This is a genomic window from Streptomyces sp. SAS_272 (assembly GCF_052543235.1).
Map to the genome: position 1 here is coordinate 1 of NZ_JBMNDR010000073.1, position 48,639 is coordinate 48,639.

54 protein-coding genes are annotated in these 48,639 nt (G+C 71.4%); 32 read left to right on the forward strand and 22 right to left on the reverse strand.

Going from position 1 to position 48,639, the window contains the following annotated elements:
* Positions 1-49: 49 nt before the first annotated feature.
* The 7 genes from ACN6LD_RS31685 to ACN6LD_RS31715 all read right to left on the reverse strand — a co-directional run bounded on the left by ACN6LD_RS31685 (position 50) and on the right by ACN6LD_RS31715 (position 8,164).
* Positions 50-2,140, reverse strand: coding sequence for a pectinesterase family protein (locus ACN6LD_RS31685; protein WP_445044994.1), 2,091 nt, complete (start codon positions 2,138-2,140; stop codon positions 50-52).
* 92 nt (positions 2,141-2,232) lie between these two features.
* Positions 2,233-3,708, reverse strand: a complete 1,476-nt coding sequence (locus ACN6LD_RS31690; RefSeq protein ID WP_445044995.1) for a HAMP domain-containing sensor histidine kinase — start codon at positions 3,706-3,708, stop codon at positions 2,233-2,235.
* Positions 3,705-4,442 carry a response regulator transcription factor gene (locus tag ACN6LD_RS31695; protein ID WP_319196807.1) on the reverse strand — a complete coding sequence of 246 codons (738 nt, stop codon included), beginning with the start codon at positions 4,440-4,442 and terminating at the stop codon, positions 3,705-3,707. The genes ACN6LD_RS31690 and ACN6LD_RS31695 overlap by 4 nt, the downstream gene beginning before the upstream one ends.
* Positions 4,443-4,567: 125 nt before the next feature.
* Positions 4,568-4,774 carry a hypothetical protein gene (locus ACN6LD_RS31700; RefSeq protein WP_445044996.1) on the reverse strand — a complete coding sequence of 69 codons (207 nt, stop codon included), beginning with the start codon at positions 4,772-4,774 and terminating at the stop codon, positions 4,568-4,570.
* Positions 4,775-4,806: 32 nt separating this feature from the next.
* A complete protein-coding gene (locus tag ACN6LD_RS31705; protein WP_445044997.1) occupies positions 4,807-6,081 on the reverse strand; it encodes a S1C family serine protease in 1,275 nt (424 codons plus the stop codon).
* A gap of 157 nt (positions 6,082-6,238) precedes the next feature.
* Complete coding sequence (locus ACN6LD_RS31710; RefSeq protein ID WP_079041288.1) at positions 6,239-7,270, reverse strand: LacI family DNA-binding transcriptional regulator; 1,032 nt, start codon at positions 7,268-7,270, stop codon at positions 6,239-6,241.
* 105 nt (positions 7,271-7,375) lie between these two features.
* Complete coding sequence (locus ACN6LD_RS31715; RefSeq protein ID WP_319196538.1) at positions 7,376-8,164, reverse strand: response regulator transcription factor; 789 nt, start codon at positions 8,162-8,164, stop codon at positions 7,376-7,378.
* A gap of 232 nt (positions 8,165-8,396) precedes the next feature.
* On the opposite strand from ACN6LD_RS31715, the gene ACN6LD_RS31720 reads away from it, so the two are divergent.
* The 8 genes from ACN6LD_RS31720 (at position 8,397) to ACN6LD_RS31755 (ending at position 13,856) form a co-directional block, all read left to right on the forward strand.
* Positions 8,397-9,236 (forward strand): alpha/beta hydrolase, encoded by an 840-nt coding sequence (locus ACN6LD_RS31720; RefSeq protein ID WP_319196536.1) that lies wholly within the window; start codon positions 8,397-8,399, stop codon positions 9,234-9,236.
* A 36-nt stretch (positions 9,237-9,272) separates the two neighbouring features.
* On the forward strand, positions 9,273-9,527 hold the full coding sequence (locus ACN6LD_RS31725) for a MoaD/ThiS family protein (RefSeq protein ID WP_057579267.1): 255 nt from the start codon (positions 9,273-9,275) through the stop codon (positions 9,525-9,527).
* A gap of 1 nt (position 9,528) precedes the next feature.
* Entirely contained in the window at positions 9,529-10,875 is a 1,347-nt protein-coding gene (locus ACN6LD_RS31730; protein WP_445044998.1) for a hypothetical protein, read from the forward strand.
* 137 nt (positions 10,876-11,012) lie between these two features.
* Positions 11,013-11,750: an LmeA family phospholipid-binding protein gene (locus ACN6LD_RS31735; RefSeq protein WP_319196531.1), complete on the forward strand. Its 738-nt coding sequence runs from the start codon at positions 11,013-11,015 to the stop codon at positions 11,748-11,750.
* 376 nt (positions 11,751-12,126) lie between these two features.
* Positions 12,127-12,207, forward strand: coding sequence for an Ms5788A family Cys-rich leader peptide (locus ACN6LD_RS31740; RefSeq protein ID WP_351335063.1), 81 nt, complete (start codon positions 12,127-12,129; stop codon positions 12,205-12,207).
* Between the two features lie 137 nt (positions 12,208-12,344).
* Positions 12,345-13,184 (forward strand): sulfurtransferase, encoded by an 840-nt coding sequence (locus ACN6LD_RS31745; RefSeq protein WP_107443282.1) that lies wholly within the window; start codon positions 12,345-12,347, stop codon positions 13,182-13,184.
* 44 nt (positions 13,185-13,228) lie between these two features.
* A complete protein-coding gene (locus tag ACN6LD_RS31750; protein WP_004986406.1) occupies positions 13,229-13,516 on the forward strand; it encodes a DUF1416 domain-containing protein in 288 nt (95 codons plus the stop codon).
* 79 nt (positions 13,517-13,595) lie between these two features.
* Positions 13,596-13,856, forward strand: a complete 261-nt coding sequence (locus ACN6LD_RS31755) for a DUF3099 domain-containing protein (RefSeq protein ID WP_266720710.1) — start codon at positions 13,596-13,598, stop codon at positions 13,854-13,856.
* 70 nt (positions 13,857-13,926) lie between these two features.
* On the opposite strand, the gene ACN6LD_RS31760 is transcribed toward ACN6LD_RS31755, so the two are convergent.
* Entirely contained in the window at positions 13,927-14,289 is a 363-nt protein-coding gene (locus ACN6LD_RS31760; protein ID WP_445044999.1) for a DsrE family protein, read from the reverse strand.
* A gap of 98 nt (positions 14,290-14,387) precedes the next feature.
* Between ACN6LD_RS31760 and ACN6LD_RS31765 the strand changes: the two genes are divergently transcribed.
* From ACN6LD_RS31765 to ygfZ, 6 genes are all read left to right on the forward strand, one after another.
* Positions 14,388-15,152, forward strand: coding sequence for a hypothetical protein (locus ACN6LD_RS31765; protein WP_319196527.1), 765 nt, complete (start codon positions 14,388-14,390; stop codon positions 15,150-15,152).
* Positions 15,149-16,021 (forward strand): hypothetical protein, encoded by an 873-nt coding sequence (locus tag ACN6LD_RS31770; RefSeq protein ID WP_445045000.1) that lies wholly within the window; start codon positions 15,149-15,151, stop codon positions 16,019-16,021. The genes ACN6LD_RS31765 and ACN6LD_RS31770 overlap by 4 nt, the downstream gene beginning before the upstream one ends.
* Positions 16,018-17,103 carry a hypothetical protein gene (locus tag ACN6LD_RS31775; protein WP_445045001.1) on the forward strand — a complete coding sequence of 362 codons (1,086 nt, stop codon included), beginning with the start codon at positions 16,018-16,020 and terminating at the stop codon, positions 17,101-17,103. Before ACN6LD_RS31770 ends, ACN6LD_RS31775 begins: the two co-directional genes overlap by 4 nt.
* A 248-nt stretch (positions 17,104-17,351) precedes the next feature.
* On the forward strand, positions 17,352-17,927 hold the full coding sequence (locus ACN6LD_RS31780; RefSeq protein ID WP_057579256.1) for a heme-binding beta-barrel domain-containing protein: 576 nt from the start codon (positions 17,352-17,354) through the stop codon (positions 17,925-17,927).
* A 26-nt stretch (positions 17,928-17,953) separates the two neighbouring features.
* Positions 17,954-18,415: a Fur family transcriptional regulator gene (locus ACN6LD_RS31785; protein WP_445045002.1), complete on the forward strand. Its 462-nt coding sequence runs from the start codon at positions 17,954-17,956 to the stop codon at positions 18,413-18,415.
* 10 nt (positions 18,416-18,425) lie between these two features.
* On the forward strand, positions 18,426-19,391 hold the full coding sequence (gene ygfZ, locus ACN6LD_RS31790) for a CAF17-like 4Fe-4S cluster assembly/insertion protein YgfZ (protein WP_319190579.1): 966 nt from the start codon (positions 18,426-18,428) through the stop codon (positions 19,389-19,391).
* 130 nt (positions 19,392-19,521) lie between these two features.
* On the opposite strand, the gene dtd is transcribed toward ygfZ, so the two are convergent.
* Entirely contained in the window at positions 19,522-19,947 is a 426-nt protein-coding gene (gene dtd / locus ACN6LD_RS31795) for a D-aminoacyl-tRNA deacylase (protein ID WP_057579432.1), read from the reverse strand.
* 159 nt (positions 19,948-20,106) lie between these two features.
* Here dtd and ACN6LD_RS31800 point away from each other — a divergent pair, with 159 nt between their 5' ends.
* From ACN6LD_RS31800 to ACN6LD_RS31810, 3 genes are all read left to right on the forward strand, one after another.
* A complete protein-coding gene (locus ACN6LD_RS31800) occupies positions 20,107-20,673 on the forward strand; it encodes an RsiG family protein (RefSeq protein ID WP_319190581.1) in 567 nt (188 codons plus the stop codon).
* Between the two features lie 139 nt (positions 20,674-20,812).
* Complete coding sequence (locus ACN6LD_RS31805) at positions 20,813-22,084, forward strand: GNAT family N-acetyltransferase (protein WP_445045003.1); 1,272 nt, start codon at positions 20,813-20,815, stop codon at positions 22,082-22,084.
* Between the two features lie 333 nt (positions 22,085-22,417).
* Entirely contained in the window at positions 22,418-23,326 is a 909-nt protein-coding gene (locus tag ACN6LD_RS31810; protein ID WP_319190585.1) for a winged helix-turn-helix domain-containing protein, read from the forward strand.
* On the opposite strand, the gene ACN6LD_RS31815 is transcribed toward ACN6LD_RS31810, so the two are convergent.
* Positions 23,316-23,510, reverse strand: a complete 195-nt coding sequence (locus ACN6LD_RS31815; protein ID WP_057579244.1) for a hypothetical protein — start codon at positions 23,508-23,510, stop codon at positions 23,316-23,318. The genes ACN6LD_RS31810 and ACN6LD_RS31815 overlap by 11 nt on opposite strands.
* A gap of 208 nt (positions 23,511-23,718) precedes the next feature.
* On the opposite strand from ACN6LD_RS31815, the gene ACN6LD_RS31820 reads away from it, so the two are divergent.
* The gene (locus tag ACN6LD_RS31820; protein WP_319190588.1) at positions 23,719-24,597 is read left to right on the forward strand and encodes a winged helix-turn-helix domain-containing protein; all 879 of its coding nucleotides are present in this window, start codon (positions 23,719-23,721) and stop codon (positions 24,595-24,597) included.
* Positions 24,597-25,334, forward strand: coding sequence for an HAD family hydrolase (locus ACN6LD_RS31825; RefSeq protein ID WP_445045004.1), 738 nt, complete (start codon positions 24,597-24,599; stop codon positions 25,332-25,334). The genes ACN6LD_RS31820 and ACN6LD_RS31825 overlap by 1 nt, the downstream gene beginning before the upstream one ends.
* Here ACN6LD_RS31825 and ACN6LD_RS31830 read toward each other — a convergent pair.
* Positions 25,324-25,506 (reverse strand): hypothetical protein, encoded by a 183-nt coding sequence (locus ACN6LD_RS31830; protein ID WP_319190592.1) that lies wholly within the window; start codon positions 25,504-25,506, stop codon positions 25,324-25,326. The genes ACN6LD_RS31825 and ACN6LD_RS31830 overlap by 11 nt on opposite strands.
* A gap of 192 nt (positions 25,507-25,698) precedes the next feature.
* Here ACN6LD_RS31830 and ACN6LD_RS31835 point away from each other — a divergent pair, with 192 nt between their 5' ends.
* From ACN6LD_RS31835 to ACN6LD_RS31855, 5 genes are all read left to right on the forward strand, one after another.
* Positions 25,699-26,571, forward strand: coding sequence for a winged helix-turn-helix domain-containing protein (locus ACN6LD_RS31835; protein WP_319190594.1), 873 nt, complete (start codon positions 25,699-25,701; stop codon positions 26,569-26,571).
* Positions 26,572-26,774: 203 nt separating this feature from the next.
* On the forward strand, positions 26,775-28,955 hold the full coding sequence (locus ACN6LD_RS31840) for an aminoglycoside phosphotransferase family protein (protein ID WP_319190596.1): 2,181 nt from the start codon (positions 26,775-26,777) through the stop codon (positions 28,953-28,955).
* A gap of 68 nt (positions 28,956-29,023) precedes the next feature.
* Positions 29,024-29,251: a hypothetical protein gene (locus ACN6LD_RS31845; RefSeq protein ID WP_445045005.1), complete on the forward strand. Its 228-nt coding sequence runs from the start codon at positions 29,024-29,026 to the stop codon at positions 29,249-29,251.
* Positions 29,252-29,364: 113 nt separating this feature from the next.
* On the forward strand, positions 29,365-30,012 hold the full coding sequence (locus ACN6LD_RS31850) for a TetR/AcrR family transcriptional regulator (RefSeq protein ID WP_319190599.1): 648 nt from the start codon (positions 29,365-29,367) through the stop codon (positions 30,010-30,012).
* Positions 30,013-30,051: 39 nt separating this feature from the next.
* Positions 30,052-32,175, forward strand: a complete 2,124-nt coding sequence (locus ACN6LD_RS31855; protein WP_445045006.1) for a HelD family protein — start codon at positions 30,052-30,054, stop codon at positions 32,173-32,175.
* Positions 32,176-32,379: 204 nt separating this feature from the next.
* On the opposite strand, the gene ACN6LD_RS31860 is transcribed toward ACN6LD_RS31855, so the two are convergent.
* Both ACN6LD_RS31860 and ACN6LD_RS31865 read right to left on the reverse strand, forming a co-directional pair.
* Positions 32,380-32,856, reverse strand: a complete 477-nt coding sequence (locus tag ACN6LD_RS31860; RefSeq protein WP_319190603.1) for an SRPBCC family protein — start codon at positions 32,854-32,856, stop codon at positions 32,380-32,382.
* Positions 32,857-33,124: 268 nt separating this feature from the next.
* Positions 33,125-33,817: a TetR/AcrR family transcriptional regulator gene (locus tag ACN6LD_RS31865; protein WP_319190605.1), complete on the reverse strand. Its 693-nt coding sequence runs from the start codon at positions 33,815-33,817 to the stop codon at positions 33,125-33,127.
* Positions 33,818-33,870: 53 nt separating this feature from the next.
* On the opposite strand from ACN6LD_RS31865, the gene ACN6LD_RS31870 reads away from it, so the two are divergent.
* Positions 33,871-34,989 carry an FAD-dependent oxidoreductase gene (locus tag ACN6LD_RS31870; RefSeq protein WP_445045007.1) on the forward strand — a complete coding sequence of 373 codons (1,119 nt, stop codon included), beginning with the start codon at positions 33,871-33,873 and terminating at the stop codon, positions 34,987-34,989.
* Positions 34,990-35,089: 100 nt separating this feature from the next.
* Here the strand turns inward: ACN6LD_RS31870 and ACN6LD_RS31875 are convergent, their stop codons facing one another.
* Entirely contained in the window at positions 35,090-35,488 is a 399-nt protein-coding gene (locus ACN6LD_RS31875) for a hypothetical protein (protein WP_319190607.1), read from the reverse strand.
* A 58-nt stretch (positions 35,489-35,546) separates the two neighbouring features.
* On the reverse strand, positions 35,547-35,732 hold the full coding sequence (locus tag ACN6LD_RS31880) for a hypothetical protein (protein ID WP_445045008.1): 186 nt from the start codon (positions 35,730-35,732) through the stop codon (positions 35,547-35,549).
* 44 nt (positions 35,733-35,776) lie between these two features.
* On the opposite strand from ACN6LD_RS31880, the gene ACN6LD_RS31885 reads away from it, so the two are divergent.
* From ACN6LD_RS31885 to ACN6LD_RS31895, 3 genes are all read left to right on the forward strand, one after another.
* Complete coding sequence (locus tag ACN6LD_RS31885; RefSeq protein WP_319190610.1) at positions 35,777-36,205, forward strand: helix-turn-helix domain-containing protein; 429 nt, start codon at positions 35,777-35,779, stop codon at positions 36,203-36,205.
* Between the two features lie 121 nt (positions 36,206-36,326).
* The gene (locus ACN6LD_RS31890) at positions 36,327-37,025 is read left to right on the forward strand and encodes a hypothetical protein (protein WP_319190612.1); all 699 of its coding nucleotides are present in this window, start codon (positions 36,327-36,329) and stop codon (positions 37,023-37,025) included.
* A gap of 181 nt (positions 37,026-37,206) precedes the next feature.
* Complete coding sequence (locus tag ACN6LD_RS31895; RefSeq protein WP_415924882.1) at positions 37,207-37,542, forward strand: DUF2516 family protein; 336 nt, start codon at positions 37,207-37,209, stop codon at positions 37,540-37,542.
* Positions 37,543-37,617: 75 nt separating this feature from the next.
* Here the strand turns inward: ACN6LD_RS31895 and ACN6LD_RS31900 are convergent, their stop codons facing one another.
* The 3 genes from ACN6LD_RS31900 to ACN6LD_RS31910 all read right to left on the reverse strand — a co-directional run bounded on the left by ACN6LD_RS31900 (position 37,618) and on the right by ACN6LD_RS31910 (position 41,752).
* Complete coding sequence (locus ACN6LD_RS31900) at positions 37,618-39,189, reverse strand: PP2C family protein-serine/threonine phosphatase (protein WP_445045009.1); 1,572 nt, start codon at positions 39,187-39,189, stop codon at positions 37,618-37,620.
* 317 nt (positions 39,190-39,506) lie between these two features.
* Positions 39,507-40,604, reverse strand: a complete 1,098-nt coding sequence (locus tag ACN6LD_RS31905) for an NlpC/P60 family protein (RefSeq protein WP_445045010.1) — start codon at positions 40,602-40,604, stop codon at positions 39,507-39,509.
* A gap of 329 nt (positions 40,605-40,933) precedes the next feature.
* Entirely contained in the window at positions 40,934-41,752 is an 819-nt protein-coding gene (locus ACN6LD_RS31910; protein ID WP_319190617.1) for a class I SAM-dependent methyltransferase, read from the reverse strand.
* Between the two features lie 205 nt (positions 41,753-41,957).
* On the opposite strand from ACN6LD_RS31910, the gene mshA reads away from it, so the two are divergent.
* Together mshA and ACN6LD_RS31920 are read left to right on the forward strand one after the other, a co-directional pair.
* Complete coding sequence (gene mshA, locus ACN6LD_RS31915; protein WP_319190618.1) at positions 41,958-43,292, forward strand: D-inositol-3-phosphate glycosyltransferase; 1,335 nt, start codon at positions 41,958-41,960, stop codon at positions 43,290-43,292.
* Positions 43,285-43,800: a YbjN domain-containing protein gene (locus ACN6LD_RS31920; protein WP_445045011.1), complete on the forward strand. Its 516-nt coding sequence runs from the start codon at positions 43,285-43,287 to the stop codon at positions 43,798-43,800. The genes mshA and ACN6LD_RS31920 overlap by 8 nt, the downstream gene beginning before the upstream one ends.
* An 81-nt stretch (positions 43,801-43,881) precedes the next feature.
* On the opposite strand, the gene ACN6LD_RS31925 is transcribed toward ACN6LD_RS31920, so the two are convergent.
* On the reverse strand, positions 43,882-44,691 hold the full coding sequence (locus ACN6LD_RS31925) for a helix-turn-helix domain-containing protein (RefSeq protein ID WP_445045012.1): 810 nt from the start codon (positions 44,689-44,691) through the stop codon (positions 43,882-43,884).
* A gap of 49 nt (positions 44,692-44,740) precedes the next feature.
* Here ACN6LD_RS31925 and ACN6LD_RS31930 point away from each other — a divergent pair, with 49 nt between their 5' ends.
* Positions 44,741-45,166 (forward strand): DUF2000 domain-containing protein, encoded by a 426-nt coding sequence (locus ACN6LD_RS31930; protein WP_319190623.1) that lies wholly within the window; start codon positions 44,741-44,743, stop codon positions 45,164-45,166.
* Between the two features lie 27 nt (positions 45,167-45,193).
* Here the strand turns inward: ACN6LD_RS31930 and ACN6LD_RS31935 are convergent, their stop codons facing one another.
* A complete protein-coding gene (locus ACN6LD_RS31935; RefSeq protein ID WP_319190624.1) occupies positions 45,194-46,579 on the reverse strand; it encodes an MDR family MFS transporter in 1,386 nt (461 codons plus the stop codon).
* A 172-nt stretch (positions 46,580-46,751) separates the two neighbouring features.
* On the opposite strand from ACN6LD_RS31935, the gene ACN6LD_RS31940 reads away from it, so the two are divergent.
* Entirely contained in the window at positions 46,752-47,513 is a 762-nt protein-coding gene (locus ACN6LD_RS31940; protein WP_057579203.1) for a phosphoglyceromutase, read from the forward strand.
* 80 nt (positions 47,514-47,593) lie between these two features.
* On the opposite strand, the gene ACN6LD_RS31945 is transcribed toward ACN6LD_RS31940, so the two are convergent.
* Together ACN6LD_RS31945 and ACN6LD_RS31950 are read right to left on the reverse strand one after the other, a co-directional pair.
* Positions 47,594-47,773, reverse strand: coding sequence for a hypothetical protein (locus ACN6LD_RS31945; RefSeq protein WP_445045013.1), 180 nt, complete (start codon positions 47,771-47,773; stop codon positions 47,594-47,596).
* A gap of 421 nt (positions 47,774-48,194) precedes the next feature.
* On the reverse strand, positions 48,195-48,639 hold a 445-nt coding region (locus tag ACN6LD_RS31950; RefSeq protein WP_445045014.1), incomplete at its 5' end, for an IS5 family transposase.

Here is a 48,639-nt window from a genome sequence, read left to right on the forward strand (position 1 = left end):
CCCCCCTCTTCGGCTTACGGGCCGGTTGGCCGGTCCCGCCGCCAACCCGTCAGGACGCGCTGGGGGTCCAGCCGCCGAGCCAGTCCACGACCTCCTGGCCGGCGGCCTGGGCGTCGGACAGCTGGGGGCGTTCGGTGCTCGCGGCGCCGGCTCCCGCGCCCTTGTTCCGGTACTCGGCGAACCGGTCGTCCTTCCACGAGAAGCCGCTCATGTCGGTCCAGGGCGCGGTCCTGATCGCGGCGCTCAGCGTGCTGTTGCGGACGGTGGCCTGCGGGTCGAGGCTCGCGTCGCCGCCGGCGTGCCAGGGGCGGCCGAGGTAGAAGCTGCGGTCGGAGACGTCCCCGCCGATCGTGGTGTCGGCGATCAGGATGCCCTTGCGCCCGGCGGCGGTGCTGGGGGCGGTGACGTAGCCGGCCGAGGTGCCGTTGAAGCGCTTCTTCAGCGTGATGACGGACTTGTCGATCACGGCGGTGGCGCGGCCGAAGATGAAGTCGACGTTGCCGATCACGTAGGAGTTCGTCATGTAGACACGGCCGAGCTTGTCCTTGGACGCGGTGTCCACCAGCAGGGTGTCCTGGTCGCCGCTGACGATGATGCCGTCCAGGAACACCTTGTCGGCGGAGGTGCGCAGGGCGACCGCCTGGCCGGCGATGTCCTGGTGGGCGCCTTCGTCGAAGTCGTTGGAGACGGTCAGGTTGCGGGCCTGGAAGTCGTCCGCGTCGACGGCGACGGTCGCGCTGCCGCCGGTGCCGTACGTGCCTCCGCCGGGCTTGGGGGTGCCCGACGCGTTGTTGTAGACGATCGTGGTGTCCTTGCGGCTGCCGCCGGTGCCCTGGATGGTGACGTGCGGCTTGTTGCTCGGCACCTTCACCAGCTCGCGGTACGTGCCCGGCTTGACGGCGATCACCACGCGCGAGGGGTTGTTCGCCGGTACGGCGTTCACCGCGGCCTGCACGGTCGTGTACTGCCCGCTGCCGTCCTTGGCGACGGTGAGCGTGGTGGCCGCGGCCGCCTTCGTGGTGGCGGTGGTCGTGGCCGCCGCCGTGGTCCCGATGGAAGCGCGCGGGCCGGTACCCGACTTGAGGAGCGCCGGGACGTCCGCGGCCTTGTCCAGCGTGTACGGGTAGTACGTCTTGGGGTTCCAGGCCGCGCCCGACCCGCCGCTCTCGTTCTTGCCGCTCGTGCCGGAGAACATGTTGCCGCGCTGGACGAGGGTGGCCGTCGTGTCCCGGACCACGGGATCGGTCATGCCCTGGAAGTAGGAGTTCTCCAGCACCATGTTCGTCTTGCCGCGGGAGTAGTTGCCGTACGACGACTTGATGTCCGTCCCCGCCACGTCCTCCAGGAAGTTGTTGTACAGGTGCGCGTGGGCGACGTTGTCCGTGGACGGGTTGCGCTGCTCGGTCTCGCGGACCCAGTTGTGGTGGATGGTGATGTCGGCGGTGACGTTGGCGGTCCAGCCGATGCCGAACGCCTTGTTCTCCTGGCTCAGTTTGTTCCAGGAGACCGTCAGGTAGGTCGTGTCCTTGCGGCTGTCGATGAGTCCGTCGGCCATGTGCCGGATGTCGTTGTGATCGATCCAGACGTGGTGGGCGCCGTCCATCTGGATGCCGTCGAAGTCGTGTTCCTTGTCGTTCCAGACGCCCTGGTAGGCGTCCCGGATCGTCAGGTTCCGGATGATCACGTTGTGGACGCCCTGGCCGAGGAAGAACCCGCCCCCGACGATCTGCCCGGAGGTCCCGGACCCGACGATCGTCTTGTCGGACTGGACCTTGATCTCTTTGCCGACCGGGTTCATGGTGATCGTGGCCGCCACGACGATGACGTACGGCTCACCGGCGGTGGCGTACTTCTCCAGGTCGGCGAGGGTCTTCACGGTGACGGTCTTGCCGTTGCGGCCGCCGTAGGTGCCGTTCTGCCCCAGGGCGTCGACCGACGCGAAGCCGTCGGCGGAGGCGGTCGCCCAGGCGGGTGCCGCGGTCGCGGCCGACGCCGTGTGCTGCACGGCGCTGCCGAACGCGCCCAGATCCGTGCCGTAGGCGAGAGCGCCGGCCGCGGTCAGGGTGAGGGGGACGCCCAGCGCGAGAGCCTTCCTGCGCTTGCGGTGCCGACGCCTGGGCGAACCGCTGATATCGCTCATGTGAGGGATTCCGTTCCATGGAGGGGACCACCCGTGGGGGGTTCGGGTCGTGGCATGGTCGCCGCACGGAAGGAAAAGGTTGCCGAGGATCCTCAGGACGTCGCCGGCACGTCTCCCGGCGTCTCCGGCGGTGGGGTCGGCGCCCCCGGCAGTCGGACCGTCGCCACCGTGCCACCGCCGTCCGCCCGCTCCAACGTGACCTGGCCGCCCGCCTCTTCCACGGTTCGGGCGACGATCGACAGACCGAGACCGGAGCCGGGGAGGGCCCGCGCTTCGGGAGAGCGCCAGAAGCGGTCGAAGACGTGCGGGAGTTCGTCGGCCGGGATGCCGGGGCCGTGATCGCGGACGGTCAGCGTCCCGCCGACGAGACGGACCTCGATCGTGCCGCCCTCGGGGCTGAACTTCACCGCGTTGTCCAGGATGTTGACCACCGCCCGCTCCAGCGCCGCCGGCTCCGCCCGGGCGTACCAGGACTCCAGCGACGCCGTGATGGTCAGCTCCGGACCGCGCAACCGGGCCCGGCGCAGCGCCGACTCCACGGTGTCCTCGAAGGACACCACCTGCACGCGCTCGCCGCGCTGCCCTTCCGGACGGGACAGTTCCTGGAGGTCGCCGATGAGCGACCCCAGCTCGGTCATCTGCGCCTTCACGGAGGCGAGCAGCGCCTTGCGGTCCGCTTCGGGGATCGGACGGCCCGTCTCCTCGCTGCGGGTCAGGAGCTCGATGTTGGTGCGCAGCGAGGTCAGCGGGGTGCGCAGCTCGTGCCCGGCGTCCGCGATCAACTGCTGCTGCAGCTCCCGGGAGTCGGCGAGGGAGGCGGTCATCGAGTTGAAGGAACGGGAGAGCCGGGCGATCTCGTCGTCGGACTCGTCCTCGACGGGGATCCGGATGCTCAGGTCCTCCGTCCTGGCCACGTGCTCGACGGCCTCGGTGAGCTTGTCGACCGGCCGCATCCCGGCCCGGGCGACGGCGAGACCGGCGGCTCCGGCGCCGACGACCCCGACACCGGAGACGAGGAGGAGCAGGAGGGCGAGGTCGTTGAGGGTGGACTGGGTGTTCTTCAGAGGGAGCGCGATGAGGAGGGCGGCGTTGGAGGCGCTCTGCGTGGACGGGTCGGCGACCGTGAGTCCCGGCAGGGTGAGGACGCGTACGTCGTTGCCCTCCGAGTCGGTGCCGTTGCGGAACTTTCCGTGGGTCTCGCTTCCCTGCTCGATGAGGTTCCGGTCGGCCTCGGTCACCTTGACCGAGCCGACGGAGTACGGCGCCACACAGGACTTTCCGTCCTCCGTGACCACCTGGTAGTAGGTGCTGCGCGGCGGCCCGTTGCCGGTGTCCAGCGATGTCTTCGTGGTGCAGTTGTTGACCGCGGCCTCGGCCTGGTCCTGAAGCCGTGGCATGCCCAGCGACTTCTCGAGATCCTGGTCGACCTGGTCGTACAGCTTCCCCTGCACGATGAACCAGCAGGTCACCGAGACCGCCGCCACCGCGAACGCCACAGCGGCGGCGACCAGCATCGACAGCCGTGCCCGGATGGGCAGGGTCCGGAACCGCCGGACGACCCTGTTCACTCGGCGCCGCCCTGCCGCAGCACGTACCCGACCCCTCGTACGGTGTGCACGAGGCGCGGCTCACCGCCGGCCTCCGTCTTGCGGCGCAGGTACATCACATACACGTCCAGCGAGTTGGACGACGGCTCGAAGTCGAATCCCCAGACGGCCTTCAGGATCTGCTCGCGGGTGAGGACCTGGCGCGGGTGCGCCATGAACATCTCGAGGAGGGTGAACTCCGTGCGGGTCAGTTCGACCGGCCGGCCGCCCCGCGTCACCTCCCGCGTCGCGAGGTCCATGCGCAGGTCGGCGAAGGTGAGGGCGTCGTCCTCCTGCGCCGCGCCCGCGCCGGCCGCCGGCGCGTAGGAGCTGCGCCGCAGCAGGGCCCGGACCCGGGCGAAGAGCTCGTCGAGTTCGAAGGGCTTGACCAGGTAGTCGTCGGCGCCCGCGTCGAGCCCGGTGACGCGGTCGCCGACCGTGTCACGGGCCGTCAGCATCAGGATGGGGGTGGTGTCGCCCGCGCCCCGGATGCGACGGGCCGCCGTCAGACCGTCCATGCGCGGCATCTGGATGTCCAGGACCAGCAGATCGGGGCGGTAGGCCGTCGCCTTCTCCAGCGCGTCCGCGCCGTCCACGGCGACCTGCGTGTCGTAGCCCTCGAACGCGAGGCTGCGCTGGAGTGCTTCGCGTACCGCCGGCTCGTCGTCGACGATCAGGATGCGCTGGGTGTCACGGTCGCCTTCGGCGGGGCTCATGGGCGTGGATTCCTCGGGTGCGGTGGGACGACGGGAGGCAGGTCGTGCTGAACGTGGTGAGCGTCCTCAGCCTCGCACGGTTCCCGGCGGGTGCGTATGGAGCGGGCGGAGCGTGCGGGGTGTGCTCAGGCGCGCAGCGCCGCGAGCCGGTTCAGCGGGACCTTGCGCACGTGCGGCCGGCCGGCCGGGGCGCGCAGGCCGGTCAGCTGCGGGGCCACCTCCGGCGCGCGGGTCGACGGGGCCGGGGCGTGCAGCTCGTACGCCACGTCGAGGGCCAGGCCGAGGTCGGCCGCACCGAATCCGGTCACCGTGTGCGAAACCTGCTTGATCATGACGTGCTCCCTGGCTCGGTCGGTGGGGGTGGTCAGCTGTCGGAGCCGCCGGCCCGCAGCGTGGCGAGGTCGGACTTGACGGTGTTGATCGGGATGGCGAATCCGAGGCCGACGCTGCCGGCGTCGGAGGAGGACGAGTCGGCCGCGGCGGAGTACATCGCGGAGTTGATGCCGATGATGTCGCCCGCGGCGTCGATGAGCGCGCCGCCGGAGTTGCCGGGGTTGAGGGAGGCGTCCGTCTGGAGCGCCTTGTACGTCGTGGTGGACTCGCCGGTGTCGCCGTTGAACTGCCGGCCGCCGAACTGGAAGGGCCAGTTGCCCTCCCCGCCGCCCTGCTGTTGCTGCTGGCCCTGGCTCTCGTCGGTGGAGACGGTCACGTCGCGGTCCAGGGCGGAGACGATGCCGCTGGTGACGGTGCCGGTCAGGCCCTCGGGGGAGCCGATCGCCACGACCGTGTCACCGACCTTGACCCCGGCGGAGTCGCCGAGGGTCGCCGCCTTCAGACCGGAGGCGTTCGCCAGCTTGAGGAGCGCGAGGTCCTTCTTGCTGTCCGTGCCGACGACCTTGGCGGTGTACGACTTGCCGTCGCTGGTCGTCACCTTGATCGAGTTCGCACCGGAGATGACGTGGTTGTTGGTGACGACCTCGCCGCCGCTGGTGATGATCACGCCGGACCCGGTGGACGTCCCGTTGCTGAGCGTGGCGCTGACCTCGACGACGCTCGGGCTGACCGCTGCCGCGATGGTGGCCACGTCGCCCGTCTTGCTGGAGGGCACCACGCTGGTGGTGGTGGACGTGGCGACCACCTCGTCCTTGCCGGTCAGCTCCTGGATGCCGTAGGCGGTGCCGCCTCCGATGGCGGCCGCGACGATCGCCACGGCGGCGAGCAGCGCGAGCGGACCGCGGGTGCGCTTCTTCCTGGCGTGGGGGGCGGGCTCGGCGGCCGGGGGAGCGAGCAGAGCGGTTCCGCCGCCGTGACCGCCGTGACCGCCGTGACCGCCGAATCCGTCGCCGCCCGGGGCCGCAGGGGCCGCCGGGGCCTGCCATCCGGTTGCGGGGTCGACCGCCGGCTGCTGCGCGGTCTGCTGCTGCGGGATCGGCTGCCGCGCGGTCTGCTGCGCCTCGTGGGCGGCAGCGGGCCGGTGGGCGGGCGGGGGCGGCCACTCCGGGTTCACGGGGGAGCCGGCCACCGGGGAGCCGGCCGCCGGCGACGGGGCCGCCGGGGAGGGTGCGTGCTGCCGGGCGCCCTCGTACGGGGCCTGGTACGGGTTCTCGTACTCGCCGCTGCGGCGGATGCTCTCGGTCATGGAAGGAAGCTTGTCGCTCGACCATGAGAGCTCCCTGAGTGCTCCCTGAGAAGCCCGGCAGAACCTCGTGTGCCCGATATAAAGCCGGACGCGGCGGCGGCGCGAGGTCTCTCAGACAGGTCTCATGAAGGCCGCCCGGGCACGGCCCGGGCGCTGTTCAAGCAGGCTGCTCGCAGCCGCAGGAACGCCGCGCCACCAGGCGCGAGGGGAACACCTTCAGGCGCTCGCGCCGGGATCCCGCGACGCGCAGACCGTCGTCCAGGACGAGGTCGACGGCGGCTCGGGCCATCGCCGAGCGGTCCGATGCGATCGTTGTCATGGGCGGGTCGGCGAGGGCCGCTTCCTTGATGTCGTCGAAGCCGATGACCGCCAGCTCGCCGGGGACGTCGATGCGCAGCTCGCGCGCCGCGCGCAGCAGGCCGATCGCCTGGTCGTCGGTGGAGCAGAAGACGGCCGGCGGCCGGTCCGGGCCCGCCAGCAGTTCGAGGGAGACGCGGTAGGCGTCGTAGCGGTTGTACGGGGCCTCGAAGAGCCGGCCCTCCGTGCTGATCCCGGCCTCGTCCATCGCGCGCCGCCAGCCCTCGACGTGGTCGGAGACCGGGTCGCCGACGGAGGGGGTCTCCGCGGTGCCGCCGACGCAGGCGACGTAGGGGTGACCGTGCTCCAGGAGGTGGCGAACGGCGAGCTGGGCGCCGCCGAGGTCGTCGGTGACGACGGCGACGTCGTCGATGGCCTCGGGACGTTCGTGCAGCAGCACCACGCGTGCGTCCCAGGCGTCGATCTCGGCGGCCGCCTGGTCGTTCAGCGCGTGGCTGACGAGGATGAGGCCGGAGACCCGCATCCCGAGGAACGCCCGCAGATAGTGGACCTCGCGCTCGGCGACGTAGTCGGTGTTGCCGACCAGCACCATTTTCCCGCGCTCGGAGGCGGCCTGCTCGACCGCGTGCGCCATCTCGCCGAAGAAGGGCTGACGGGCGTCCGGGATGATCAGGCCTATGAGGTCGGTGCGTCGGGACGCCATCGCCTGGGCGACCCGGTCGGGCCGGTACCCCAGCTCCTTGATGGCGGCGAGGACACGCTCGCGCGTGGCCGGGGCGACCGGCCGGGGTCCGTTGTTGATGACGTAACTGACGACGGCGGTCGAAGTCCCCGCCAGCCGCGCCACATCATCCCGAGTCACCTTTGCCACGCGCGGAGTCTACGCGGATGGACCGGCTCTGGGCAGGGCGTGAAGAACCTTCTGCTTGCGGAAGCAACGCCCTGTCCGAGCAGGTGCGGGGCCTACCGGCGGGTACTACGCCTCCGCCGAGACCTCGGTGGCGTCCAGGGCGGACACGTTGTCCGCCTCGTCCGTCTTTGCCCGCTCCGGCCGGTCCGTCTTCGCCTTGGTCTCGTCCGTGGAGCGTTCCCCCTTCTCGGGGGTAACGAATCGATAACCGACGTTCCGGACGGTCCCGATCAGCGACTCGTGCTCCGGGCCGAGCTTGGCCCGCAGCCGCCGTACGTGGACGTCGACCGTGCGGGTGCCGCCGAAGTAGTCGTAGCCCCAGACCTCCTGGAGCAGCTGTGCGCGCGTGAACACCCGGCCCGGGTGCTGGGCGAGGTACTTCAGGAGCTCGAACTCCTTGAAGGTGAGGTCCAGGACCCGCCCCTTCAGCTTCGCGCTGTAGGTCGCCTCGTCGACCGACAGGTCGCCGTTGCGGATCTCCATCGGGGAGTCGTCGTTGACGATCTGCTGGCGGCCCATGGCGAGCCGCAGCCGGGCCTCGACCTCGGCCGGTCCGGCGGTGTCCAGGAGCACGTCGTCGATGCCCCAGTCGGCGGTGACGGCGGCGAGGCCGCCCTCGGTCACGACGAGGACGAGCGGACAGCCCGGCCCGGTGGAGCGCAGCAGCTGACACAGGCTGCGCACCTGGGGCAGGTCGCGACGCCCGTCCACGAGGATGACGTCGGCGCCAGGGGTGTCGACGAGAGCGGGGCCTTCTGCCGGGGCCACGCGCACGTTGTGCAGCAGCAGGCCGAGGGCCGGCAGCACTTCCGTCGAGGGCTGGAGAGCGTTGGTCAGGAGCAGCAGAGAACTCATATGTCTGGTTCCTCCTCGGTCCCTGCGTGGGGCCCCTCCCACGCTTCGGGGCGGTGGGGGAGTTCTTGCGGCACTGCGGCTGTCACGGCACTGCTCTGCGTTCCCGGGGCCCGTACACCCGCGTTCACCTGGCGTTTCCCGCTCGGTGCCCGCTCGTATACAACGCGTCCGAAAGCACGAAAGGACCCGGGGGCTGCGCTGCCCGAGTCCTCTGTCCAGCAGAATAGCCCACATGAGCAGCGGTCCGGCAGGTCATGTGGTGCGTTCCACCGTTCGTCCGAATTGCGAGACGGGCACCTCCGCACCATTGCGGACGTTTCTGCCCACCGCCGACGGGGTTTCCATCGATTTCGTATACAACCCGGGTGCGGTCGTATACGACGCCGGCGGGTCATCCGCCCGACACCCGGTGTTCGTCGTCGCCCACGGGTTCACCGGCGACGTGGACCGGCCGCACGTACGGCGGGTGGCGTCCGTCCTCGCCCGGTACGGCGCCGTCGTCACCTTCTCCTTCCGTGGGCACGGCCGCTCGGGCGGGCACTCGACGGTGGGCGACCGCGAGGTCCTCGACCTGGCCGCCGCCGTCGACCGGGCCCGTTCGCTCGGGCACGCGCGCGTGGTGACCGTCGGCTTCTCCATGGGCGGCTCGGTGGTCCTGCGCCACGCGGCACTGCACCCCGGGACGGTCGACGCCGTGGTCTCGGTGAGCGCCCCCGCCCGCTGGTACTACCGCGGGACGGCCCCCATGCGCCGGCTGCACTGGATGGTCACCCGCCCCGAGGGCCGCCTCGTCGGCCGCTACGGCTTCCGCACCCGCATCCACCGACGCGACTGGGACCCGGTGCCCCTGTCCCCGGTGCAGGCGGTCCCGAGGATCGCCCCGACACCGCTGCTGATCGTGCACGGCGACCGGGACGGCTACTTCCCGCTCGACCACCCCCGAATGCTGGCGGAGGCCGCCGCCGGACACGGCGAACTCTGGGTGGAGCACGGCATGGGCCACGCCGAGCACGCGGCCGGCGACGGCCTGCTGGCCCGTATCGGGGACTGGGCGGTCGCCCGGGCGGGCTAGCCTGACCGTGTACACAGCCGATCGATTGAGGAACCCATGCCCCAGGTCACGGTGCGCTACTGGGCCGCCGCGAAGGCCGCGGCCGGCATCGCCGAGGAGTCGCAGGAAGCGGCGACGCTCGCCGAGGCGCTCGACGCCGTACGCGAGCGACACCCCGGCGAACTCGTGCGTGTCCTGCGGCGATGCTCGTTCCTCGTCGACGGTGACCCCGTGGGCACCCGCGAACATGAGACGGTACGGCTGGCCGACGGCGGCACGGTCGAGGTGCTCCCGCCGTTCGCAGGAGGGTGAGATGACCGACCAGCCGTACGACCATCAGGGTTACCCGGACCACCAGGCCTACCAGGGCCAAGAGGGCTACCGGGGCGAAGAGGGTTATCAGAGCCACGAAGCCCAGCAGGGGTACCAGGGCCGGCCGGACCACGACCCGTACGCGCAGCAGGCGCAGCAGTTCCAGCAGGCGCAGCAGCAGGCGTGGCCCGGGCAGCAGCAGGGGTACGACGACCCTCAGGCGCACCTCCAGTACACGCAGCAGTGGCAGGGGCAGACCTGGGAGACGAGCGTCCAGCCGCCGGTCGCCGCCGCGGACCCGGCCGCCGACCCGGCCCGAACCGCATACCTGCCGCCGCAGACGGGCGGGGTTCCCGCGTACGGGAACCCGCAGGCCGCCTACGGAGACCCGGCGGACGGGACGGACGGCCGACACGCTGCCGCCGCCCGGCCCACGCCTCACGCGTCCCCCGCATCCCCGGCGTCGCATACGTCCCCCGCGTCTCACGCCTCTCCCGTGTCCGCCGGGCCGGCGCCCGCCGTCGCGGCCTCCCAGCCCGCGGGCGGCACCGGCTCGGGGTACGGGCCCGCCACGATGGCCGGCAACGCCCGGGTCACCGACGCCCAGCGGGCCCGGCTGGAGGGCCGCTCGCCCATCATCGAGCCGGGCATGCAGCCCGCCGCGCTCACCGCGCTGCTCGGTCTGCTGCTCTCCGGCACGGCGGCGATCGGTTCGTACGCCCTGCTCGTCCCGCTCGTCGTCCTCCAGGCGGTGACGGCCGCGGGCTGGTTCCGGCTGAACGGCATGTGGCCCGCCCGGCAGGGCATCGCCCTCGCCTTCCTGGGCGCGCTGGTCTCGGACGCGGTGCTCCTCGCCGCCGGCCGGGAGAACGCGCCCGCCGCCATCCTCGGCACTCTCGGCGTGTGGGTCCTGCTCTGCCTCATCCTCCAGCTGCGCTCGCACGCCGACCCCGACGAGCGCATGTACGGCCTGATGGCGACCGTCACCTCCAGCGCGCTGGCCGTCCTCGCCACCGGCCACCTCGGCGCCGATCCGGACGCGGTGTCGGTCGGCGCGGCCGCGGTGGCGGTGGCCGTCCTCGCCCGGGCGCTGCCGCTGCCCACCCCGGCCTCCGTCGTGGTGTCCCTGCTCGCCGCGGCGGGCGCGGGCATCGCGGTCGGCGGGATGACCGGTCTGGGCGCCGGGGGCGCGCTGCTCGGCGCCGGCGCGGCGGTCTGCGCGCTCATCGGCCACCGGGTCGCGAGCTACGACTACCCCTCCCGTTTCGTGCACTTCACGGCGGGCGTGGCCCTGCCGCTGGCCGCGGCGGCACCCGCGGTGTACGTGCTCGGGCGGGCGCTGGCGTAAGACGCCGGCGTAAGGAGGTAAGAGCGGTAAGGGTCTGTCACAGGTGATCGACAATCCGGCGGCGGGCCTTTCCCCAAGGGTTACCTTGAACCGTTGTCAGTGAACTGTTCAGGTCGTCCGGTGGGGGAATATCCGTCATGCGTGCACTCCGCATACTTCTGGTCGTCGTCGTGGTCCTGGGCGGCCTGTTCGTGCTGGCGGACCGTCTCGCCGTGAACTTCGCGGAGGGCGAGGTGGCCGACAAGCTCAAGGCCAACGAGGGCCTCGCCGCCACCCCGGACGTGTCCATCAAGGGCTTCCCGTTCCTCACCCAGGTCGTCGGCGGCTCGCTGGACGACGTCGAGGTGGGCATCAAGGACTACCAGGCGGCGACCGGCACCAGCGGTCGGACGATCCGGATCGGCGACCTCCAGGCGAACATGAAGGGCGTCGAGTTCTCCGGCGACTACAGCTCCGCGACCGCCGCCAGTGCCACCGGCAGCGCCTCCATCACCTACGCCGAGCTGCTGAAGACGGCCAAGGCCGAGCCGACCGAGGTGGTGCGGGGCGTCACCGCGAACGTCGTGGGCCTCTCGGACGGCGGCAACGGGAAGATCAAGGTCGCCGTCGAGGCCACCGTGCTCGGCACCAAGCTGCCGCAGCCCGTGTACGTCCTGAGCACGGTCACCGTCCAGGGCGACACCGTCCGCGTGCACGCCGACTCGCTGCCGAGCTTCGGCGGGGTCCGGGCCGCCGAGAACGAGGTGCGCTCGATCACGGACTTCCAGCAGAAGATCGACGACCTGCCCGGCGGCATCAAGCTGGACAAGGTCCAGGCGGGCAAGGACGGCGTCGAGATCTCCGTGAAGGGTTCGAACGTCAGGCTGGCCGGGTAGGGCTGGACGCTGACGGACGAACCACGGATCGCCGGACCCGATAGCCGCACCGATCGCCAGACCACCGATCGCCAGACCGCCGGTCGACGAGCCGCCGGTGGACGAGAGGCTGGTGGACGGGGCGCCGGTGGACGGGGCGCCGGTCGACGGGGCGTCGACGGACGGACCGCCGGTGGACGAACCGCCGATGGACGCCGGCTGTCCGACAGGCGAGACGCGATCGCCGCGCGGCCGATGTGACGACGAATACAAGCGCCCGGAACCCGTGTCCCCACGGTCCGGGCGCTTCTGCGTTCCCAGCATGCGGACGATCGCGTCTCATTATTCGGAGCCTTGATGACATGGCCGCCTGTCCGTCCCTACGATCGACAGCATGATGCAGCGACAGGCGGATCTCACGAAGCGGCGGGCAGTAGACCTGTGCCGCGTCGCCGCCATGCTCTGTCGCCCCTTCTGAGCGGAAGCGCCGCCGGCCTTCCGCGTCTCCCCCGCCCTCTTCCGAGGGCATCCGTGCGCCGGCCGCCGGCGAGTCCCGGTCGCGCACCCCTCTTTTCTTGCACACCCCCGCCGTAACTGCCCCGGAGGAGAACGAGCATGAGCCGCAGCGACGTACTGGTCGACGCCGACTGGGTCGAGGCCAACCTCGACAACGCCGACATCGCCATCGTCGAGGTCGACGAGGACACGTCCGCGTACGAGAAGAACCACATCAGGAACGCGATCCGGATCGACTGGACCCAGGACCTGCAGGACCCGGTCCGCCGTGACTTCGTCGACCAGGAGGGCTTCGAGAAGCTCCTGTCCGCGAAGGGCATCGCCAACGACACGCTGGTGATCCTCTACGGCGGCAACAACAACTGGTTCGCCTCGTACGCCTACTGGTACTTCAAGCTGTACGGCCACGAGAACGTCAAGCTCCTCGACGGCGGCCGCAAGAAGTGGGAGCTGGACGCCCGCGAGCTGGTCGAAGAGGTGCCCGAGCGCGCGACGACCGACTACAAGGCCAAGCCGCAGAACACGGCCATCCGCGCCTACCGCGACGACGTCGTGGCGGCCATCGGCGTCCAGAACCTGGTCGACGTCCGCTCGCCCGACGAGTTCAGCGGCAAGCTGCTCGCCCCCGCCCACCTGCCGCAGGAGCAGTCGCAGCGTCCGGGCCACGTCCCGTCCGCCCGCAACATCCCGTGGTCGAAGAACGCCAACGACGACGGCACGTTCAAGTCGGACGACGAGCTCAAGGAGCTCTACGCCGACGAGCAGGTCGACCTGGCCAAGGACACCATCGCGTACTGCCGCATCGGCGAGCGCTCGGCCCTGACCTGGTTCGTGCTGCACGAGCTGCTGGGCGTGGAGAACGTCAAGAACTACGACGGCTCCTGGACCGAGTACGGCTCCCTGGTCGGCGTCCCGATCGAGCTCGGCGCCAACAAGTAATCCCACCCGACCGACCTTCTGGTCAGACCCCTCTGGAGAAACACATGTGTGGAGCGAAGGCCGGCGGCCCGGACGCCTCGACGATCAAGCCCGGTGAGACCACGATCCAGGGTCAGGTGACCCGGGACGGCGAGCCGGTGACGGGCTACGTCCGTCTGCTGGACTCGACCGGCGAGTTCACCGCGGAGGTCCCGACCTCCGCCACCGGACAGTTCCGCTTCTACGCGGCCGAAGGCACCTGGACCGTCCGCGCCCTCGTGCCCGGCGGCACCGCCGACCGCACCGTGGTCGCCCAGCAGGGCGGTCTCGCCGAGGTCGCGATCGCGGTCTGAGCACGACGCTGGGGCCGTGTCCCACGGGTTGGACTCCCGGGACACGGCCCTTCGCCGTGTCCCGGCCTACCCTGGACGTATGCTCGCCCGCCGACGGCACGTCTATTTCGCGATGATGGGCACCTGCATCACGCTGTTCGTCCTGGCGTGGGCGGTCGTGCGCATCTGGTCGACGCCCGCGGCCGTCGCGATGTGCCTGGTGGCGATGGTCATCCCGCCGGTCGCGGCGATGGTCGCCAACCGCCGCGGCCCCGAGGACCGCTGGTGGGACGACCCCTCGGGCGACCCCAAGTCCGACGAGTGGTGGGACGAACTCGACGGCAAGAGACGCCGCCCGTAGAACGCCCCGGACACCCTGCCCCCGGGGCGCTGGTACGACGACCCCGTACGGGTCTCTCCCAGAGCACGCCTCAGTACACGAGCGCCTGCGCGTCCTCGCCCAGCGCCTCCTGGACGAACACCTGCGCCCCCGCGATCCGGACGCCGTCGATGACGTCCTTCTCCGTGATGTCCCGGCGGGCTGCGCACTGGGTGCACAGGGTGAGACGGCCGCCGGCCAGGACGGATTCGAGGAGACCGGGCAGCGGCGCCGCGTGCGGGAGCTCGAACTCCGCGGCCCGGCCCGGCAGCGCGAACCAGGCGGACTCCCCGGTCAGCCACAGGGAGACCTCGACGCCGCTGGCCACGGCGACCGCGGCGACCGTGAACGCCTGAGAGCACCGCTCGGGCGCGTCGGCCCCTGCCGTCACCTTGATCACGAGCTTCTTCGCCATACCCGAATCGTAATCAGGTTCCTTACAACCGCCGATGTTGACCATGGGTCTCCTGTGAAGCGTGTCACCGAAAGCGCTTCACACATGAGGGGGATGTCGTGGAAGATCCGGAAAGGGCGGACGGGGCTGATCCGTCCGGCCCACGCCCCGGCACCCGGCCCCGGGGCCGTACGACGCTGATGCTCGCCGGAGCCGCCCTGCTGGGGGTGGTCGCCGGAGCATGCGTCGGGTACGTGATCCAGGCCGGCCGTGCGCCCACCGCGCTGCCGCCGCTCTCCCAGCCCGTCGTGGGACAGGCCGGGGGCGGGGCCGAACCGCTGTCGGCGGCGCAGGACCGTCGGGTCAAGACCGACGGCGACCTGCGCAAGCTGCTGATCACGCGGCCCAGGGGGGCGAAGGACAGAGGGACCGCGACGGGGAGGGACGGCTGGGCGGACCTGGTCACCTACGCGAGGGGCTACAAGAAGCCGTCCGTCGTGTTCGACGACCTCCTCGACGACGAGTTCCGCCGTGCGGCCGCGGTCTCGTGGCGGGTGGGCGAGACGTACAGCGTCGAGATCGACCTCGTGCAGTTCCGCCAGACGGACGCGCTGGAGGCGTCCGACTGGGCCGAGAACGGCCGCTACTGGGCCGAGAAGGCGCACGACACCCGTGACTGGCCCGTCCCCGGCACCGGGGACGGCAACGGCGTGGCCTATGTGCACGACACACCCGAACGCAAGCCCGGCTACCTCCCGCTGTACTCGGCCGAGGCGTACGCCTGGCGGGGAGACGTCTGCATGGAGATCCGCGTCTACGACAGCAAGCCGATATCCAAGGGAACGATCATGGACCTGGCCGAGCGGCAGGTGGGGAAGCTGTGAGCGGGACCACCGCGGCCGAGAGCGGCGGGACCACCGCGGCCGAGAGCGGCGGGACCGCCGCGGCCCAAGCGGAAGCCGAAGCCGTTTCCGTGACCGACGAGCCCGCCGCGGGGAAGCCCAGCGCCGGCCGCGCCCGCCGGGTCGCCGCCGTGACCGGGGCCGTGCTGCTGGCCTGCGCGGTCGTCGGCGGTGTCGGCTGCACCGTCGTGAAGGTCCAGGACGCCGACCGCGACGCCGGCAGCCCCGCCTGGAAGTTCCCCGCCCTGCCCGCCGAGGGAGACGGCGGGAAGAAGGGCGGCGCGACCGGGTCGGGACTGAGAGCCCTGATGCTGCCGTTCGACGACGGCTTCCAACCCGGCCCCGACCCGGACGAGTTCGGACAGGACATCGAGTTCAGCGGCGCGCAGGCCACGGCCCTGCGCAAGGAGTCGTTCAGGGAGCTGCCCAGCGCCTCACGGCGAAAGCTGGAGAAGATGGTCGACAAGGAGCGCATCAAGGGCATGGCGAGGCGCAGTTACGTCGCCCCCGGGCCGGACTACAACTCCCAGGCGGTCACCTTCGAGGTCACCCTGTCGAGGCAGGAGAACCCGACCGCCGTGCGCCGCTCGGCGGCGGCCTTCAACGGTTTCGTCGCGGCCATGGACCTCTTCCGCAAGGGTCCGAAGATCGACGGCCACCCTGACGCCCGATGCTTCCTGAGCCCCAAGGGCAAGACCACGGACCTGGGCGTGGCGCTGTGCACCGCCGCCGTGGGAGACGTGCTGGTCAGCGTCACATCGGCCGCACCCGAACCGATCGACGGCACGTTCGTCGCCAAGTTCTTCGCCGAGCAACTCGACCGTATCGACGACCCGGGACAGGCCGTATGACCACCGAGCACCCCCGCCTGCAGCCGCCACCGGCCCCGGAGCCGCCGGAGCCGACCCCCGAGCCGCAGCCGCAGCCGCAGCCGGAACCGGCCCCCGCCCCGGCCCCGGAACCGACCCCGGCCCCGGAGCCGACCCCGGCCCCGGAGCCGCTTACGGAACCGACGCCTGCGCCGGAGCCGCTGCCGGAGTCACCGCCGGAGCCGACAGACGCCTCCGGGGCGTCCCCCGAAACCCTTTCCGACGCTCCCGACCCCCTCCCGGACGCGGCTCCCGGCCCCCTCCCCGGCCCCCTCCCCGGCCCGCAGGACCCGCCCGCCCCGAAGGACCGCCGTGTCCTGCGGGCCGCCCTGCGCTGGACCGCCGTCGTCACGGTCTTCGCCGCGCTCGGGGCGGGGACGGCGTACGGGATCGCGCGCATGGAGCGCACGGAACTGCCCGGGCTGGCCACCACGTCGGACGGCCGCTGGGCCTACCCGGACATCGCCAGGCCGCCGCTGCCCTCCGGCAGCCCGAGCCCGTTCGACATCCGGAACGAGGGCTCCGCCCACTACGCGGACCTGCGGGCGCTGCTTCTTCCCGCGCCCGAGGGCTCGACGGAGGACAAGGCGCTGCGCGGCGCCGACGGCTGGCTGGCAACCAAGGACTTCCTGCCGGTGTTCGAGGCGAAGGAGGACCGCACCGCCGTCGGACAGCTGCTCACCGACAACGGCCTGCGGCACATCGCGGCCCGCGGCTGGACCACCCCGGACGGCACCCGCACCGGTGTCTACCTGCTGCAGTTCGACACGGGAGTGGTCGCCGACGGCCTGTACACCGCTCTCACCACGTTCACCGGCCCGGTGCACGCGGCCCGCGGCGCGGCCGAGACGGAGTTCGACGACGGGTACCCCATCGCCGCCGACGTCCCCAACGTCGAACGTCATGTCTACGACGAGGCGAAGCCGTACGGCGCGGAGCAGCTGCGGCAGGCCTACCTGCGCGCCGGCGACGTCCTCGCGCTGGTGCTGCAGTCCCGCAAGGGCGCCGCGGCGGCCGTTCCGTTCCAGCAGACCGTGGCCCTGCAGAGTCAGCTGCTGAGCTGACGCCCGTGGAGGGCGTACCTCACAAGGAGGGCGGGGTCCCGGCCGCGTAAGCTGGGGCCCGGCCCTGTCGTACGTGTCGCGAGTCGTCCGTACCCGAAGCACGCTCATCCGAGGAGCACCCGTGGAGATCTTCTTCGAAGCCCTGCTGGTCCTGGTCTGCGTCGGCGTTCTCGCCTTCGCCGGTCTGACCGTGAAGAAGCTGTACCAGGGCCAGCGCTGAGACCGACCACCTCCAGGAACTGCCACTCATGATCGAGATTCCGTCCGACCTCCACAAGGACCTCGTCCCCCTCGCCTTCCTGCTCGGCAGCTGGGCGGGAGCGGGAGTGCACGACTTCCCGGGGTCGCAGAAGTGCAACTTCGGGCAGGAGGTCACCTTCGCCCACGACGGCCGTGACTTCCTGGAGTACCACTCCCACACGTGGGTGCTGGACAACGACGGCAACAAGGTCCGTCCCCTGGAGTCCGAGTCCGGTTTCTGGCGCATCGACGCCGACCGCAAGGTCGAGGTGACGATGGTCCGCGACGACGGCGTGGTCGAGATCTGGTACGGCGAGCTCGCCGACAAGAAGCCGCAGATCGACCTCGTCACCGACGCCGTGGCCCGCACGGCCGCCTCCGGCCCCTACACCGGCGGCAAGCGCCTGTACGGGTACGTCAAGAGCGACCTCATGTGGGTCGGCGAGAAACAGACCCCCGAGGTCGAGCTGCGCCCCTACATGTCGGCCCACCTGAAGAAGGTCGTCACCCCGGAGGACGTCGAACGCTGGGCCAAGGCCCTCCCCGACGACATGCCGGACGACGGGATCGCCTTCTTCAAGTAGCCCCGGACGGGCCTAGACTCTTCTGTGTGGTGAGCACTGAAAGCACTGACTGGAAGAGCGACCTGCGGCAGCGCGGATACCGCCTGACGCCGCAGCGCCAGCTTGTCCTGGAGGCCGTGGACACGCTGGAGCACGCGACCCCCGACGCGATCCTCGTGGAAGTGAGGAAGACGGCGTCGGGGGTCAACATTTCCACGGTGTACCGGACCCTGGAGCTCCTGGAGGAGCTGGGGCTGGTCAGCCACGCGCACCTGGGACACGGGGCGCCGACGTACCACCTCGCCGAGCGGCACCACCACATCCACCTGGTGTGCCGGGACTGCGACGACATCATCGAGGCCGACGTGCAGGTGGCCGCCGAGTTCACGGCCAAGCTGCGGCAGAGCTTCGGCTTCGAGACCGACATGAAGCACTTCGCGATCTTCGGCCGCTGCCATGACTGCACGCTCAAGGGTTCGACCGTCAAGGGTTCCCCTACCGGGTCGTAGGCTTGGCGGTATGAAGAGCCCTCTGCTGTCCCTGCCCGGCGCCGTCCCCGCCGAGGGCGTGGACGAAGACGTCGCCGGTCACTACGGCGACCTGTTCCGCGAGCAGCGCGCCCTCGCCGACGGCGCCGGTTTCGTCGACCTCTCGCACCGCGGAGTCGTCGCCGTCACCGGCGAGGACCGGTTGAGCTGGCTGCACCTCCTGCTCACCCAGCACCTCACCGACCTTCCCGTCGGCCAGGCCGCCGAGGCGCTGATCCTCTCCGCGCACGGTCACATCGAGCACGCGCTGTACCTGGTCGACGACGGCACGACGGTCTGGGCGCACGTCGAGCCCGGCACCCAGGACGCGCTGATCGCGTACCTGGAGTCGATGAAGTTCTTCTACCGGGTCGAGGTCGCCGACCGGACCGCGGACACCGCCGTCGTCCATCTGCCCGCGGGGTCGATCGCGCCCGTCCCGCCGGGCGTCGTGGTCCGCGAGACCGCACACGGCCGCGACCTCTTCCTGCCCCGCGTCGACCTGGAGTCTTACGCCGGACAGGCCGGTCCGCCCGCCGGGATCCTGGCGCACGAGGCGCTCCGCGTCGAGCAGCACCGTCCGCGCCTCGGATTCGAGACCGATCACCGCACCATTCCGCACGAGCTCGGCTGGATCGGCACCGCCGTGCATCTGCAGAAGGGCTGCTACCGGGGCCAGGAGACGGTCGCCCGGGTCCAGAACCTCGGCAAGCCGCCCCGTCGCCTGGTCTTCCTCCACCTCGACGGCAGCGAGGTCCACCTGCCCGCCGCGGGCACCGAGCTCCGCGTCGCCGACGAGGCGCCCGACGGCCGGAAGATCGGCTTCATCACCACGTCCGCGCGCCACCACGAACTCGGCCCGGTCGCCCTGGCGTTGGTGAAGCGCAACGTCCCGGTGGACGCCCCGCTGCTGGCGGGCGCCACGGCGGCGGCGCAGGAGCTCGTCGTCGAGCCGTAGAGGTGGACCGGCCCGGACCGGTCCCGGACGGACCGGCGGGCCGCCTCGGACAGGCCGCCTCGGACAGGCCGCCCCGGGCGAGCCGCCCTGGGCGTGCCGCCGACGAGCCCGGGACCGGTCCTGGACCGTCCTAGACCTCGATCAGGACCGTGAACGGGCCGTCGTTCGTCAGCGACACCCGCATCCGCGCGCCGAAGCGGCCCGTCGCCACGGTGGCCCCGAGGGCGCGCAGCTGCGCCACGACCTCGTCGACGAGCGGTTCGGCGACGGGGCCCGGGGCGGCCGCGTTCCAGGTGGGCCGGCGGCCCTTGCGCGCGTCGCCGTACAGCGTGAACTGGCTGATCACCAGCAGCGGGGCGGCGATGTCACTGCAGGACTTCTCGTCGTGCAGCATGCGTACCGACCAGAGCTTGCGCGCGAGCTGGGCCGCCTTCTGCGCGGTGTCGTCATGGGTGACGCCGACCAGGACGCACAGCCCCTCGCCGCTGATCTCGCCGACCGTCTCGCCGTCCACGACGACGCTCGCGCCGTCCACCCTCTGCACCACCGCTCGCATGCGGACCATGATGCCGGGTCGCGGGCGCGGACCGGCGACTGGCCCATTTTTGATCCTTAAGCCCCTGTCTGGGGCCGTTCGGGGGGACTCGGTCACAAAGCAGCCACTTGGGGTGGCACGATGCTTTCCACACGCCGGTCGAGGGGACGGTTGAGGCACATGAGCACACCGAGTACCGAGCGGTCGGCAACACGCCGCCCGCCCGCACAGCGCAGCGACAGCCCCATGCTGCCCGTCGAACCGCCCGCACAGGATCTGGCCGGGCTGAGCCTGCCCGAGCTGCGCACCCTGCGCCGGGACGCCCAGCGCGACGAGGCCGACCTCAGCTACGTACGACGGCTGTTGCAGGGCCGGATCGACATCCTGCGCGCCGAGCTGGCCCGGCGCTCGCCCACGGGCGCGGCCTCCGTGGTGGACCGGCTGCCGGAGATCCTCACGGACGGCCCGGCCCGGCACCGTTCCTCCGCGCGTCACGTCACCCTGGGCACGCCGCACAGCGAGGAGGGCCGGCGGCTCGCCGCCGACATGCTGGCCGACGTCGAGCTCTCCGACCTCGACGCCCGTACGGACCTCGAGCTGCACGAGGCGATGGCCCGGCTGGTGCGCTACGAGCAGCAGGTCTCCGGCCGCCGTCAGCACCTCCAGCGGACGGCCGACCAGTCCGGCGCGGAGATCACCAGGCGGTACCGGGAGGGGGAGGCGCAGGTGGAGGACCTGCTGGTGTGAGCCCGGAGGGAGCGCCGCACCCGGTGCCGGAGGCCCGGGGAGCGCCGGCCCGGGGCCGGCGGTCGTGGGCGGACGGGTGGTCGCGGGCGGCGGAGACAAATGCGCGCGGCGTCCGACCGCGCCTGCTTACGGTGACGCCATGACCAGCCGAGCCAGCCGAGCCAGCCTCACCGTCGACACCCGTCTGATCACCGACTCCGAACTCCCCGACTGGATAAGGGCCCTGAACACGGGCTTCCTGCGCCCGCCGGGCGTCACCGAACAGTTGCTGGCGGAACGCCGCGCGGCCATCTCGGACTCCCGCACGTCGGGCGCCTTCGACGCCGGCCGCTGCGTCGCCACGTTCCGCTCCTTCCCGCAGGAGCTCACCGCCGTCGGCGGCGCCGCCGTCCCGGCCGACGCGATCTCCAACGTCACCGTCTCGCCCACGCACCGCCGCCGCGGCCTGCTCACCCGGCTGATGACCGACGACCTCTCGGCCGCGAAGGAGCGCGGGGACGTCGTGGCCACGCTCATCGCGGCCGAGTACCGCATCTACGGCCGCTACGGCTTCGGCCCGGCCACCACGACGACCGAGTGGTCGATCGACGTGCCGCGCGCCGGTCTGGACCCGCGCCGTTCGGGGCAGCCGGAGGAGGGCCGGATCGACCTCGTGGACGGCGACGAGGTCCGCAAGACGGGCCCCGGGCTGCACGAGCGGCTGCGACGCGCCCAGCCCGGCGCCGTCAGCAGGAGCGACAAGTGGTGGGACGTCCAGACCGGGCTGGCGAACCCGACCGGTGATCCCTGGACCGAGCCCTTCTACGCGATGTACCGCTCCCCGGACGGCGAGGTGGAGGGGCTGGTCGCCTACCGGGCCGACGAGAAGTGGAGCGACGCCAAGCAGCCGCTGAACACGGCGTCGGTGAGGTGGCTGATCGCGGTGACCCCGGCGGCGGAGCGCGCCCTGTGGCACTACCTCTGCTCCATCGACTGGATCACCCGGGTGAAGTCGGGCTGGCGCTCCCCGGGCGACCTGCTGCCGCTCTACCTGCCGGACCCGCGCGCGGCGGTCGTCACCACGCAGGCGGACTGGCTGTGGGTGCGGATCCTGGACGTCGTACGGGCCCTGGAGGCGCGTACCTACGACGCTGCGGGAGCGATGGTGCTGGAGGTCGTCGACGGGGCCGGCCTGGCCGGCGGCCGCTTCCTGCTGGACGCGACCCCCGACGGCGTCTCCTGCGCGCCGACGACCCGGAGCGCCGACCTCGCTCTCGACATCGGCGAGCTGGCGACGCTGTGGCTGGGCGACGAGTCCGCGGTGCGGCTGGCGGCCCTCGGCCGGCTCCGGGAAGAACGAGCGGGCGCCGCCCGGGGGGCCGACGCCCTGCTGCGTACGTCCGGGCGGCCTTGGTGCCCGGACATGTTCTGACGGCTCCTCTCGTGCGCGGTCGGTGCGGTGTGGCAGCGGATCCATGGACCTGAACCCCTGGATCCGCTCATCCGTAGCTGTTCAGTTGTGGCTGTGCGTCGTTCTGAAGTTGTGGCTGAGCGGGTGCTGTTCAGTTGTGGCTGTACGTCGGTGTCGGCCGTGCGGGCTCCCGGCTCCCCTCCGGAAGGGGGCCCACCGGCCAACCGTCTAGAAGCTTGACCATGTCGTTGAAGTTGGCTGCCAACTTCACTGTACTTATGTCCGCTTGGAAGCGTCCTATAACCATCTCTCTTTGAACTGCCAGAAGATGGCGAGAAGTTGTAGTGTGCGGACGTGGAGCCGGAACATGCCTCCGTCAAGGGGCGGAGGGAGGCGGAGCGGCCGCAGCCGTCACACCGTGAGGTGGCCGACGAGTTGCGCACCCGGATCAGAACCGGAGTGCTGCGGCCGGGTCAGCGCATGCCCACGCAGGCCAAGCTGGCGAAGGAGTTCGGCGTCGAGCGGGGCACCGTGCGGCAGGCGCTGCGCATTCTGCAGTCGGAACGGCTTCTCAGCAACGTCTCCAAAGGGAGCCCGGCGACGGTCGCGGCGCGGTCCGAGGCGGCCGGCCTCCCGATCGGGCCCGGCGCGGCGCCGCAGCCCTCGATGGTGGGGCTGCCGCCCCGCGTCACCGCGGCCTTCGCGGCAGAGCACGTCGAGGTCGACGCCCTCTGCCTGACCGCGGTGTCGCTGACGGCCGCGATCGGCGAACCGCTGCGGCAGATCCATGCGGGGCAGCTGAAACCGGCCAAGATCGACGTCCGGGTGCTGCTGCCGTCCCGGGACATCGATCTCGCCTTCCCCACGCCGGTGGACGGCTCGCCCAGCGGACGGCTGCAGCGCCACTGGCTCGCCCACCGCAACGCCCAGGGCCAGGTGCTGCGGCACAACCTGCTGACCCTGCGTTCCACGCACGGCATCGACGTGCACGTCACCTTCCGCGCGCTGCCCTTCACCCCGCCCGTCAAGCTGTATCTGCTCAACGGGACGGAGGCGTTGTTCGCTTACTACACGGTCACCCGGGGCGAGCAGACGATCGACCAGGAGCACCTGGAGCTGTACGACGCCGAGGGCACACGGTCGCTGCTGTTCGCCTTCGAGGAGGGCGCCGGCCCTCGGGACACGACCTTGGTGGAGCAGTCCCGACGATGGTTCGACGCGCTGTGGGACACCATCAGCTCGGAGCTGGTGCTCACGAGCTGACGGCGGGTCCGGTGGCGAGGAGGGCGAGGATCACCGCGCCGAGGGAACTGATGGCAGGGCTCTTGGCCTTGACGCCGACGCTGAGCAGAAGCAGGCCGACGGCGCCGGTGCTGCCGTACTTCCACTGGATGGTCTGTTCGACGCCGACGACGAAGGCGGCGCAGAGGAGGACAAGGGCGGGCATGGGCGGGTTCCCCCCTTCGGAGGCTGGGAGACGAGGTCCCGGTTCGAGGCCGGGATCGAGATCCGGGACCGGAGTCCGGAAGTGGGAGGCAAACCTTCCGCCAACTCGCTTGAGTTGGCAACCAACTATGACTATGTTGTCCCCACTTGGTGGCAACTGCTAAACAACTTTTAAACAACTCCCGTCAGATGGATGGAAGTTGTAGCGTTTGGTCGTGACCCAGGAGAACGTGGCAGTGAACGGCAGCGGAAGGCTTTCACCGCAGGAGATCGCCGGTGTCCTGCGCGAACGCATCCGCGCCGGGGAGCTCAGGGCCGGCGACCGGCTGCCCACACAGGCCGAACTCGCCGACGAGTTCGGCGTGGAGCGCGGCGCAGTCCGCCAGGCCCTGCGGTCACTGCAGGACGACGGCTTGCTCACCAACGTGAGCAAGGGCAGCCCGCCCCGGATCGCCCAGCCGCCGGCGCCGGGCCGCGAGGAGCCCCAGCCCACCATGGTCGCCCTGGCCCCCCGGCTCACGGCCGCCTTCTCGGCGCCCCATGTACGCATCGACGCCGCCTGCCTCACCGCCGAGAGCCTCATCCCGGCCCTGGGCGAACCGCTGCGGCTGATCCACGGAGGGCAGCTGAAGCCCGCAAGGATCGATGTGCGCATCCTGCTGCCGTCGCGGTACATCAGCCTCGCCTTCCCGGTCCCGGTCGACGGCCGCGGCGAGGACGACCCGGTCCACCAGCGCTGGCTGGCCATGCGCAACGCCCAGGGACACGTGCTCCGCCACAACCTGCAGACCCTGCGCTCGCACGGCATCGACGTCAACATCACCTTCCGCGCCCTGCCGTTCACCCCGCCGGTCAAGCTGTACCTCCTCAACGGCCAGGAGGCGCTGATGGCGTACTACATGGTCACCCGCCGCGAGGAGGCCACCGACAGCGGAACCCTGGACATGTACGACGTGCTGGGCACCGAGTCGCTCCTCTTCTCCTTCGAGAAGGCGGCCGGTCAGCGCGACGCCGCGTTCGTGGAGGAATCCCAGAAGTGGTTCGACGCCCTCTGGGAAACCATCACGACGGACCTGACACTCTCCTAGTGACCTCTGATACGCAGCAGACTCAACAGGTGACCCCCGACACCGAGACCGCTGATCTGCGGGAAGTGATCAGACGCGCGCGCGTCGTCCTCTGGGACTTCGACGGACCCATCTGCCGTCTCTTCGCCGGCCACTCGGCGGACGGCGTGGCCGACGGCCTGGTGGAGTGGCTCGAGGGGCGGGGCCTGCACCACCTGCTGACGGACTCCGAGCGGGACTCGCTCGACCCGCACGTCGTACTGCGCGCCGTGGACCGCCGGCACCCCGGCAGCGACCTGGTCACCGAGCTGGAGGAACGCCTCACCCAGGAAGAGCTGAAGGCCACGGCCACGGCGATGCCCACGCCCTACGCCGACCCGCTGATACGCACCCTGACGGCCCGCGGCCTGCGGCTGGCGATCACCACGAACAACTCCCCCCGGGTGGTCACCGCCTACCTCGCGAACCGGGGCCTCACCTCGTGTTTCACCCCCCACGTCTACGGCCGCACCCAGGAACTCCGCCACCTCAAGCCCCACCCGCACTGCCTGAACCTCGCCCTGCGCGCCATGGGCTCGGCGCCCGGCACCGCCCTGATGATCGGCGACACCCCCTCCGACTTCCTGGCCGCCCGGGAGGCGGGCGTCCCCTTCCTCGGCTACGCGCGTAACGAACGCAAGGAGAAACTGCTCACAGGCGCGGGCGCGACGCTGGTGGTGCCGTCCCTGCAACCGGTGCTGGAGGCGGTCAGGGCCTGAGCATCAGGGCCACGAGCACGACGGCCGCCCCGACGGCGAGCACGTCGTGCCGGGCTCGCACGCCTACGGCCACGGTGAACAGCAGCAGCACTCCCGCCACCCCCAGTTTGGCCTGCACCGTCAATCCCGCGCAGAACGCGAGGAGTTCCCAGAGTGCCGATAACAGGAGCATGGCCTTCCACCTCCTTGCCAGTCTCTGTGAAGCTTGCCATTACCGGTCCAATTGGACTGGTTGCCTTGAAATGGCTTTCCCCTCACGGGTTGATCCTTAACCGGACGGCTTTGTGGGGGACTTGACCGACGCCTGACCGGTGACTTGACCGGTATTGGTTTGCCATTGGCCGGATAGCGGTACGGTCGCCGTGTGGACGCGCAGCAGGGCAGTGACGGCGGAGGCAGGGAGTTCCATCGGGTCGCCGACGACCTGCGTGCCCGCATGACGGACGGCACCTACTCGCTGCGTTCCTTTCTGCCGTCCCAGCGGGACCTGGCCGAGGAGTACGGGGTCTCCCGCGACACCGTGCAGCGGGTGCTGAGGGAACTGGCCAACGAGGGCTGGATCGAGTCCCGCCAGGGCAGCGGATCCCGGGTGATCAAGATTCAGCGGATCCAGTCGTCGACGCCCAGAGCCACTCGGCTGCGCCACGGGGCGACACTGGGTCCGCTGCTCAGTGAGGCGTTCGAACAACCCGACGTCACCTTGGACGTCTTCACGCTGACGTCCGAATCGCTGGACGCGCACATCAGGCTGCAGGCCGAGCGGATCCGCGGCGGCTCGATAGCGCCCGAGCGCATCGGCCTGCGCATGATCCTGCCCTCCCGCGACCTCGACCTGCCCTATCCACGGGTCAAGGACGACAAAAACGACGACCGCCTGCGCAATCGGCTGCACGACATCACCGACCGTCACACGGACTCCCTGCGCGGGGTGCTGAGGGACCTGAAGACGGAGAAGTACGTGTCCTCGGTCGTCGTCCAGATCCGGCACGCGCCGCTGACGCCGGCCTTCAAGCTGTATCTGCTGAACGGTACGGAGGCCCTGCACGGCCCCTACGAGGTGGTCGAGCGGCGGATCGAACTGGATTCCGGCGAGGAGATCACCGCCCTGGACGTGCTGGGCCTCGGCGCCACCCTCACCCACCAGGTGAAGGACGAGGACCCCAACTCGTCGGGCACGGTCTTCGTGGAAACCTGGCGCTCCTGGTTCGAATCCGTCTGGGATCATCTCGCCGAATAGGCCGCTCGCGGTGCGCTAACATTCCCCAACCGCGCGAGAAATCGCCCGCGTCCATACGTATGAGACGGCGAACACGTCAGTCTCGAACGGCCCGACCGCAATGAGTGCCATACCACCCATTGGCATCATTCAGCATCGCTCCGGCCGGGTGACGCGTTTACCGTTTGCCCTACCCAGCCCAGTGCGAATCTTCGGAGCGGCCAGTGGTCGACCACCTTGTTCCCCCCCTTCAGCTCGGGGAACGAGCCGCTCAGGGAGCACTGCGGGCTTTCTTCAAGGCCGCCGCGTCGACCCGGGAGTCCAGCGGCCATCACAACCGCAACTACGTGCTGCCGCTGACGGACGACGTCGCCTCGCTCGTGGGCCGCGCCCCCGGCACCTCGGTGGTCGTGCGCACGCGGCGCTCCGACGCCCTGCCGGTGGTGATCAGGACCTGGCAGGACGAGGCGGCCATCCTGAACGCCGTGCAAGGCGTCCTGCCGCACGCGCCGGAATGCCTGGTCAAGGCACACGGCTACGCCCTTCACAGCTATGTGGAGGGCGTGCCGCTCTCCACGGTCTGCGGAAACGGTAAGCCTGTCGACACCCTGCTGCTCAGGGCGCTCGCGGGACTCCTGGGGCAGATGACCCAGGTACGACGGCAGGCTCTGCCGCCGCTGCCGAGTTCCTGGCCGGCCAACCACACGGACAGCCAGGGTTTCCTGAAGACCTTGGCCCACTGTGCGGACGAACAGATCCGCAAGCCCAACTGGGCTGAGTTCGGCGGTCTGTTCAAGGCATTGGGTATCTCCGACGACGCCCTGCTCCGCTTCGCCGAGCGAGTGCCCGCGATGACCCGGCGGCCGTACAGCCTGCTCCACGCGGATCTGCACCGGGACAACGTGATCGTGTCGTACGACGGCGCACCGCCTCTGGTCTGCGTCGACTGGGAGCTGGCGACGTACGGCGACCCGCTGCACGACCTCGCCACACACCTGGTGCGCATGCACTACCCGGATCATCAGTGGGACGAGGTGATCGATGCGTGGGCGGAGGCCATCTGCCGTTTCCGGCCCGGCGCCGCCAAGGGTTACGGCAGGGATCTACGCCACTATCTGGCCTTCGAGCGGGCTCAGTCGGTCTATCCGGACGTGATGCGTGCCGCGCGGTCGCTGCAGGAGTCGTGCACCGGCAAGAGGCTCGACGAGGCGACGGTGGAGGTGCGCAGGGCACTGATCGCGGCGGAGGAACCGCTGCGGCTGCGGAACGTCCCGGCGGAGGGCGAGATCGGACGAGCTCTGTTCCGGTGGCGGGTGTCTCGGGGCGACAGGGTGGTGAGCGACCAAGACTGGAGCAGGAAGGCCTTCGGCTGGACGCCGGATCCGCGCCTTCCCGAGAACCCTCGCTTCCCGGGGTCCGCTGTGCTGGAGGCACTGGCCGTGGAGGGAGCGGCTCCGGCGCACCGGGTCTTCAAGGGAACCGCGCACCTCAACTCGGTGGTCCTGGTACAGGGCATGCGGACTCCTGTGGTCGTGCGGCGCAAACTTCCGGACGTCTCGCGGCGGGAGCCCAGATACCTGAGTGAGCATGTCGTCCTGCAGGCGATCCAGGAGTCGCGCGTCCGCGTGGCGGCGCCGGAGGTCCTCGCGCTGGGGGCGAGTTACCCGGACGATCAACTCAGCATTCACACCTACGAGGGCACCCATATCGACCGGCCCCCGGTCCACCCGGTGAACGGCCTGCTGCCGCACGAGGCGGACGCGCTGGTCGACCAATTGTGCGAACTGACCCGGGTGGACCATGTGGTGATCGATCCGCAGGCCGGGCACGTCGATTTCTGCGAGTGGCTGAAGGAGCAGCTGGTCGGTCTGGTCCGTGACCTGCCGAAGAAGTCGCTGCAACTGGCTCGCACGCTGGGGCTGCCCGACGAGCGGCGTCTTCGGGAAATCCTTTCCCGCCACCGGGTGAGCCGTCGGGCGCCGGCGCTGCTGCACGGCGACCTCAACCCCTGGAACCTGGTGCGCCGCGAGGACGCCTTGGCCTTGACGATCATCGACTGGGAGATGGCGCTGGTCGGCGACCCGCTCTACGACCTGGTCCGGCACATGCACCTGACGCCCACGCGACCGGAGATCAGGGAGAGGATGTTCCTGCGGTGGCAACGGCAGTTGGCGCCGGAGTACACCAAGGACTCGGAGAAGGACTGGACCGTATACCGACGGATCGAGGTCATCCGTTCTGCGTACATCGACCTCGACCGCCTCGCGACAGGATCAAGTCTGGACGCACCCAACGTCCGCCGGGCCGTCAACTCCTACGCCGGCACGCTCGTGGCCGCCATCGCCATGCTGGGTCTCTCGGTGCCCGCGACGGCCAATCCCTACCTTGCCCGGGCGCTGGCCTAGGGCGTATTCCTTCGGATCACCTCGCTGACCAGGTGAAGATGGCGGCGAGGCGGAGTCCGGCGAGGTAGATGGCGGCGGTCTTGTCGTCGCGGGTGGCCAGGCCGCTCGTCGGCCACGCGGGGCGGACGCTCCACAACGAGCTGCACCACCGCCTGGGAGGGCACCGCACGGACCTCGACGTGTGGTCCCAGGAGGGGACGGACGACGCCAGGGCCGCGATCGCCGCGTGGAACAAGCACCTCGACGACCTGTGGAGTCTGGCCGCGCCGCCCCCGTGGCGCGGTCCCGGCACCTAGACCGGCGGCCGGCCCGACGTGCGGCGTCGGGCGTACCGTCGTCCCTGCCTGCCGGCGGCCCGGTGTCCCTGCGTCCCGGCGGACCGCTCGGCGTGGGCCCGTAGGCTCCTCCCATGAGTGCGACCGGGCTGCGTGAGCGCAAGAGGCAGCGGATGTACAAGGCCGTGTCGGAGGTCGCCGTCCGGCTCTTTCTCGAGCGCGGTTTCGACGCGGTGTCCGTCGCCGAGGTGGCCGCCGCGGCCGAGATCTCCAAGCCGACCCTGTTCCGGTACTTCCCGACCAAGGAGGATCTGGTCCTGCACCAGATCGCCGATCACGAGCGGGAGGCGGCACGTGTCGTCGCCGCGGCACGCGCCGAGGGGGTCGCGCCGCTGGCCGCCCTGCGCCGGCACTTCCTCGACGGGCTGGCCGCCGAGGACCCCGTCACCGGCCTGAACGACCACCCGCAGGTGCGGGCCTTCTACGACCTCCTCTACGGCACCCCCTCCCTGGTCGCCCGGCTGCACGGCTATCTGGAGCGTTCCGAGGCCGCCCTCGCCGAGGCCCTCGCGGACGACCTGCCCACCGCCCTCGACGCCCGGCTGGCGGCGGGCCAGATCATCGCCGTCCGGCGGATCCTCGCCGAGGACACCTGGCGGCGGGTCGCGGCGGGCGAGCGTCCGGCGGACGTGCGGGGCGACGCGGTGGCCGCGGCGGAGCGAGCCTTCGACACGCTGGAAACGGGGCTGCCGCAGCTCGCCCAGGCTTCCATTACCGAGTAAAAAATGTAACCCAGTCACGTTATTCGCTATCCTCGCCGTATGACGGCACCCGACCTCGACACAGCCCTGCACGCCGAACGCGCCCACCACGACGCCTGCCGGGCCGCCTTCGCCGCGATGGTCGAGGGCGCCGACCTCCAGGTCGCCACCGGCGAGGACGTCTCCGCCTCCGGCGCCGACGCCGAAGTCCTCGGCTACCGGCTGCGCAGCCATGCCAAAGCCCTCCACGAACTGCCGCAAGGCCCGCTGTTCTTCGGCCGGCTCGACTTCGCGCACGGCACGGGCGGCGCGCACGAGGGCCTCGCCCACCACATCGGGCGGCTCCGCGTCAGCGAGCACCCGGCCGCCCCGCCGCTCGTCGTCGACTGGCGCGCCCCCGTGGCCCGCGCGTTCTACCAGGCGAGCGTCCGCGACCCGCAGGGCGTGGCCGTACGGCGGCGGTTCGGCTGGGCCCTGGGCAGCCGGGGCGACTCCGCCGACCTGACGGGCCTGGAGGACGAGCGGCTGGACGGGGACGACACGAGCGTGAACGCCGGGGAGGGCGCGGGCGCGTCCCGCGACGGCGACGGTCTCGCCGCCGGCGGTCTCGCCCTCGGCGGGCCGGGCGGCGGCATCGTCGCGCGCGAGATCGAACGCCCCCGCGTGGGTCCCATGCGGGACATCGCAGCCACCATCCAGCCCGAACAGGACGACCTCGTACGCGGGGACCTCCACGCATCGGTGTGCGTGCAGGGCGCCCCCGGCACCGGCAAGACGGCGGTGGGCCTGCACCGGGCCGCCTACCTCCTCTACACCCACCCGCGGCGCATCCGGCGCGGCGGCCTGCTGTTCCTCGGCCCCCACCGCGCCTTCCTCTCCTACATCGCCGAAGTGCTCCCCTCCCTCGGCGAGACCGGCGTCCGGCAGTCGACGCTCCAGGACGAGATCGCCGCCGGCCACCGGGCGACCGGCACGGACCCCGAGCGGACCGCCGCCGTCAAACACGATCCCCGGATGGCCGAGGTGCTGCGCCGGGCCGTGTACGGACGGGTGGCGGCCGACCGGGCCGAGGACCTGCACGTTCCGGAGGGCTCCGGGCACTGGCGGATCGCCGGCCGGGTGCTGACGGAGATCGTCGCCGCCGTGCTGGCCGAGGAGCCGCCCTACGACATCGGGCGCGAGCGGGTGCGGGCCCGGATCGTGCGCCGGATCCAGGAGCAGGTGGAACGCCGCAGCGGGCCCCGTCCGGCCTCCTGGACGCGCCGGATCGAACGGGCCGCGCCGGTGAGCGCCTGCGTGGAGGCGGTGTGGCCGAAGACGCGGCCGGCGGAGGTGCTGGCCCGGCTCCTCACCGACCCGCAGGAACTGGCCCGGGCCGCGGACGGCCTCCTGGACCCCGACGAGCAGCGGGCCCTGACCTGGGCGCGCCCGCCCCGCACGCCGAAGTCGGCACGCTGGTCGTCCGGCGACCTCGTCCTCCTCGACGAGATCGCCGGCCTGCTGGACCATCCGCGGGGATACGGGCATGTCGTCGTCGACGAGGCCCAGGACCTCTCGCCGATGGAGTGCCGGGCCGTCGCCCGCCGGGTCCGCTTCGGCTCGCTCACGGTCCTCGGCGACCTGGCCCAGGGCACCACGGACTGGGCGGCGTCCTCCTGGCGGGTCCAAGTGACCCACCTGGGCAAGCCGGATGCCGCGATCGTGCCGCTGACCACGGGTTTCCGTGTGCCGGCCGCCGTGCTCGCCCTCGCGGGCCGCCTCCTCGACCGCCTCGACGCCGATGTGCCCAGGGCCCACTCCCTGCGCCGGGACGGCGAACTGCGCGTGCGGCGGGCCGACGGCGACCTCTTGTCCGCGGTCGTCGCCGCCGTCCGCGACGCGCTCACCCACGAGGGCTCGGTCGGCGTCATCGCCGCGGACTCCCAGGCCGAGGGGATCCGCGAGGCCCTCACCGCGTCCGGCGTCCCGGCCGCCGGTCCGCAGGACCCGCCCGCCCGGGTGACGGTGGTCCCCGCGACCCTCGTCAAGGGCCTGGAGTACGACCACGTCGTCGCCGTCGAACCGGCGGCCGTCGCGGAGTCGGAGCGCCGCGGCCTGAACCGCCTCTACGTGGTCCTCACCCGGGCGGTCTCCCGGCTGGACGTGGTGCACGAACGGGCCCTGCCGTGGGAGACGGACGGCTGAGGAAGGCCGTCCGGCACGCCAAGGTGCGGCACGCCAAGGTGCGGCACGCCAAGGTGCGGCACGCCAAGGTGCGGCACGCCAAGGTGCGGCACGCCACGGTGCGGCACGGCGCATGCCGGGCGGGGTTCACGGACGGAGCTGCCCTGTGCCGGTCTGCCGGTCTGCCGGTGTGTCGGTCTGTGGGTCTGTCGGTCTGCCGGTCCGTCAGGCCGTCACGGCGTGCCTCAGCCGTAGCAGCGTGGTGCGCATGCCGGCCCGGTTGGCCGCCGCGCGGGCCTCTGGGCGGGTGCCGGTGAACAGGAGTCCGAGCAGCTCCGTGACGCGCGCGCCGGATCCGCTCCGCAGGTCCTGCCAGTACTCGGTGACGAGGGTCCCCTCGCCCTCCGGCTCCAGCCGGTAGCCCCACAGGGCCACCGGCAGGCCGAAGACGCCGACCCGGAACGCGAACTCACGGGGCGCGTCGGCCACGGTGACCCGGCAGGTGGTGAACCACACCAGAGGGCCCTTGCGGTTGAACCCCAAGAATCGGGTCCCCTCGCGTGCCGTCGTGCCGCGATGCCACACGTAGAAGCATTCCGGGCTCCATTTCCCCATGTTCCTCAGATGGGACAGCGCCGCGTAGACCTCCTCGCCGGGAGCGTCCACGACGATGCTTTCCTGTATTTCCCACAGGCGTTCCACAGGGTTCCTCCCGATTGGTCCGGTGCCGGACCGGAGCCGGTGCCGGAGCCGGTGCCAGCGGCCCCGGCCTGAAAGGTGACGCGGGACCCGGCGTCGTTCGGGCCGTCGCCCGGGAACGAGACCGCTGGTTCGCAGTCGGCTCGTCGCCGGTCGGCCGGAGCGAGATCGGTCGTAGGCCGGACCAGGGCCGGCGGTGGCGGTGCGAGCCCTGCAGGCCGGCCTGTGGACGCCGACCCTGGCCGGGCCCGTGTCCGGCGGCAGCCGAGCGTCACGCGGGCGGCCGGGTGAGTCTGGCGGCCACGGCGTCGAGGACCCAGTCCAGACCGGTCGCGAAAGACGCCTCGGCGTCCACGTCCGTGGCGTCGTGCACGGCCTTGGCCAGTGCCGGGAAGCGGCCCGTGGCCAGCATCCTCGTCACATGCGGTCCGGAGGCGCGCTGCCAGTCGCGCTTGGACAGGCCGGTGGCGCGCTCGGCCCGCAGGTTCGCGATCTCGCGCCGGATCGCGCCCGTGAAGTAGGCGCTGACGGTCTCCACCGCGCGCATGACGGTGTCGACGTCGGCGAGGCCGTCGAGGGCGGCCAGCGTGGCCTCGGTCACGGCGAGGCCGTTCGGGCCCAGGGCCGGGCGGCCGCCGAGGAGGTCGGCCAGCCATTCGTGGCGTAGAGCGGCCTGCCGGGTGCGGTGGGCGAGGACGTGCAGCGCCTCCCGCCAGTCCCCGGGCTGCTCCTCGGGGAGGATCTCGGCCTGGACCGCGTCCACCATGAGGTCGAACAGCTCCTCCTTGGTGGAGATGTATCCGTACAGCCGCATCGGGCCGGCGTTCAGCCGGGCGGCGACCTTGCGCAACGACACCGCCTCCAGGCCGCCCGCGTCGGCCAGCGCGACGGCGGCGGCGACGATCCGCTCCCGGTCGAGCGGCACGGGGCGAGTCGGCGGCTCCGGCCGGTCCCACACAGTCATGGTCACACCGTACTCTTGCGATACACCGCCACGAGACAATACGGTGTATCGACATGAGACATCGCATCGCAGTGGTCGGAAGCGGTCCCGGCGGCCTTGCCTGCGCCCGTGTCCTGCACCGCCATGGCTATCCCGTCACCGTCCTCGAACGCGATCCCGCCCCCGACGCCCGGCCCCCGGGCGGCACGCTGGACCTGCACGAAGGACTGGGCCAGCTCGCGCTGGACAAGGCGGGGCTGCTGGCGGAGTTCCAGGCGCTGTCCCGTCCCGAGGGGCAGGCCATGCGCATCCTGGACACGGCCGGGACCGTCCTGCGCGACTGGCGCCCCCGTCCGGACGACCGGGCCAATCCCGAGATCGATCGCCGACAACTGCGTGACCTGCTGCTCGGCCCCCTCGACGTCCAGTGGGGGCACGGCGTGACGCAGGTGGTTCCGGGGGCCGGGGACGGCGTACTGGTCCACTTCGAGGACGGGCGAACGGAGACGTTCGACCTCGTGGTCGGCGCGGACGGCGCCTGGTCCCGGACCCGTCCGGCGGTCTCACCGGTGACGCCGCACTACACCGGCGTCACCACGGTCGAGACCTCCCTCGACGACGTCGACACCCGCCACCCCGGCCTGGCCCGGTTGATCGGCGACGGCTCCGTGGCCGTGTACGGCGTGAACCGAAAGCTCGTCGCCCAACGCAACAGCGGCGGCCACGTCAAGGTGTACGCCCAGTTCCGTGCGCCGCTGGACTGGCACGCGCACCTGGAGCCGGCCGACGCCGGGGCCGTGCGATCGAGCCTGCTGGCCCTGTTCGACGGCTGGGCCGCTCCCGTCCTCGACCTCCTGCGCCACGGCGCCGCCTTCGTCCACCGTCCCCTCTACGTCCTGCCCGTCGCCCACACCTGGACCCATGTCCCCGGGGTGACGCTCCTCGGTGACGCCGCCCATCTGATGCCCCCGCTGGGGGCGGGCGCGAATCTCGCGATGATCGAGGGCGCCGAACTCGCCGAGTCCATCGCCGCAGGCCCCGCAGACCTCGACGAGGCGGTCCGCGACTTCGAGGAACAGATGTGGGCACGGGCCGGCAGGTGGGCGAAGATCACGACGGCCGGTCTGGAGCGCCTCGTGAGCCCGGACCCGGCCCAGGCCCTCGCCCTCTTCGACGAGGTTCAGCCGTCCTGACCCAGTCGTCCTGACCCAGTCGTCCTGACCCAGCCGTCCGGGCCGCCGAGCACGAGAGCGCCGGCGGTCCCGCCGTCCAGGGCAGGACCCGAGCGGCGCATCACCTTGCCTGGACCTGCCACCACCGGTCTTCCAGTGCCCGGGTCACTTCGCCGTCGTAGCGGCCGGCGTCGAAATGAAACGCAGGGGGGCGCACCCGGTCGACGGGCACCTGCCAGTCGGACCACTCGACGATGCCGCCGTGCCGCTGCACGAACACCGACAGGTGGCCGCAGCATCCGCCCGTGCACTCGGCCTCCCCCAGCACCACCCGTCGCCCTTCGTCGGTCGCCCGGAGCGGACTGCGACCGTCGACGGGCAACGCCTCCGCCGCGAACGGGCCGCGCCCTCCCTCGCCGACCGCCCCTGCGACCACTTCCTCGCCGTCGACCCAGAACTGCAGTCGGGCAGCCCATCGAGGTCCCGGCGGCAACACGCTGATCTCAAGCCGATTGAGCACCCGAGCACCCTAACGTCCCCTGGCGACGAGGGAAGTGGCCACCTGGGCCGTGGTGGGCTCAGGCGTCGGCAGGTGTGGAGCCGAGGGCGGCCGGGTCGAAGCCGGCCGCGGTCAGGACGTCGGCGGCGAATCCGCGGCCGACCTGGGCGATGCCGATCACCAGGTCGTCGCAGTCGATGCGGTCGCAGTCGTTCTGCCGGGATCGTGCCTCCTGTCCGCGGAGTGGCGCGGCACACTTTTGCAAGCAGGTGCTTGCAATAGTTAGCGAGGGTGGTGCAAGGTGGAGCCATGGCATCGCTCAACGTCGGCAATCTCGGTGACTACCTGCGCGAGCAGCGGCGCAACGCGCAGCTGTCGCTCCGGCAGCTCGCCGACGCCGCCGGGGTGTCCAATCCGTATCTGAGCCAGATCGAGCGCGGGCTGCGCAAGCCGAGCGCGGAGGTGCTCCAGCAGGTCGCCAAGGCGCTGCGGATCTCCGCCGAGACGCTGTACGTGCGGGCCGGCATCCTCGACGCGGAGCGGGACCGGGACGAGGTGGAGACCCGGGCGGTCATCCTCGCCGATCCCACCCTGACCGAGGGCCAGAAGCAGGCGCTGCTCCAGATCTACGAGTCCTTCCGCAGGGAGAACGGGATCGGGAGCGACGACGGCCGCGCCGACGGAGCGGGCCCGCGGACCCACGAGAGCGACGCCGATCCGCAGCAGACGGCCGGTTGACCGGACCAGGGGACCGGCCGCACCGCTGCGGAACCGCACGACCTCAGCCGAGGACGACGTACTCGGGCGTACTCGGCGCACACGACCCACAGACGAATGTGAATCCGGGAGGACCTTCACCATGGCCATCACCGACGACCTGCGCAAGACCTTCAGCGACCCGACTCCGCTCTACTTCGCCGCGGGCACCGCCGACCTGGCCCTCCAGCAGGCGAAGAAGGTGCCGGGCCTGGTGGAGCAGCTGCGCTCCGAGGCGCCGGCGCGTTTCGAGGCCGTCCGCAACACCGACCCGAAGTCCGTGCAGGAGAAGGCCAACGCCCGCGCCAAGGAGGCGACCGCGCGTGCCAAGGAGGCGACCGCCCGCGCCAAGGAGGCGCAGGAGTCCCTCCAGGCCAAGGTCACCGACTTCATCAGCACCCTCGACGGCGACATCAAGAAGATCGGCAGCACCCTCGACGCCGACCTGAAGAAGCTCGGCGAGTCCGCCCAGGACCTCGCCCTGCGCAGTGTCGGCGTCGCCGCCGAGTACGCCGTCAAGGCCCGTGAGACCTATGAGAAGGTCGCCGAGCACGGCGAGCAGGCCGTCAAGACCTGGCGCGGCGAGGCCGCCGAGGAGATCGAGGAGCTCGCGATCGCGGTCGAGCCGAACGCCGAGCCGAAGACGACGCCGAAGGCCGAGCCGGTCCAGCTCCGGACCGACGAGCCGAAGGCCGCTCCGGCCGAGGCCCGGTCCGAGACCGCCGCGGCGAAGAAGCCCGCCGCCCGCAAGGCCCCGGTGCGCAAGCCCGCCGCGAAGAAGACGACGCCGCCCGCCAAGTGAGACCGACGGCCGGGACGGACACGGCAGAAGACGACATACGGACACGGGCCGGGCACTGACGAGGTGCCCGGCCCGTTGTACGGGTAGCGGCAGTGCGGTTGCGGGTACGGTGACCGCGTAGGACACGAGCAGGTCGAGTCCGGGACGAGACGCGTCGAATCAGGTGGTGGACGTTGTGCTGATGGCAGGCTTCGCGGGGCTGATGTGGCTGCTCTACCTCGCCATGTTGGCTTTCGCCGTGGTGGCACTGGTGATGGCCGCGCTCTTCCGCGACGACGCGTACCGAGCCGCCGACAAGCAGAACAAGGGCTTCTGGCTGATCATCCTCGGCATCGCGGTCGCGGTGAACCTCCTGGTGCCGATGCTGTTCCTGCAGCTCGCGGGCCTCGTCGCCTCGATCGTCTTCATCGTGGACGTCCGCCCGGCCCTCCGGCAGGTCTCGGGCGGCGGCTGGGGTCGCCGGCGCGGCGGAAGCAGCAGCGACGGCCCGTACGGCCCCTACAACGGCGGACGCTAGGCGCGAGCGGCCGGCGCGCGCCGCGCCCGGCCGATCGCACGTGCGGCGCAACGCGGTTCGCCGCCGCACGTCTTCCTACGGCACCCGGTCCAGCAGGACCACCGCGACGTCGTCCGTCAGCTCGCCCCCGTTGAGCTCGCGCACCTCGCTCACCGCGGCGCGCAGCAGCGCCTCCCCGCTGAGCCCCTCGGCGAGCTGGCGGCGGATCATCTCCACCATGCCGTCCTGGCCGAGCCGCTCCCTGCCCTCGCCGATCCGCCCCTCGATCAGGCCGTCGGTGTACAGCATCAGGCTCCACTCCGCGCCCAGCTCGACCTGCATCCGCGGCCAGCGGGCGCCCGGCAGCAGGCCGAGAGCGGGGCCGTTGTTGTCGTACGGGAGCAGGCGCGCGGGCCGGTCCGGGCGGGCGATCAGCGGTGCGGGGTGGCCGGCCAGGCAGAGGCCCGCCCGCCGGCCGTCGGGCGCGATGTCCACCGTGCACAGCGTCGCGAAGATCTCGTCGTCGTCGCGCTCGTGCTCCAGCACCTGCTGCAACGTGTTCAGCAGCTGGTCCCCGCACAGGCCCGCGAGGGTCAGCGCCCGCCAGGCGATGCGCAGTTCCACCCCGAGCGCGGCCTCGTCCGGGCCGTGCCCGCAGACGTCGCCGATCATGGCGTGCACGGTGCCGTCGGGCGTGCGGACGGTGTCGTAGAAGTCGCCGCCGAGCAGGGCGCGCGAGCGGCCCGGACGGTAGCGGGCGGCGAACCGCAGCGGGGAGCCCTCCAGCAGCGGCGTGGGCAGCAGGCCGCGCTCCAGGCGGGCGTTCTCCTGCGCGCGCAGCTTGCCCTCGGCGAGCCGGCGCTCGGCCGTGTCGGAACGTTTCCGCTCCACCGCGTAGCGGATCGCGCGGCTCAGCAGACGGCCGTCCAGCTCGTCCTTGAAGAGATAGTCCTGTGCGCCCACACGCACGGCCTCGGCGCCGCGCTCGGCGTCGCCGGAGGCGGTGAGGGCGAGCACGGCGTGCCGGGGAGCGAGCCGCAGCACGTGCCGCAGCACGGCGAGCTCGTCGTCGCCGGCGGCTGCGGACGTGCGGCCCGGCACGGGCAGCGCGATGTCCAGCAGGATGCAGTGCACGTCGTCGGTGAGCAGCCGCTCGGCCTCGGTGAGGTTGCGGGCGGTGCGCACCCGGATCGGCCTGCCGTCCGAGTCGGGCAGGTCGCGGAAGATCGGCGCGGCCGTGGGATCGTCCTCGATCAGCAGCAGCGTGAGAGGGGTGTGCGCGGCGCCCGCACCGGTCGTGTACGCACCCGGGGCGGTGACGCCGGTCACGGCGACGCCGGGCGCGCTCACGCCAACGGTGCTCACGCCTGCGGTGCTCACGCCATGGTGGACGCCGTCCGCGGGCGGAACGTTGAGCGCTCCGCCACGCGTGTTCCGCTGGGCGTCCTCCTGCGCGTCGTCCTGCGCGTGCGGGTGTGCTCCGTCGCGCGCGTCGTGGTGCGCGCCGGAGGGGGCGGTGTCGTTCGCCACCGTCGTCTCGTTGCGACAGGCTTGCTCTTCCCGGCGGCCGGCTGCTTCCTCGGAGGGGCCGCCGACGGCGTGCACGGCCTGCGCCTGACCACTTTCCACGGCCGGGATCGCTCTCTGCCGCGGTACGGGTACGGGCATCGTCTTGGGTTCCTTCCCTCCCCCCGAGGGCACGGCGGGGGCGAGGGACCTCGACCCACCGACGGGGACCATAGCGGCAGAAGGCGCTGCAACGGAATGGCGTGAGGCACGCCGCTTGATCTCTGGCCCCTGTCATATGCCGCGTTCCCTACCGCAGTTGGACAGGCCGGTACCCGGGAGGGGATGACGAACGTCACGTCGCCCCGAGATCCGGCGGCCGCCGGAGGTGCCCTGGGTCACACGGAGAGGTGCCCTGGGTCACAGGACGGGGCGCGCACGGGTCACGGGCGAGGTCGCGCGCGGTCGTACGGGCGAGGTCACGCGTCCGGCCGGACCACCCCGAGGATCGGCATCGTGCCCGCTCCGGCGAGCGTGACCGTGCGGCCCGGGCGCGGGGCGTGGATGATCGCGCCGTCGCCCACGTACATCGCGACGTGGCTGGCGTCGCTGAAGTAGATGATCAGGTCGCCGGGGCGCATGTCCTGGACGGCGACGTGCGGCAACTGCTTCCACTGCTCCTGCGAGGTGCGGGGGATCGGCCGTCCGGCGCTCTTCCAGGCCTCGGAGGTCAGACCGGAGCAGTCGAAGCTCTTCGGCCCCTCGGCGCCCCACACGTAGGGCTTGCCCATCTGGGCGGTGGCGAACTGGACGGCCGCCTTGCCCTGCACGGACGCCGCGCTGTCGATCTCCTTGAGGATGCCGGTGTCCAGCCAGGCGGTCTGCGCCTTCTGCGCGACCTGCGCCTCCAGTTGCTCGAGGCGCTCCTTCTCCTTCTTCTCCAGCCGGGATTCAAGCTTCTCCGCCGCGGCGATCTGCTTCTCGATCTTCTTCTGGGCCGCCGCCTTGGCCTTGCGGCCCGCCTCCAGCTTCTGCCACTGGGTGGAGGCGTCCTTGGAGTACTGCTCCAAGTCCTGCTGCACCTGTGCCAGTTGCCCGATGAGGCCCTTGGTCGCGCGCTGGCCCTGGCGGACCCGGCCCGCGCCGTCGAGGAACTCCGACGGGTCGTCGCTCAGCATCAGCTGCGCCTCGTCGGGCAGGCCGCCCGTGCGGTACTGGGCGCGGGCGGCGGCGCCCGCCCGGTCCTTGAGGTCGTCCAGCTTCTTCTGGCCCGCGACGATCTTCTTGGCCAGCTCGACGATCTCGGCGGACTGCTTCTGCGCCGCTTCCTCGGCCGCGTTGTAGGCGTCGGTGGCCACCGCGGCGTCGTGGTAGAGCGCTTCGAGCTGGGTGCGGACGGCTTCGAGGTCCTTGTTGGTGGCGGTCGAGGGAAGCGCGGGAGCCGGCGAACTCGCCGACGGCGAGGGCTTTGGCGTGGGGTTCGGACTCGCGAACGCCATGCCCGGCGCCCCCAGCACGGTGACCGCGCAGACCACGGTCACAGCTGCAGCGAGCAGGCCGCGCTTGCCCGTTCCCATACCCCGTCCCCCATGTGTGATTAACCGTCAGTAACTTGGCCGCTCGGGGGATCGTGCCACGTCACGGCCGAAAACGACAGAGGTGACGACGGAACCGGCACCGGCAGTCCTTCCCCTCCCGTCCGCCCCGACATTCGCTCTCCCCGGCCTGTGTGACGAACGACTCACGGAGATCGTTCCCGGTGGTCGGCCAGTAGTCGTCCGGCGGTCGGCCGGCGGTCGTCCGGCGGCTGTGCGGGGGGGTCGGCCCGTGCCGGCTCTGCGGCGGTCGTCCGGTGGTCGTCCGGCGGGTGTGTGTGGTTGTGCGGGTCGTCCGGGGACAGGGACCGTCAGTTCCGCGGCGCCAACGCCGTCCATCGCACCGTCACTTCGCCCTGCCGCCAGCGCGTCGGCCCGTCCGTCACCGGCCAGTCGGCCGTCAGATCCCGCACCGAGCGCATCCACCGCTGCCGGGCGCCGTACGACGCGTACGGTGCGGCGGCCGCCCAGGCGCGGTCGAAGTCGCGCAGGAAGGCGTGCACGGGCTCGCCCGGGACATTGCGGTGGATCAGGGCCTTGGGCAGCCGCTCCGCGAGGTCCGAGGGCCGTTGCAGGGAGCCCAGCCGGGTCGCGAAGGTGACCGTGCGAGGTCCTTCCGGTCCCAGGGCCACCCACACGTGCCGGCGCCCGATCTCGTCGCAGGTCCCCTCGACGAGCAGGCCGCCGCGGAACCCGGTCGCCGGGTCGGCCGGCGCGAGCCGCGCGCACAGCCGCCGCCAGACCGCGGCGACCTCGCCCTCGCCGTACTGGCGCAGCACGTTGGCGGCGCGTACCAGGTGCGGTCGCTGGGGGACCGGGATCTCGAACCCGCCGTGCCGGAAGACCAGCCCCGCCCGTTCGTAGGGCCGCGCGGCCGCCACGCGGGCCGGTTCGATCTCGACGCCCACGACCCGCGCGCGGGGCGCGACGGAGCGCAGCCGCTCCAGCAGCTCGACGGCGGTCCAGGGCGCGGCACCGTAACCGAGGTCGACGGCGACGGGATCGGCGGCGCGGCGCAGGTCGGGGCCGTGGGTCGCGGCGATCCAGCGGTCCATGCGGCGCAGCCGGTTGGGGTTCGTCGTGCCGCGCGTGACCGTGCCCACGGGGCGGGTCGGGGCGCGGGACGTCATGCCTACGAGGGTATGCGGTGCGGCCGCGTGGCCTTCCCCACGCAGAACCTCATCGAACGGTTGAGCGACAGACGGTAATGGCTGGGCAAAGAACGCCGCCGTCGCGGAGCGCGCCGGAATGGGAGTGTGCTCCTCCGGGTTGCAGCTCCGTGGAGGGCGCCCCACACCCTCCCTCAGGCATGCCCGCAGCGAGGAGGACCGCCACGTGAGCTACGTCAACAAGCTCGGGCGTCGCTCTCAGACCGCGCCGCAGCGGCTCAGGCTCCACCGCCGTCCCCGTCGCGTCGCCATGCTCTCCGTGCACACCTCCCCGCTCCACCAGCCCGGCACCGGCGACGCCGGCGGCATGAACGTCTACATCGTCGAGCTCGCGCAGCGCCTCGCCGCGATCAACATCGAGGTCGAGATCTTCACGCGTGCGACGACCGGCGGCCTGCCGCCCGTCGTCGAGCTGGCCCCCGGGGTCCTGGTCCGGCACGTCGACGCAGGCCCGTACGAAGGCCTCGCCAAGGAGGACCTGCCGGCCCAGCTGTGCGCCTTCACGCACGGCGTGATGCAGGCCTGGGCCGGCCACCGCCCCGGCTACTACGACCTCGTGCACTCGCACTACTGGCTCTCCGGGCACGTGGGCTGGCTGGCCGCCCAGCGGTGGGGCGCCCCGCTGGTGCACGCCATGCACACCATGGCCAAGGTCAAGAACGCCAACCTGGCCGACGGCGACACGCCCGAGCCCGCCGCCCGCGTCATCGGCGAGACCCAGATCGTCGTCGCCGCGGACCGCCTCATCGCCAATACGACGGAGGAGGCCGAGGAACTCGTCCGCCACTACCACGCCGACCCCGGCAAGGTCGCCGTCGTGCACCCCGGCGTCAACCTCGACCGCTTCCGTCCCGCGGACGGCCGCGCCGCCGCCCGTGCCCGCCTCGGCCTGCCCCAGGACGCCCTGATCCCGCTCTTCGCGGGCCGCATCCAGCCGCTGAAGGCTCCGGACGTCCTCCTGCGCGCGGTCGCCGTGCTGCTCGACGAGCGCCCCGAGCTCCGCTCCCGCATCGTCGTGCCGATCGTCGGGGGCCCCAGCGGCAGCGGCCTCGCCAAGCCGGAGGGGCTGCAGAAGCTGGCCGCGCGGCTCGGCGTCGCCGACGTCGTGCGGTTCCGGCCGCCGGTCGGCCAGGACCAGCTCGCGGACTGGTTCCGGGCGGCGTCGCTGCTGGTCGTCCCCTCCTACAGCGAGTCCTTCGGACTGGTCGCCATAGAGGCGCAGGCGGCCGGGACCCCCGTCCTCGCGGCCGCCGTCGGCGGGCTCCCGGTGGCCGTCCGGGACGGCGAGACGGGCTTCCTGGTGCAGGGCCACGACCCGGCCCGCTACGCGCGCGTGCTCGAGCGTTTCGCCGACGGTCCCGAACTGCCCGCCCGCATGGGCGCGGCGGCCGCCGCGCACGCGCAGTCCTTCGGCTGGGACACCGCCGCCGCCGCCACCGCGGACGTCTACGCGGCCGCGGCCCAGGCCCACCGCCGTGGCGTACGCTCCGAGCATGGGTGACGTGGAGAAGAGGGCCGCGCAGGTCATCGAGGACTTCCTGAAGGACGCGGAGCTGGAGTGGGAGAGCCCGTCGCCCGGGTCCTACGTCGTCCAACTCCCCGGCGCGCGCAAGCTCAAGACGACCGTCTCCCTGATCGTCGGCCGTCACTCGCTCTCCCTGAACGCCTTCGTCGTCCGCCATCCCGACGAGAACGAGTCCGGCGTCCACCGCTGGCTGCTGGAACGCAACCTCAAGCTCTACGGGGTGAGTTACGCCGTCGACCGGCTCGGCGACGTCTACGTCACCGCCCGGCTGCCCCTCGCCGCGGTCACCGCCGACGAGATCGACCGCCTCATGGGCCAGGTCCTCGAGGCCGCCGACGGCGCGTTCAACACGCTGCTCGAGCTCGGCTTCGCGAGCGCCATCCGCCGGGAGTACGAGTGGCGGGTCTCCCGGGGCGAGCCGACGCGCAACCTGGACGCCTTCGCCCACCTGACCCGGCGGCCGGCCGGGCCTTCGCCCACCTGAACCGGGCGGGCAGGAGGGGCGGGTCCGCGGGCCCGGGTGAGACGGGTCCGGGTGACGGGACGCGGGGAGCAGACCCCGCCGTCAGCGGGCGGAGGACTTCCGTCCGTCTGCGTAGCGCCCCGGTGTGACCCCCACCGACTTGCGGAAGTGCCGGGTGAGATGGGCCTGGTCGTAGAACCCGGCCGCCGCCGCGACCTCGCCCGGCGGCCGCCCGTCCAGCAGAAGCCGGCGGGCCAGGTCCACGCGGCGGGCGGTGAGGTACTGGTGCGGCGCGATGCCGTACGCCCCGCTGAACGCCCGCACCAGATGCGCCGGATGCGCCTGCACCAGCCCCGCCGCCTCCTCCAGCGCCAGGCCCTCGACGACCCGCTCGTCGAGCATTTCGCGCAGGCGGCGGGCCAGGACGGGATCGCGGCGCGGCGGTCCGAGGCGCCGCCGGTCCCGCAGATGGACCCGCAGCCGCTCCCCGATCAGCGCCAGCCTGCTGTCGGCCTCCAGCTCGTCCCCGGGCCGCGCGAGGGCGCAGTGCAGCTGCCCGACCCGTCGGCGCAGCACGGGATCGCGCAGGTCGGGCGCGTCGACGGCGGCCCCGATGAGGTTCTCGCCGAGCACGCCGGCGTCCAGGTAGAGGACCCGTTTGCGGAAGCCGTCCGACGTGACCGGCGATCCGTTGTGCGGCACGTGCGGCGGCAGCAACGAGACGGTGTCGTGCGGCGTCCCGTGCTCGTGCCGGTCCAGGTCGTAGCGGACGGCGCCGTCGTCGACGATGAGCAGCGTCCAGGCCTCGTGGACGTGCATCGGGTAGGCGTATCCGGTGAAGTGGGCGTGGAAGACCTCCACGACGCCCCGTACGGCCGGACGCCAGGCGGAGACCTCCTGCCGGGCTGCCATGCAAAGAACGTACAAGACGGGGACGTACGCCGATCGGCAGTCTCACCGCATGAACAGTGAACCCATCCGCTTCGACACGAAGATCGCCGTCCTGCTGCGCGAGGACCTGGAGACCTGGCAGCGGCTGAACGTCACCGCGTTCCTGGTCAGCGGGCTCGGCACGGAGCTCCCCGAGGTGATCGGGGAGCCGTACGAGGACGCGGACGGCGTGCCCTGCCTGCCGATGTTCCGCCAGCCGGTGCTGGTCTTCGAGGGCGCCAAGGAGACCCTGAAGGCCGTTCACGCGCGCGTGCTCTCCCGGACCCTCCCGCGCGCGGTGTTCACGAGCGACCTCTTCGCCACCGGCAACGACCGCGACAACCGCGCCGCCGTGCGCGCCGTCCCCACCGGCGAGCTGGATCTGGTCGGGCTGGCCGTGTACGGCCCGAGGAACGCGGTGGACAAGGCCCTGAAGGGGGCGCGGATGCACTCCTGACGGCCGCGAGTGCGCTGCGCCCCCGCGTCAGACGGCGCCGACCTCGGGCTTCGCGGCGGCGACCGGGCGTTCCGTGACCAGGCGTCCGGCGACCGGCCTTTCGGTGACGGGACTTTCGCTGACCAGGTCTTCGGCGAGCGGAGAGCCCGTCGCAGGGGCGTCGGCGCCCTGGGGCCCCGTCATCGCAGGGGCGTCGGCGGCGACGGGCTCCTCGTCCGGCAGCCGCCGCATCAGCACGGCGTACCCGGCGCCCGCAGCCGTCCCGACGACCGCGCACAGCCCCCACAGCCACGCCGCGCCGAACCGGTCGATCACCACACCGGACATCACCGGGGCGACCAGGGAGGCCACCGCCCACGACAGCGTGTACATGCCCTGGTAGCGCCCGCGGCCGTGGGTGGGGGAGAGCCGGACGACGATCCCCGTCTGCGTCGGGGCGTTGACGATCTCGGCCAGCGTCCACACGCAGACGGTGAGCGCGAAGACGCCGACCGACCCGGCGAAGGCGGTGAGCCCGAAGCCGTACCCCGCGAGGACCGAGGAGATCACGAGGAGCCGTCGCGGATCGCGGTGCTCGATGAACCGCGTCACGGGGATCTGCAGCACGACGATGAGCACGCCGTTCACGGCGATCGCCATGCCGTAGTCGGCCGGCGTGAACCCGGCCGCGCCCATCGCCACGGGCAGGCCCACGCCGCCCTGCTGGAAGACGAGCGCCACGAGGAAGGACAACCCGACCACGCTCATGAACCGCCCGTCGCGCAGGACCGTCCCCAGTCCGACCAGGTCGCCGTCGCTGTCCCCCTTGTCCTTCTGCACGGGCCGCGACTCGGGCAGCTTGAGGAAGACGACGACCGCGCAGACCAGCGTCATCCCCGCCTCGAGGAGGAAGCCGGCCCGGTAGCTGACCTCGGCGATGAACCCGGCGGCCATGGAGGAGACGGCGAACCCGAGGTTGATGGCCCAGTAGTTCAGCGAGAAGGCGCGGACCCGGTCCTCGGGCCGCACGATGTCGGCCATCATCGCCTGCACGGCCGGACGGGAGGCGTTGGAGGCCATCCCGACGAGGAACGCGACCCCGGCGATGGCGACCGGATGCTCCACGAAGCCGAGCAGCGCCACGGAGGCGGCGGTGCAGGTCTGCGCGACGAGCAGGGTGGGTCGCCGGCCGAGCCGGTCCGCCATCACCCCGCCGCCGAGCGACGAGACGACCCCGCCCAGCCCGTGCAGCGAGGCGACGAGTCCGGCGTAGGAGGCGGAGTAGCCGCGGTCCAGCGTCAGGTACAGCGCCATGAAGGTCGCGACGAACGCGCCGAGCCGGTTGACGAGGGTGCTGGTCCACAGCCACCAGAACTCGCGGGGCAGCCCGGAGAGCGTTTCTCGGACGGCACGTCTCAGGACGGCGACAGGCATGGCGGATCCCCCGAATGTAAGCGGCGCAGGCGGCACTCAGAACTTACGAGGGGAGCGGAGGGCGGGGCCACTCGATTAACAGAAACGGTCAATCGTCGTCGGCGCACCCCCGGTATGTCCGCTGTATGAGCGGATGTACGACCGACCGGAGCCGTCGATTACGCTCGGACGCATGGCCGACGCACCGTACAAGCTGATCCTCCTCCGCCACGGCGAGAGCGAGTGGAACGCGAAGAACCTGTTCACCGGCTGGGTGGACGTCAACCTCAACGAGAAGGGCGAGAAGGAGGCGGTCCGCGGTGGCGAACTCCTGAAGGACGCCGACCTCCTGCCCGACGTGGTCCACACGTCCCTCCAGAAGCGCGCGATCCGCACGGCGCAGCTGGCCCTCGAATCCGCCGACCGCCACTGGATCCCGGTCCACCGCTCCTGGCGCCTGAACGAGCGCCACTACGGCGCCCTCCAGGGCAAGGACAAGGCCCAGACCCTCGCGGAGTTCGGCGAGGAGCAGTTCATGCTGTGGCGCCGCTCCTACGACACCCCGCCCCCGGCCCTCGAGGACGGCACGGAGTTCTCCCAGTCGGACGACCCCCGCTACGCGTCGATCCCGCCGGAGCTCCGCCCCCGCACGGAGTGCCTGAAGGACGTCGTCGTCCGCATGCTCCCGTACTGGTACGACGGCATCGTCCCCGACCTCCTCGCCGGCCGCACGGTCCTGGTCGCCGCCCACGGCAACTCCCTGCGCGCCCTGGTCAAGCACCTCGACGGCGTCTCGGACGCCGACATCGCCGGCCTGAACATCCCGACGGGCATCCCCCTCTCCTACGAACTCGACGCCGCCTTCAAGCCCCTCAACCCGGGCGGCACCTACCTCGACCCCGACGCGGCCGCGGCGGCGATCGAGGCAGTGAAAAACCAGGGCAAGAAGAAGTAACGCGACACCGGTAAGCCCCCGACCTGCGAGGAACTCGTGGGGCGGGGGCTTTTCGGCGGGGCTGCGCCGTCGCTGGGCCGTCAGGTGCGACGACGCCAACGGCGGACCCGGATGTCGAGGACGATCAGCAGCGCCACGGGGACGGCGATCTCGACGGGGGCGTCGGCCCAGAGGGCGAGTGCACCGCCGGCCGTGCCGATGAGCGCGAGCGGCAAGTCGCGGGGACAGATGTCGACGGTGACACCTGCACGTGGGACCATGTGGTCTCCTTCTGTATTTGGTTTCTGATTACGGCTTCCGAATGCGGAAACGGAAACGAATGCCGCCCATGCCCGGGCGGCATTCGCATGTGGTGAGACTTTTGCACAGATCCATCAATTCAGACAAACTTGCAGCTAGACCTAGGTCTGCTACTCACACAGTGTAAAAGTGAGAGCGGGGTCTCGATGGAGGTGTTCATTCCAGTCATGGAACGAAGCGTTCGGGGGGTTGAACAACAACTTGTTCCACAAGTTGACCTGCAAGGATGTTGGCGGTGAGGGTCTGGTATTCCATTCGGATCCCGTAGTCACTAATTCCTTCCTTGCTGGCAAGGAAGTTTCCCTCCCGCGGGAGGGAACTTGCGCGCACTATTTTTGCCTGGTCGGTTCCTTGAGGCGATCGTAAGAGCTCGTAACACGATCATGTGCGTGCCTTCTTGAGGCGTCTCCAGCAGATGAGGCTGCAGGCCAGGGAGACGAGGGCGTCGTGGAGTTCGGTTCGGCGTTCCCAGCGGATGGCGAGTCGTTTGAACTGGTGGAGCAGGGCGAAGGTCTGTTCGACGACGTAGCGGAGCTTGCCCAGGCCCTTGATGTTCGGGGCGCCCTTGCGGGAGATCACCGGCAGGATCCGGCGCTTGCGTAGTTCGTGGCGGACGGCCCGGGAGTCGTACGCCTTGTCGCCCAGCACCGCGTCGGGGCGTCGGCGGGGGCGGCCCGGACGGCCGGCCACGAGTGGGATGCCATCGACGAGAGCGAGGGTCTGGGTGATGTCGTTGACGTTCGCCGCGGTTGTGATGACCTTGAGCGGGGTGCCGCGTCCATCGCAGATCAGGTGATGTTTGCTGCCCGTCTTGCGCCGGTCGACC

Excerpts from the sequence above, each read along its gene's own strand:
- ACN6LD_RS31685 (WP_445044994.1), bottom strand. The coding sequence starts at position 2,140 with ATGAGCGATATCAGCGGTTCGCCCAGGCGTCGGCACCGCAAGCGCAGG.
- ACN6LD_RS31695 (WP_319196807.1), bottom strand. The coding sequence starts at position 4,442 with ATGAGCCCCGCCGAAGGCGACCGTGACACCCAGCGCATCCTGATCGTC.
- ACN6LD_RS31700 (WP_445044996.1), bottom strand. The coding sequence starts at position 4,774 with ATGATCAAGCAGGTTTCGCACACGGTGACCGGATTCGGTGCGGCCGAC.
- ACN6LD_RS31705 (WP_445044997.1), bottom strand. The coding sequence starts at position 6,081 with ATGACCGAGAGCATCCGCCGCAGCGGCGAGTACGAGAACCCGTACCAG.
- ACN6LD_RS31715 (WP_319196538.1), bottom strand. The coding sequence starts at position 8,164 with ATGAGTTCTCTGCTGCTCCTGACCAACGCTCTCCAGCCCTCGACGGAA.
- ACN6LD_RS31720 (WP_319196536.1), top strand. The coding sequence starts at position 8,397 with ATGAGCAGCGGTCCGGCAGGTCATGTGGTGCGTTCCACCGTTCGTCCG.
- ACN6LD_RS31725 (WP_057579267.1), top strand. The coding sequence starts at position 9,273 with ATGCCCCAGGTCACGGTGCGCTACTGGGCCGCCGCGAAGGCCGCGGCC.
- ACN6LD_RS31730 (WP_445044998.1), top strand. The coding sequence starts at position 9,529 with ATGACCGACCAGCCGTACGACCATCAGGGTTACCCGGACCACCAGGCC.
- ACN6LD_RS31735 (WP_319196531.1), top strand. The coding sequence starts at position 11,013 with ATGCGTGCACTCCGCATACTTCTGGTCGTCGTCGTGGTCCTGGGCGGC.
- ACN6LD_RS31740 (WP_351335063.1), top strand. The coding sequence starts at position 12,127 with ATGCAGCGACAGGCGGATCTCACGAAGCGGCGGGCAGTAGACCTGTGC.
- ACN6LD_RS31745 (WP_107443282.1), top strand. The coding sequence starts at position 12,345 with ATGAGCCGCAGCGACGTACTGGTCGACGCCGACTGGGTCGAGGCCAAC.
- ACN6LD_RS31750 (WP_004986406.1), top strand. The coding sequence starts at position 13,229 with ATGTGTGGAGCGAAGGCCGGCGGCCCGGACGCCTCGACGATCAAGCCC.
- ACN6LD_RS31755 (WP_266720710.1), top strand. The coding sequence starts at position 13,596 with ATGCTCGCCCGCCGACGGCACGTCTATTTCGCGATGATGGGCACCTGC.
- ACN6LD_RS31760 (WP_445044999.1), bottom strand. The coding sequence starts at position 14,289 with ATGGCGAAGAAGCTCGTGATCAAGGTGACGGCAGGGGCCGACGCGCCC.
- ACN6LD_RS31775 (WP_445045001.1), top strand. The coding sequence starts at position 16,018 with ATGACCACCGAGCACCCCCGCCTGCAGCCGCCACCGGCCCCGGAGCCG.
- ACN6LD_RS31780 (WP_057579256.1), top strand. The coding sequence starts at position 17,352 with ATGATCGAGATTCCGTCCGACCTCCACAAGGACCTCGTCCCCCTCGCC.
- ygfZ (WP_319190579.1), top strand. The coding sequence starts at position 18,426 with ATGAAGAGCCCTCTGCTGTCCCTGCCCGGCGCCGTCCCCGCCGAGGGC.
- dtd (WP_057579432.1), bottom strand. The coding sequence starts at position 19,947 with ATGCGAGCGGTGGTGCAGAGGGTGGACGGCGCGAGCGTCGTCGTGGAC.
- ACN6LD_RS31800 (WP_319190581.1), top strand. The coding sequence starts at position 20,107 with ATGAGCACACCGAGTACCGAGCGGTCGGCAACACGCCGCCCGCCCGCA.
- ACN6LD_RS31805 (WP_445045003.1), top strand. The coding sequence starts at position 20,813 with ATGACCAGCCGAGCCAGCCGAGCCAGCCTCACCGTCGACACCCGTCTG.
- ACN6LD_RS31815 (WP_057579244.1), bottom strand. The coding sequence starts at position 23,510 with ATGCCCGCCCTTGTCCTCCTCTGCGCCGCCTTCGTCGTCGGCGTCGAA.
- ACN6LD_RS31830 (WP_319190592.1), bottom strand. The coding sequence starts at position 25,506 with ATGCTCCTGTTATCGGCACTCTGGGAACTCCTCGCGTTCTGCGCGGGA.
- ACN6LD_RS31845 (WP_445045005.1), top strand. The coding sequence starts at position 29,024 with ATGGCGGCGGTCTTGTCGTCGCGGGTGGCCAGGCCGCTCGTCGGCCAC.
- ACN6LD_RS31850 (WP_319190599.1), top strand. The coding sequence starts at position 29,365 with ATGAGTGCGACCGGGCTGCGTGAGCGCAAGAGGCAGCGGATGTACAAG.
- ACN6LD_RS31855 (WP_445045006.1), top strand. The coding sequence starts at position 30,052 with ATGACGGCACCCGACCTCGACACAGCCCTGCACGCCGAACGCGCCCAC.
- ACN6LD_RS31865 (WP_319190605.1), bottom strand. The coding sequence starts at position 33,817 with ATGACTGTGTGGGACCGGCCGGAGCCGCCGACTCGCCCCGTGCCGCTC.
- ACN6LD_RS31870 (WP_445045007.1), top strand. The coding sequence starts at position 33,871 with ATGAGACATCGCATCGCAGTGGTCGGAAGCGGTCCCGGCGGCCTTGCC.
- ACN6LD_RS31885 (WP_319190610.1), top strand. The coding sequence starts at position 35,777 with ATGGCATCGCTCAACGTCGGCAATCTCGGTGACTACCTGCGCGAGCAG.
- ACN6LD_RS31890 (WP_319190612.1), top strand. The coding sequence starts at position 36,327 with ATGGCCATCACCGACGACCTGCGCAAGACCTTCAGCGACCCGACTCCG.
- ACN6LD_RS31895 (WP_415924882.1), top strand. The coding sequence starts at position 37,207 with ATGGCAGGCTTCGCGGGGCTGATGTGGCTGCTCTACCTCGCCATGTTG.
- ACN6LD_RS31900 (WP_445045009.1), bottom strand. The coding sequence starts at position 39,189 with ATGCCCGTACCCGTACCGCGGCAGAGAGCGATCCCGGCCGTGGAAAGT.
- ACN6LD_RS31905 (WP_445045010.1), bottom strand. The coding sequence starts at position 40,604 with ATGGGAACGGGCAAGCGCGGCCTGCTCGCTGCAGCTGTGACCGTGGTC.
- ACN6LD_RS31910 (WP_319190617.1), bottom strand. The coding sequence starts at position 41,752 with ATGACGTCCCGCGCCCCGACCCGCCCCGTGGGCACGGTCACGCGCGGC.
- ACN6LD_RS31920 (WP_445045011.1), top strand. The coding sequence starts at position 43,285 with ATGGGTGACGTGGAGAAGAGGGCCGCGCAGGTCATCGAGGACTTCCTG.
- ACN6LD_RS31925 (WP_445045012.1), bottom strand. The coding sequence starts at position 44,691 with ATGGCAGCCCGGCAGGAGGTCTCCGCCTGGCGTCCGGCCGTACGGGGC.
- ACN6LD_RS31930 (WP_319190623.1), top strand. The coding sequence starts at position 44,741 with ATGAACAGTGAACCCATCCGCTTCGACACGAAGATCGCCGTCCTGCTG.
- ACN6LD_RS31935 (WP_319190624.1), bottom strand. The coding sequence starts at position 46,579 with ATGCCTGTCGCCGTCCTGAGACGTGCCGTCCGAGAAACGCTCTCCGGG.
- ACN6LD_RS31940 (WP_057579203.1), top strand. The coding sequence starts at position 46,752 with ATGGCCGACGCACCGTACAAGCTGATCCTCCTCCGCCACGGCGAGAGC.
- ACN6LD_RS31945 (WP_445045013.1), bottom strand. The coding sequence starts at position 47,773 with ATGGTCCCACGTGCAGGTGTCACCGTCGACATCTGTCCCCGCGACTTG.